The organism is uncultured Shewanella sp. (assembly GCF_947497935.1).
Classification (GTDB): domain Bacteria; phylum Pseudomonadota; class Gammaproteobacteria; order Enterobacterales; family Shewanellaceae; genus Shewanella.
This window is the reverse complement of record NZ_CANMIO010000013.1, coordinates 57,672-115,342: the sequence shown is the minus strand read 5'-3', so window position 1 is coordinate 115,342 and position 57,671 is coordinate 57,672. Positions and strand designations below refer to the sequence as shown.

Annotated in this window: 47 protein-coding genes (2 of these 47 cut by a window edge); 23 read left to right on the top strand and 24 right to left on the bottom strand. The window is 44.9% G+C overall.

The genetic code is table 11. The features are described 5' to 3' along the window. The 3 genes from Q1A86_RS15040 to Q1A86_RS15030 form a co-directional block, all read left to right on the top strand. Nucleotides 1-896, top strand: partial view of a LysR family transcriptional regulator gene (locus Q1A86_RS15040; protein ID WP_299808014.1) — the 3' portion only. The gene continues 46 nt to the left of window position 1, outside the view; the window shows 896 of its 942 coding nt (coding positions 47-942); its start codon lies off the left edge, out of view; it ends in the stop codon at nt 894-896. 673 nt (nt 897-1,569) lie between these two features. Continuing rightward, complete coding sequence (locus Q1A86_RS15035) at nt 1,570-1,866, top strand: hypothetical protein (protein ID WP_299808012.1); 297 nt, start codon at nt 1,570-1,572, stop codon at nt 1,864-1,866. 266 nt (nt 1,867-2,132) lie between these two features. Beyond that, nucleotides 2,133-4,136 (top strand): hypothetical protein, encoded by a 2,004-nt coding sequence (locus Q1A86_RS15030; RefSeq protein WP_299808010.1) that lies wholly within the window; start codon nt 2,133-2,135, stop codon nt 4,134-4,136. Between the two features lie 145 nt (nt 4,137-4,281). Here Q1A86_RS15030 and Q1A86_RS15025 read toward each other — a convergent pair whose 3' ends face one another. Continuing rightward, complete coding sequence (locus tag Q1A86_RS15025; protein ID WP_299808008.1) at nt 4,282-5,424, bottom strand: TDT family transporter; 1,143 nt, start codon at nt 5,422-5,424, stop codon at nt 4,282-4,284. A 186-nt stretch (nt 5,425-5,610) separates the two neighbouring features. Between Q1A86_RS15025 and Q1A86_RS15020 the strand changes: the two genes are divergently transcribed. Then, nucleotides 5,611-6,117 (top strand): LysR family transcriptional regulator, encoded by a 507-nt coding sequence (locus Q1A86_RS15020; protein WP_299808006.1) that lies wholly within the window; start codon nt 5,611-5,613, stop codon nt 6,115-6,117. Beyond that, nucleotides 6,098-6,496 (top strand): hypothetical protein, encoded by a 399-nt coding sequence (locus Q1A86_RS15015; RefSeq protein ID WP_299808004.1) that lies wholly within the window; start codon nt 6,098-6,100, stop codon nt 6,494-6,496. The genes Q1A86_RS15020 and Q1A86_RS15015 overlap by 20 nt, the downstream gene beginning before the upstream one ends. An 84-nt stretch (nt 6,497-6,580) precedes the next feature. Here Q1A86_RS15015 and Q1A86_RS15010 read toward each other — a convergent pair whose 3' ends face one another. From Q1A86_RS15010 to Q1A86_RS14970, 9 genes are all read right to left on the bottom strand, one after another. Beyond that, entirely contained in the window at nt 6,581-8,152 is a 1,572-nt protein-coding gene (locus Q1A86_RS15010) for a cytochrome ubiquinol oxidase subunit I (protein WP_299808002.1), read from the bottom strand. A 235-nt stretch (nt 8,153-8,387) separates the two neighbouring features. Continuing rightward, nucleotides 8,388-10,271 carry a DUF885 family protein gene (locus Q1A86_RS15005; protein ID WP_299808000.1) on the bottom strand — a complete coding sequence of 628 codons (1,884 nt, stop codon included), beginning with the start codon at nt 10,269-10,271 and terminating at the stop codon, nt 8,388-8,390. 155 nt (nt 10,272-10,426) lie between these two features. Then, a complete protein-coding gene (hemW, locus tag Q1A86_RS15000) occupies nt 10,427-11,563 on the bottom strand; it encodes a radical SAM family heme chaperone HemW (protein WP_299807998.1) in 1,137 nt (378 codons plus the stop codon). After that, nucleotides 11,563-12,162, bottom strand: a complete 600-nt coding sequence (rdgB, locus tag Q1A86_RS14995) for an RdgB/HAM1 family non-canonical purine NTP pyrophosphatase (RefSeq protein WP_299807996.1) — start codon at nt 12,160-12,162, stop codon at nt 11,563-11,565. Before rdgB ends, hemW begins: the two co-directional genes overlap by 1 nt. 124 nt (nt 12,163-12,286) lie before the next feature. Next, entirely contained in the window at nt 12,287-12,721 is a 435-nt protein-coding gene (locus Q1A86_RS14990; protein WP_220759767.1) for a DUF4426 domain-containing protein, read from the bottom strand. 83 nt (nt 12,722-12,804) lie between these two features. Continuing rightward, on the bottom strand, nt 12,805-13,092 hold the full coding sequence (gene yggU / locus Q1A86_RS14985) for a DUF167 family protein YggU (protein ID WP_299807992.1): 288 nt from the start codon (nt 13,090-13,092) through the stop codon (nt 12,805-12,807). Next, nucleotides 13,092-13,640 carry a YggT family protein gene (locus Q1A86_RS14980; protein ID WP_299807990.1) on the bottom strand — a complete coding sequence of 183 codons (549 nt, stop codon included), beginning with the start codon at nt 13,638-13,640 and terminating at the stop codon, nt 13,092-13,094. The genes yggU and Q1A86_RS14980 overlap by 1 nt, the downstream gene beginning before the upstream one ends. A gap of 35 nt (nt 13,641-13,675) precedes the next feature. Beyond that, nucleotides 13,676-14,494 carry a pyrroline-5-carboxylate reductase gene (gene proC / locus Q1A86_RS14975; protein ID WP_299807988.1) on the bottom strand — a complete coding sequence of 273 codons (819 nt, stop codon included), beginning with the start codon at nt 14,492-14,494 and terminating at the stop codon, nt 13,676-13,678. 169 nt (nt 14,495-14,663) lie between these two features. Beyond that, on the bottom strand, nt 14,664-15,365 hold the full coding sequence (locus Q1A86_RS14970) for a YggS family pyridoxal phosphate-dependent enzyme (RefSeq protein WP_299807986.1): 702 nt from the start codon (nt 15,363-15,365) through the stop codon (nt 14,664-14,666). Between the two features lie 35 nt (nt 15,366-15,400). Between Q1A86_RS14970 and Q1A86_RS14965 the strand changes: the two genes are divergently transcribed. The 3 genes from Q1A86_RS14965 (at nt 15,401) to hemH (ending at nt 18,730) form a co-directional block, all read left to right on the top strand. Then, complete coding sequence (locus tag Q1A86_RS14965) at nt 15,401-16,438, top strand: type IV pilus twitching motility protein PilT (RefSeq protein ID WP_299807984.1); 1,038 nt, start codon at nt 15,401-15,403, stop codon at nt 16,436-16,438. Nucleotides 16,439-16,475: 37 nt separating this feature from the next. Next, nucleotides 16,476-17,588: a PilT/PilU family type 4a pilus ATPase gene (locus tag Q1A86_RS14960; RefSeq protein WP_299807982.1), complete on the top strand. Its 1,113-nt coding sequence runs from the start codon at nt 16,476-16,478 to the stop codon at nt 17,586-17,588. A gap of 128 nt (nt 17,589-17,716) precedes the next feature. Beyond that, a complete protein-coding gene (hemH, locus tag Q1A86_RS14955; RefSeq protein ID WP_299807980.1) occupies nt 17,717-18,730 on the top strand; it encodes a ferrochelatase in 1,014 nt (337 codons plus the stop codon). A gap of 157 nt (nt 18,731-18,887) precedes the next feature. Here the strand turns inward: hemH and ruvX are convergent, their stop codons facing one another. The 4 genes from ruvX to Q1A86_RS14935 form a co-directional block, all read right to left on the bottom strand. Further along, nucleotides 18,888-19,313 carry a Holliday junction resolvase RuvX gene (gene ruvX, locus Q1A86_RS14950; RefSeq protein WP_299807978.1) on the bottom strand — a complete coding sequence of 142 codons (426 nt, stop codon included), beginning with the start codon at nt 19,311-19,313 and terminating at the stop codon, nt 18,888-18,890. A gap of 38 nt (nt 19,314-19,351) precedes the next feature. Next, nucleotides 19,352-19,912, bottom strand: coding sequence for a YqgE/AlgH family protein (locus Q1A86_RS14945; protein ID WP_299807976.1), 561 nt, complete (start codon nt 19,910-19,912; stop codon nt 19,352-19,354). Between the two features lie 39 nt (nt 19,913-19,951). Next, nucleotides 19,952-20,281 (bottom strand): stress response translation initiation inhibitor YciH, encoded by a 330-nt coding sequence (yciH, locus tag Q1A86_RS14940; protein ID WP_202722472.1) that lies wholly within the window; start codon nt 20,279-20,281, stop codon nt 19,952-19,954. 278 nt (nt 20,282-20,559) lie between these two features. Then, the gene (locus Q1A86_RS14935; RefSeq protein ID WP_299807971.1) at nt 20,560-20,880 is read right to left on the bottom strand and encodes a hypothetical protein; all 321 of its coding nucleotides are present in this window, start codon (nt 20,878-20,880) and stop codon (nt 20,560-20,562) included. A 171-nt stretch (nt 20,881-21,051) separates the two neighbouring features. Between Q1A86_RS14935 and Q1A86_RS14930 the strand changes: the two genes are divergently transcribed. Further along, nucleotides 21,052-21,615 (top strand): DUF4136 domain-containing protein, encoded by a 564-nt coding sequence (locus tag Q1A86_RS14930; protein ID WP_299807954.1) that lies wholly within the window; start codon nt 21,052-21,054, stop codon nt 21,613-21,615. A 103-nt stretch (nt 21,616-21,718) separates the two neighbouring features. Here Q1A86_RS14930 and Q1A86_RS14925 read toward each other — a convergent pair whose 3' ends face one another. Next, nucleotides 21,719-22,597 carry a LysR family transcriptional regulator gene (locus tag Q1A86_RS14925; protein WP_299807953.1) on the bottom strand — a complete coding sequence of 293 codons (879 nt, stop codon included), beginning with the start codon at nt 22,595-22,597 and terminating at the stop codon, nt 21,719-21,721. Nucleotides 22,598-22,681: 84 nt separating this feature from the next. Between Q1A86_RS14925 and Q1A86_RS14920 the strand changes: the two genes are divergently transcribed. From Q1A86_RS14920 to Q1A86_RS14905, 4 genes are all read left to right on the top strand, one after another. Further along, nucleotides 22,682-23,095, top strand: coding sequence for a PACE efflux transporter (locus tag Q1A86_RS14920; protein ID WP_299807952.1), 414 nt, complete (start codon nt 22,682-22,684; stop codon nt 23,093-23,095). Nucleotides 23,096-23,319: 224 nt separating this feature from the next. Continuing rightward, the gene (locus Q1A86_RS14915; RefSeq protein ID WP_299807951.1) at nt 23,320-25,236 is read left to right on the top strand and encodes a TonB-dependent siderophore receptor; all 1,917 of its coding nucleotides are present in this window, start codon (nt 23,320-23,322) and stop codon (nt 25,234-25,236) included. 292 nt (nt 25,237-25,528) lie between these two features. Next, nucleotides 25,529-26,122, top strand: a complete 594-nt coding sequence (locus Q1A86_RS14910; protein ID WP_299807950.1) for an OmpA family protein — start codon at nt 25,529-25,531, stop codon at nt 26,120-26,122. 29 nt (nt 26,123-26,151) lie between these two features. Beyond that, nucleotides 26,152-26,976: a mechanosensitive ion channel domain-containing protein gene (locus Q1A86_RS14905; RefSeq protein WP_299807949.1), complete on the top strand. Its 825-nt coding sequence runs from the start codon at nt 26,152-26,154 to the stop codon at nt 26,974-26,976. A 93-nt stretch (nt 26,977-27,069) separates the two neighbouring features. Here the strand turns inward: Q1A86_RS14905 and Q1A86_RS14900 are convergent, their stop codons facing one another. Further along, nucleotides 27,070-27,708, bottom strand: a complete 639-nt coding sequence (locus Q1A86_RS14900; protein WP_299807948.1) for a trimeric intracellular cation channel family protein — start codon at nt 27,706-27,708, stop codon at nt 27,070-27,072. A gap of 337 nt (nt 27,709-28,045) precedes the next feature. Here Q1A86_RS14900 and ltaE point away from each other — a divergent pair, with 337 nt between their 5' ends. Beyond that, the gene (ltaE, locus tag Q1A86_RS14895) at nt 28,046-29,062 is read left to right on the top strand and encodes a low-specificity L-threonine aldolase (protein ID WP_299807947.1); all 1,017 of its coding nucleotides are present in this window, start codon (nt 28,046-28,048) and stop codon (nt 29,060-29,062) included. Between the two features lie 92 nt (nt 29,063-29,154). Here the strand turns inward: ltaE and Q1A86_RS14890 are convergent, their stop codons facing one another. The 3 genes from Q1A86_RS14890 to Q1A86_RS14880 form a co-directional block, all read right to left on the bottom strand. Further along, the gene (locus Q1A86_RS14890; protein WP_299807946.1) at nt 29,155-30,009 is read right to left on the bottom strand and encodes a hypothetical protein; all 855 of its coding nucleotides are present in this window, start codon (nt 30,007-30,009) and stop codon (nt 29,155-29,157) included. Between the two features lie 141 nt (nt 30,010-30,150). Beyond that, nucleotides 30,151-31,746, bottom strand: coding sequence for an alkaline phosphatase (locus Q1A86_RS14885; protein ID WP_299807945.1), 1,596 nt, complete (start codon nt 31,744-31,746; stop codon nt 30,151-30,153). Nucleotides 31,747-31,835: 89 nt separating this feature from the next. Next, nucleotides 31,836-33,341: an alkaline phosphatase gene (locus Q1A86_RS14880; RefSeq protein ID WP_299808039.1), complete on the bottom strand. Its 1,506-nt coding sequence runs from the start codon at nt 33,339-33,341 to the stop codon at nt 31,836-31,838. Between the two features lie 288 nt (nt 33,342-33,629). Here Q1A86_RS14880 and Q1A86_RS14875 point away from each other — a divergent pair, with 288 nt between their 5' ends. Further along, nucleotides 33,630-33,998 carry a hotdog domain-containing protein gene (locus Q1A86_RS14875; RefSeq protein WP_299807943.1) on the top strand — a complete coding sequence of 123 codons (369 nt, stop codon included), beginning with the start codon at nt 33,630-33,632 and terminating at the stop codon, nt 33,996-33,998. A gap of 116 nt (nt 33,999-34,114) precedes the next feature. Here Q1A86_RS14875 and Q1A86_RS14870 read toward each other — a convergent pair whose 3' ends face one another. Together Q1A86_RS14870 and Q1A86_RS14865 are read right to left on the bottom strand one after the other, a co-directional pair. Next, nucleotides 34,115-34,339: a hypothetical protein gene (locus tag Q1A86_RS14870; protein WP_299807941.1), complete on the bottom strand. Its 225-nt coding sequence runs from the start codon at nt 34,337-34,339 to the stop codon at nt 34,115-34,117. Nucleotides 34,340-35,036: 697 nt separating this feature from the next. Continuing rightward, the gene (locus Q1A86_RS14865) at nt 35,037-35,183 is read right to left on the bottom strand and encodes a hypothetical protein (RefSeq protein WP_299807939.1); all 147 of its coding nucleotides are present in this window, start codon (nt 35,181-35,183) and stop codon (nt 35,037-35,039) included. Between the two features lie 524 nt (nt 35,184-35,707). Between Q1A86_RS14865 and Q1A86_RS14860 the strand changes: the two genes are divergently transcribed. Both Q1A86_RS14860 and Q1A86_RS14855 read left to right on the top strand, forming a co-directional pair. Further along, nucleotides 35,708-38,068: a cytochrome c3 family protein gene (locus Q1A86_RS14860; protein WP_299807937.1), complete on the top strand. Its 2,361-nt coding sequence runs from the start codon at nt 35,708-35,710 to the stop codon at nt 38,066-38,068. Between the two features lie 186 nt (nt 38,069-38,254). Beyond that, nucleotides 38,255-39,610, top strand: coding sequence for a winged helix-turn-helix domain-containing protein (locus Q1A86_RS14855; RefSeq protein ID WP_299807935.1), 1,356 nt, complete (start codon nt 38,255-38,257; stop codon nt 39,608-39,610). Nucleotides 39,611-40,130: 520 nt separating this feature from the next. On the opposite strand, the gene Q1A86_RS14850 is transcribed toward Q1A86_RS14855, so the two are convergent. Next, a complete protein-coding gene (locus tag Q1A86_RS14850; protein ID WP_299807933.1) occupies nt 40,131-41,432 on the bottom strand; it encodes an NAD(P)/FAD-dependent oxidoreductase in 1,302 nt (433 codons plus the stop codon). A 416-nt stretch (nt 41,433-41,848) separates the two neighbouring features. Further along, entirely contained in the window at nt 41,849-42,211 is a 363-nt protein-coding gene (locus Q1A86_RS14845) for a cytoplasmic protein (protein ID WP_299807931.1), read from the bottom strand. Between the two features lie 455 nt (nt 42,212-42,666). Between Q1A86_RS14845 and Q1A86_RS14840 the strand changes: the two genes are divergently transcribed. Next, nucleotides 42,667-43,824 carry an efflux RND transporter periplasmic adaptor subunit gene (locus tag Q1A86_RS14840; RefSeq protein ID WP_299807930.1) on the top strand — a complete coding sequence of 386 codons (1,158 nt, stop codon included), beginning with the start codon at nt 42,667-42,669 and terminating at the stop codon, nt 43,822-43,824. A 152-nt stretch (nt 43,825-43,976) separates the two neighbouring features. After that, nucleotides 43,977-47,132, top strand: coding sequence for an efflux RND transporter permease subunit (locus Q1A86_RS14835; protein ID WP_299807928.1), 3,156 nt, complete (start codon nt 43,977-43,979; stop codon nt 47,130-47,132). A 613-nt stretch (nt 47,133-47,745) separates the two neighbouring features. Here the strand turns inward: Q1A86_RS14835 and yiaY are convergent. Then, nucleotides 47,746-48,894 carry an L-threonine dehydrogenase gene (gene yiaY, locus Q1A86_RS14830; RefSeq protein ID WP_299807926.1) on the bottom strand — a complete coding sequence of 383 codons (1,149 nt, stop codon included), beginning with the start codon at nt 48,892-48,894 and terminating at the stop codon, nt 47,746-47,748. A 511-nt stretch (nt 48,895-49,405) separates the two neighbouring features. Between yiaY and malQ the strand changes: the two genes are divergently transcribed. The 4 genes in view from malQ to Q1A86_RS14810 are tightly spaced (at most 19 nt apart) and all read left to right on the top strand, a layout consistent with a single transcriptional unit that may run on beyond the window. Then, nucleotides 49,406-51,916: a 4-alpha-glucanotransferase gene (gene malQ, locus Q1A86_RS14825; protein WP_299807924.1), complete on the top strand. Its 2,511-nt coding sequence runs from the start codon at nt 49,406-49,408 to the stop codon at nt 51,914-51,916. 19 nt (nt 51,917-51,935) lie between these two features. Then, the gene (gene glgB / locus Q1A86_RS14820) at nt 51,936-54,236 is read left to right on the top strand and encodes a 1,4-alpha-glucan branching protein GlgB (RefSeq protein WP_299807922.1); all 2,301 of its coding nucleotides are present in this window, start codon (nt 51,936-51,938) and stop codon (nt 54,234-54,236) included. Nucleotides 54,237-54,238: 2 nt separating this feature from the next. Continuing rightward, nucleotides 54,239-56,497 carry a glycogen debranching protein GlgX gene (glgX, locus tag Q1A86_RS14815; protein ID WP_299807920.1) on the top strand — a complete coding sequence of 753 codons (2,259 nt, stop codon included), beginning with the start codon at nt 54,239-54,241 and terminating at the stop codon, nt 56,495-56,497. A 4-nt stretch (nt 56,498-56,501) separates the two neighbouring features. Then, on the top strand, nt 56,502-57,671 hold the start of the coding sequence (locus tag Q1A86_RS14810; RefSeq protein WP_299807918.1) for a glycogen/starch/alpha-glucan phosphorylase. The gene runs 1,359 nt beyond the window's last position; only the first 1,170 of its 2,529 coding nucleotides appear in the window; it begins with the start codon at nt 56,502-56,504; its stop codon lies off the right edge, out of view.

The window sequence follows — 57,671 nt, the reverse complement described above, 5'->3', positions numbered from 1 at the left end:
GAGCGGGGAGTTTTAGCTCGGCGGCGAGAAAGTTAGGCATATCAAAGTCAAAAGTCAGTACCCAAGTAGCCGATTTAGAGCATAAATTGGGTGTTCAGCTTATCCAACGTACCACCAGAAGCTTGAGTTTAACGGAAGCTGGGCAGCTGTTATATACCCAAGGTGAAGAACTACTAAGGGATGCCGATCAAGCCGTTGCCAGCGTGCATAATCTTAATGACGCTACCCGCGGCGTATTGAAAGTGGGTATTTCCCAGTCTTTCGGTACCATGCATATCATTCCTGCTTTACCCGAATTTATGGCAAGGCATCCAGAACTAGAACTGCAAGTAAGCTTACTTGACCATAAGGTTGACGTGGTCAGTGAAGGTCTAGATTTACTGCTTACCATGTCAGAGCAATTACCCTTAGGTATGGTCGCAAGACCATTAATGAAGTGCCAATTTTTACTCGCGGCCTCGCCATCATACGTTGAGCAGCACGGTGTTCCTAGCCGCCCAGAGCAGCTGGTGGATCATAATTGCTTGGTTTACCAAGGTGAGTGGCATGAGCATAGCGTATGGCAGTTTAAGCAAGGCGATGATTACTGTGAAATTGGCGTAACAGGTAATTTCAGAGTCGATAATGCCCCAGCGCTTAAGTCGGCTGCAGTGAGCGGACTCGGTGTGGTTTATCTAGCGAGTTACTTGCTTGAAGATGAACTTGAAAAGGGGACGCTAGTTCCTATTCTTGAAGATTGGCAATTAACTCATCACTTGCCTCTGCAGGCTGTTTATCCAAGACGTAAACATTTGGCTCCTAAGGTGAGCGCCTTTATTGATTTTATAAAAGATCATATCGGCACCCCGCCATATTGGGATGAGCCCTTAAAAGAGTTGTATGCAAAGCGTAAGTAAAATGGGGAAACATTGTTCTATATTTGGGATGGTGTAAAACCAACTGAATCCCAGTTGGTTACTATCTCTTATTATTCAATGTTTTAAGCTGAAATTTTTGGTCGTTTACTCAAGCTGAACTCAGTTTTTAATAAACAACTTAAAATCATTTCAGTTGCAGTTTGTTCTCATTTTAATACAATTGTAACCAGTTGATTCAAAAAATTCTGAGTCCTATAGCATAATTGAGAATGACCCCTCTCACTTATGCTATACAGAGCCGCTATAAGCAGTTTTGTGTCAATGCTGGTAGGCTTTAATAACTAAAACAATACCAGCCTTAAAACCATCATCCTAGTTTGGTTTACCCCGGTTTTTAACCGGGGTATTTTTCTACCTATTCTCAATCTCTCCTAGCAAAATCAATATATCAGCCAGTTATTGCCTCGGCATCACTCATATTTTCTTGTTACAAATGCAATCAAACTAAGCGCAATAAAACTGATCCTCAGGCGTTCTAGTTAACAGTAACGACTGACATTACATCCGTGAAGTATGAGCCGAGAGTAATGCAGTGAGTTACCTTTGGGTATGCTCTATCTCAGCATAAAATTGAGCGCTGAAAGGCCGCGAATACCAGCCTTCTATGAGCAATACCTAGCTCGGAAATCATCGGATATAGAAGGATGGAACAATGAATATTCTCAACAGAAAACAGTATTTTTTGCTGCTCGCCGTGTTAATTGCATCGACCAGTGGCCACGTGTTTGCTAGAGGTGGAGGGCAAGGTTTTGGTGGTTACAATATCATTAGTAAGGCCGAGCTCGAGGCTAGCTGGAATGGTCAAGCTGGCTCCCAACATACGGCCATCAGAGGTGTAAAGGTTCAGTGGTATGCGGATGTATGTGGTACAGCGAATGGCCATGTCACAGAGGTAAATGATTGTATGAGTGATAAGAAGAAACAAATGACTAAGGATAGGGGGCAATAATTCAATTTTTTTGTCATAGTTACTCGCTAGAGCCAAGATTTGTAGTCAAACTTGGCTTATTTTTTCCTATTATTTTTTCATATTCTCACTTTCTAACGCTCTTTAAGCATTAAACTTGCAAGCCGATCTACTGCTTATTTTAAGAATAATGCTCTTGAAATTAACGCTTTAACCACCTTAAACTCTAAGTGAAATTGAACCGTCTATTCACACACTTCACACACTCCGATTCGTAGCGCCATTTATTTTATGAGACGTGTATTACATTGAATAATTTTATAAAGTCGTTTTTTTCTCTTTCCGCGGGTTCTGAAACCGCATCAGAAGCGACCTCAAAACAAGCCTGCCAACATGAATACTCTTTTCAGCACCATCGTTTATATTACGACGGACTGATCCAGCTACAAGTTGTTAAACGGACTGGATTCAATGTTGAGCTGCATAGTCAGTTTGAACTGCTTGCTAGCCGTAATTGTGAGCTATTACTGGCTGAGTGGCTTGATGATGAGCGCTTTATTGCTGTGGACTCAATAGGGCGGATTTTTAGTGCTGTATTTAATCTTGCCGACTCGAGCAAGGTTAGCCTGTCAGCTATAGCATCGCTGGACCTGTACCCGACAGAGGATGCTTGCATCAGCAATGGTAAACTTTGGATCGTTGGCGCGAAACAGGGCGGGCGACGCGGCGCGAAGTCATTATTCTGTGTCGATACTGCATTCTGTTGCGAAAATGCGTTAGCACCAGAGCGATCCATGCAGAGCTCTGAAAAAGTTAACTATTTTGAGCTTAATGCGGCGAACATCACTCGCTACGAAATGCCATTTAAGGTTGTTGATGGCAGCATGGTGTGTGTTCAAGGTGCTGAGTTTGTATTTTATCAGCGTGAAAAACGCCGAATGCATCAGCTGGTGAGTTTTAATCCTATAACGGGTGAGACTCAGGTGTATCCGCTCGAGGGCAAGCCTGCACCGACCGAGATCTCAGTGCGAAATACTTTCTTTATGGATAAAGAACGCGGTGTTGCGCTACTTGCCAATACTGAGACTGTTAGTTTATTAGAGGCTACAGTTGCTTCTGAACTAAGTGTAGAGGCACTCGAATCTGTCAGTGAGAATCCCTATTTTAACTTTGAACTGCAGCTTATCGATTTTAAGCAGAGAAAAGTAATGTGGAGCCGTAAAGTTAGAGCGCTTAAGCCATCGCAAATCTGTGCGGATTATCAGGCTGAAGAACTAGTAGAATCATTAACTGCGATTGCTGCTGGCGATAATAGTTCAAGTCTCCATGATGAGTTGCAAACGTTTACTGAATGCCTAACATCGGCAAGTGTCTCGGCCGATGGCAACAGTATCTGGCTAGGTTGGCAAGATGGCGTGGTGCAGCAGTTGTCGTTAACCGGTGAGTCTATATTACCCTTGTATAAATTGATGCAAGATAGCAGCAATGCCAAGCTGCGCTCCATACAAGTATTTGGTCATGAGCCCGTTGTGATTAAAGCTCAAATGGATAAGCAATTAATAGTGGCAGTGGGTGAAGATGAAGATGCGTGTATTTGGCAGATGCCGCTTGAAGATAAACAGGCTGAAGCAAATCACAATACAGCTAGTGAATGTCAGAACCTGAATGAAAGCTACAAAGAAAATTCAGCCAACAATCTTGTCTCAGTTGTCTGCCAGCCAGTGACGTTAAGCTTAGCGATGCCTACTAGGCTCACAGAAGTACCGACCTTGAATGGCCAAGTCGATATTTGTCTGCAAGATGTCAATGATAATGCAGCAAAGGTTGGCTCGCTGGAAAAACTTAATGCTCTTATGCCAAAACTTGAGGCCCATTACCTTAAGAGTGGCCAGACATCGCTATTTTTTGGCTTTGTTAATCAGCAAGTCAATGGCTGTGCAGTCCTGAGTGAATATGACCTGTTTGCCTCGGCAGCTTACGATGAAAAGGGCGCTGAGTTATTAGGGAATATTATTAAGCAGTTTGCTAGTTGGAGCTGCGCCGCCGATTTGTCGGGATTGAAAGGCGCACCAATAATGGCCGATGCGGTGCTAGGTCTAGCTGATAAGGGGCAGTATTTAGCGACTCTTGCCGAGTACTTTATCGCCATTGGTAGCCAAGAGCCCATTCATCCATTTCATGTAAACAGGACCATGATAGTGATCCGTGAGCAACATGCCGGTACGCCTGAGCTCGCAGACTTTATGGCGAAAGTGCCATGGCCTTGGAATGATAAAAGCTTTACTGTGCCTCATGTCGGTGATTATGACTAAATACTCGCAGAGCTCTGGGCTCAGGACTCTGGGCTCATGACTTGGGTCTTGAGAGTTAGGCGTTAGTAGTCAGTACTCAGTTTGATATGACCTCGGCAAGGTGCCTAGCTCCTGCCAGCGGAGCGGTTGCGTTCGCAAGGTGTGGTTAAAGCTGACCTTTCTTAGATACAACGTGGGATGAGGTGGTTGGGTTTTTCATAATATGGCCACCTTTCAAGCCTTTTATAGTGCCAATTGCCGCAATGAGCCAAGCGCAGATTAAGCCCACAAATAAACTAATTGCCGCCCACTCAAATGCTTCTAGTTCCGTATGTAATGCCAGCTGGCTTGTACCTGTAACGCAAGTGCCTACGGGGAAAGTAAATGCCCACCAAGTCAATGCAAAGGGCATTTTTCTACGCAGTGCACGCAATGTCAGTAAGCTCGCCAATATCGACCAGAAAAAAGCAAAGCCCCACACCGGCACGCCATAAAGAACAGCCATCGTATTCATGGCTGTGGCTATCGGTTCGTCGACCACAAGCAGCGCCGCAGTTCCTAGTGCACCAGCTGCGGTAATCGACTGACCTAAAGGTCCTAAGATTATCCATAGGGTAGGGACTCGTGCTCCACCAGATGTTCCCGAGTGAACTAGGCGGCTCCATATCATAGTGATAATAATAAGGGCACTCAGTAAGCTAACGCCAAACAAGGCATAGCAGGCGTACAGCAGAGTCTGTTGCATAGCGAGAGTTGGCGCGTAGGGGATTAACATGGCGCCAATGGCCGCCGAGACCATAGGTGGGACGACGGGCATTAGCCAACCGCCAAACGCCGCGTCACTGCGGATTTTATAATGGGTGAAAAGACGAAATGTGATAATCACGGCTGTTGTTATCCCGCCAAGAGTACCAATAAACCAGAGTACCCAAGCTATGGTTATTGACGTCTCCGGGGCCATGATTTGTGGCCCGAACAAGATGGTGCCTCCTGCGACCGTAAGCATTGCCATTGGCGGCGCTCCGAAAAACTGTGCCATTACCGGATCATTGAATTGTCGCTTGATAATATGGGGCCTGATAATTGTCTGAATAACCTTTATCAGTAACATGGCCACAAGCATCAGGGCGGCGAGTAGCCAGATAACAAATCCTAGGCCGCTTAAATCTTTACCAATTATAGGTAAACCGACTGCGGCGTTAGCAATGATCCCGGTACCCATTACTGAGGCAAACCAGTTTGGCCCTATCTCTGTACTTAGTTCTGGATTTAGTTCTCTATTGGGCTCGACTTGAGTATTGTCAGGCATATGTCCCCTTAACCGCTAATTTTCCAATTAATGTAACAACCACAACGATTAAAACTTCACCTATCTAAAAATAAGTTGTTTGTGATGATAAGTACAATTTTGAATTGCAGTGGCTAAAGATATTGAACTAATAAGATCTGCTAAGTGTCTATTTATACTTTTTGACTCGTTTAACCTGGGTGGCCCTTGAAAAGAAATATTTCAGATTTGAATCAAATCAGGTTGTTACTAGATTTAGTTCATACTAAAAACATGAGCCGCACCGCACAGCGCTTAGGTAAAACGACCAGCGCCATATCTAAAAACTTACAGCGATTACGTGAAGAGCTTTGCGACCCGCTTTTTATCAGACAGTCATCTGGTTTAGAGCCGACAACATATGCATTAACACTTGCCGCCAAATTGACAAAGATTCAAAAGGATATTGATGCTGCCTTCGATTCAGACTCATTCGAGCCTAGGTTGTTTAAAGGTAAAATTACCTTAGCTGCGAATGCGGCGTTAATGCACCTGTATCGAGGGGAGCTGCTGTTAGCGTTAACAGAGCAGGCGCCTATGGCCAATATTGAAATTGTTCAATGGCAAGAGGACAGTTATCAGAGAATACTCGATGGCAGTATCAATGCAGGGCTACATTTTTTGAATGAGAATTGCACGCAATCTATTATGCAACATGTTCTTCCAACGACATGAGATTGTACTCGTCACAGGAGCTAAGCATACTGCGTTAACCGCCAGTGAGGCTTTATTATCTCCGCTGGCAATCCTGAAAATCCCAGGTTGGAATACAGACATAGTGCGTTTCTCTCGATATCTATATAAAAGAGAGGTTGAGCATAGTGTCCGTTTGCAATGTGAAGACTTACCTAGCTTGTTAGCTTGCCTAGAACACAGTAGCTATGTATCACCGTTACCGAGCTTTCTATGCACAGGCAACTTAAAAGTACTCCCCTTAGATGAGCCGGGCAATGAGATGAGTTCTGTGGTGTGTATCCCTTCTACCCATAGAAACGAGCCACTGTATCAATGGCTCGTTGGACTCATTAAATCACTCATGCCTGTAAAGTCATGACTATAGACAAGCTCACCTATTGCTTAACGAGTTTATTGGCGATAATCGCCGCTGCGATAGCGACAAAGATGACAGAGAAATAGATCATAGTGGCTCCGGTTTTACGTTTGTTGATGCTGTTTTAGCTGGCTTAGGACCTTGTTTTATCCAGCGAGCCAATATGGCTGCCAAGACCAGAAACAGAGCGGCGTAGCTCATGAGTAAGGTCGGGATCTGGAATCCATGGGTTTGCCCTGAAGCAAACGACCCTGCGCCCTGTAGTGTAGGCATAACCTCATAAATCACCCAAGGCTGACGGCCATATTCAGAGAGTAACCAGCCGGATAAATAAGCGATGAATGGGAGCGGCAGGGCATAGGTGCTAAGCTTAAGTAATCTGCTGCTAGCGCTGTTAACTCTGCCTTTGATGGCTAGGAAAATCCAGTAACTACTGAGTAGCAAAATGAATATGCCAGCGCCGACCATCACGCGGAAACTAAAAAATAGCAGACTAACATTGTTGACCGTATAGTTGGCAGCAAGGCGGATCTGCTCCTCGGTTACATCGATTAAGTCCGGATTGTATTTACGAACTAGCTCGGCATAGCCAAGATCTTGCTGGTGGGTTTGTATAAGATCTTTATCGGTCTGTTTGTTTGCCGAAGATGAGTAAGCAGTTATGGCCTGATGGGCTAATAAACCGTTGCGAATACGCTGCATATTTTCAGATCTTAACTGCTTGATCCCTTTCACTTCTGTTTCATCTGTACCCGACAGCATCCAGCCTAGAATTTTAGGGATCTTAACTTCGAATCTATTCTCCTCAGCCTGCTGATCCGGTAGTGCAAATAACACCAGATCTGCACCATCTTGCTGCGTCTCCCATAAGGCTTCAAGTTGCGCCAATTTCATCGGCTGTGCCTGATGAACGTCGCGGCCGTGAATGTCTCCACTAAACATGGCAAATAATGAGAAACACAAGCCGATACTGGCGCCAATCACAACCCCAGCTTGGCCAAAGGCGTGTTGTCTATTCTTTTGCAGGTAATAGCAAGACAAAGAGATAAGAGTCACGCCACCGATTAAGAACGCACCAGTAAACATATGGGCAAAGCGTGTACTTGCCATAGGAGTGCTGACAATCTCAAGTAGCGAACTTGCCTGATACGTCATGGTGTTGATATCAAATTGCATTGCTGAGCTTGGATCATGCATCCAGCCATTGAGGACGATGACAGGTAGCTCTGTATAGGCACAGATAAAGGGTAATAACCAAGTGATAAAAAGGTGAAGCTTAGGAGGGAGATGTTGCCAACCGACATAGAACAGGGTCACAGCGGTAAGCCAAATTAGCATGCCAGTAGACACTATAGTGCCTAGCAGTCCGACATATTCACTGAACACTGTGTTGATAAAGAGAGCGAGTTGTTGCCAGTCCTCTGGCATGGGAGGAGTTAATATGCCCGTGATGATTAATACAAACACAATTGGCAAACATAGCTTGCCAATAAATTGCGCTGCCGATTTATATTCAGCATTTGATTTGGTGACGTATAAGGTTTCAAAAATTGCCGTGACTAGCATAAGGCCGATAAACAGAGGCACAAAAATTTGGTGCACCATCATACTGAGTGCAAACTCGAGTCTGGCGCTATCGGTTAAAGCGTGTTCAATCATGAGTATTTACCTATCCATATAGTTGGCTAGACCATATCAGGATTGGCTTTCCTACAAGTTGAATCTGTTTTTCCTAAAAAGATAGTGAGCGAAGAAGTTAACGGGGTCTTCTAAAGTGATAGTTTGACTTAAGTGTGGGTTGTTAATGCCCCTAATTAAGGGGATAAAATAAAAAATCGGCCACGTTAGCAGTGACCGATTTGTGGTTTCATTAAGGCCTAAGGTTCGGACTCGTTTAACTGTTTTGCTCAATCCATAGGTCGATTTCGCTTTCTAGTACATCTAATGGTACCGGGCCATTTTTCAGAACTATGGTATGAAAATCGCGAATATCAAATTTATCGCCTAGCGCTTGCTGAGCCTTATCTCTAAGCGCTAACAGCTTAAGCATACCCACCTTATAAGCTGTGGCTTGTGATGGCATCACGATATGACGCTCAACCATCTTTATGGCATCAGATTTAGCATTTGGCGTATTAGTGACGTAGTACTCGATAGACTCTTCACGAGTCCACTTCTTAGCATGAATACCGGTATCGACCACGAGTCGACATGCGCGCCACAGCTCCATGGCTAAGCGGCCAAAGTCAGAGTATGGGTCTGAGTACATGCCCATCTCTTTCGGGAAGTACTCGCTGTATAGTCCCCAACCTTCGATATAAGCTGTATAGCCACCGAACTTACGAAACTTAGGTACAGCCTCAAGCTCTTGAGCGATCGCTATCTGCATATGGTGCCCCGGCGTGCCTTCATGGTAAGCCAGAGCTTCCATCTGGTACTTTGGCATCGCTTTCATATCATACAGGTTAGCGTAGTAAGTGCCTGGGCGGCTGCCATCCGGTGATGGATTACTGTAAAAGGCTTTACCGGCAGACTTTTCTCTAAAGGCTTCGACCTGCTTTACGATCATCGGCGCCTTAGGTTTGACCTTAAACACTTCATCTAAGCGGCCGCTCATGGTGTCGATAAGCGCGGTGGCTTCACTTAAGTAGGCTTGGCGACCTTTATCGTCATTGGCATAGTAAAACTGCTCGTCATCACGCATAAACTTAAAGAACTCAGCCAATGAACCTTCATAGTTTACCTTGTTCATGATGTCACGCATCTCACTGTGAATACGTGCCACTTCCGATAAGCCAAGTTCATGGATTTCACTGGCGCTCATATCGGTTGTCGTTGTGCGCGCGAGTGCGTTGTTGTAATAAGAGTCACCTTGAGGGAACTTCCAAGCGCCATCGCGGGTATCTGCCTTAGATTCAAGCTTGGTCATATAGGCGATAAGCTTGTCGTAAGCCGGCTTTACATCTTCCAAAAGAGCTAGCTTTGCCTGACGTAATAAGCTTTCTTTGTCGCTATCGCTGATCTCAAGTTTTGCCACTTTACGCTTAAAGTCGGCCCAAAGTGCACTGTCTGCAACTATTTCGTCAGTAGCCGCATTTGCTGTAAATGGCGCGCCTGCCACGATGTTTTTGCTGTCGTTGATTACGTAAGGAAAGACAAACTTAGGCGCAATAATACCTTTGCTTTCACGTACTTCTAAGGCCGTTTGCAGCTGAGATAATCGCTTAGGTACACCTTGTAGGCGGCTTATATAGGCTTTGGCATCTTCGACACTGCCAATTTGGTGCTGGTTAATTAAGAAAGAAGCAACTTGTGAATGGCCGCCATACATCTGGTTAACGGGGTAGCTATGGTATCGCCATTTATCATCTTTAATGGCTTGCTCAAGCTTTTGCGTCAGTAGTTGGTAGCTAAGTAGAGTCTGCCTATCCAGCTTACTCGAATTGATTGTTTGAAGTTGAGCTAAATGTTTTTTGTCACGGGCAAGGGCGGCATCATCAGCGTCATCACCCATTTCATCCCATTTATCGTAATCGGTTTTAATGCCAAGGTGGGTTTGGGAGATAGGGCTTGCCATGACATTTTCCATGAAAATGCTTTCGAATAAGGCATTGGCTCTTTCAGACTCAGTCTCAGCCTTATGGGCAACAGGCTCACTTGGACTAGATAGTGAAGCAGAAGTTGGGGCGGCAATGGCGGAGGCGCCAATCATAGTGCTGGCGCTGAGCCCAAATGAGAGCGAGAGGGCAATAAGGCTAACTTTTGTTTTTATAGGCATTTTTAGGCTTCCTTAGAATTATGATTGTTATCCTAAAGAAGCCGCCGGTTAATTTTTTGATCTAAGTGTTAGCAAATATTTCTAAGTTGCTGAATTTTTGATTGTTAATCAATCTATTCAGTAGCTTAACGATTATTAGCAAGCTGTTATGCTGACTATAGGAATTGTGACAGCAACTCATTGACGAACATGTGACCTTTGCTAGTTAGCTGCCAGTGTTCATCCGATTCAGTCATTAAGCCCTTAGCACAGCCTTGCTTAACTCCGTCACTAATGGTGTCTCTGTTTAAACCTGTACGCTGCTCAAATTCCAGCTTAGGAATGGGGCTCATTAGGCGCAAGCGGTTCATCAGATACTCTAAGGCTCTGTCTTCCTCTACCACCTCTGTTGTTTCATAGGTGTAGTTATCCGCCGCTAAATAGCCTTTAGGGTGTTTAATCTTGACTGTGCGGACAATTTTATTGTCATCAAGTTGGGTTATTTTGCCGTGAGCGCCACAACCAATTCCTAAGTAGTCACCAAACTGCCAATAGTTAAGGTTATGTCGGCACTGAAAACCTTCTTTAGCATAAGCCGAGATCTCGTACTGCTGGTAACCCAGAGCAGCTAAACGCTTTTGCCCTTGCTCGTAGATCTGCCAGAGATTTTCATCATCAGGAAGTTGTGGCGGCTTAGAGTGAAACAGAGTATTAGGCTCAATCGTTAGCTGATACCAAGACAGGTGAGGCGGAGCAAGCTCTGCCGCGGTCTCAATGTCGCTAAGAGCTTCATCAAAACTTTGGTTTGGCAGGCCGTGCATCAAGTCTAAGTTAAAGCTCTGGTAGCCAGAGGTTTTAGCCTTTTGGGCGGCAATATGCGCTTCGTCTTTATTGTGAATACGCCCGAGTAAGTTGAGCTTGTCACTTGAGAAGCTCTGAACTCCGATTGAAAGACGGGTCACGCCCGCCTGGCAATAGGCCTCGAAATCATCATGCTCTAGCGTACCTGGGTTGGCCTCCATGGTGATTTCGATATTGTCGCTAAAAGGGATAAGCTTATCGACCTCAGTTAATAAGCGGCCAATCTGCGCGGCATCGAACAGAGAGGGGGTACCGCCACCGATAAAAATTGTATGTAAACGTCTACCTTGCACGTAATGCAGATCTTGCTTGAGATCTTTTATCAGTGCATCGACATATTCTGTTTGCGGCAGTTCACCATGTTGGCCATGGGAATTGAAGTCGCAGTATGGGCACTTCTGTACGCACCAAGGAATATGAATATAAAGGCTTAACGGTGGCAGGGTTAACATTAGTTAAAGATACCTTGTTGCTTCATAGCTTCGATTAACAGTACCAACGCCTTACCGCGATGGCTTAGCTTATTCTTCTCATCACTGCTTAGCTCTGCTGCAGCACACTCGTGCTCTGCAGGGATAAAGATAGGATCGTAACCGTGGCCGTTTTCGCCTTGCGCAGCAAAACCAATAGTGCCTTCCCATGACGCTTGGCAGATGATTGGAGTTGGGTCTTTAGCATGACGCATATAAACCAATACACACTGAAAGCGAGCGCTACGCTGTGTTTGGCCTTCAAGGGCAGTTAATAGTTTTGTGTAATTCTGCTCATCTTTAGCACCTTCGCCGGCATAACGCGCCGAGTAAATACCGGGTGCGCCTTGCAAGAAATCAACTTCTAGGCCCGAGTCATCGGCAATGGCTGCATGACCAGTAACTTCAGCTGCATTTCTCGCTTTAATAATGGCATTTTCAACAAATGTGGTGCCAGTTTCTGGTACTTCAGCTACGTTCAATTCGCTTTGAGCCAAAATCTCAACGCCGAAATCGGCCATCAATTCAGAAAATTCTTTGAGTTTACCTTTGTTGCCGCTAGCAAGGACGATTTGATTCATGGGATGCCTGTAGATGAGTCTGAAAATAATGGCGGCAATAATAGCCGAGATACGGGATTTTCGATAGAGTTAACGTTACAAAAATAGGGGCGCTAGGCCCCTGTATGTTCGATTTTACTTAAGATTATTCGACGTAGAACTTCTGTTTAAACTTAAGTGTGGTGTTGAGCTTTTTACCGTACTTGACTGCGATTTTAAAGTTGATCTCTTGATCGTCACGGTAAGGGACTTCGGCGATGTAATAGATAGAGTCGCCTTCACGAATTTCTCTAAACTTTAAGTCGATTCTGGCATCGAGTAAATTATTGGCGACGCCTGAAATCTCAACGGGTACCGCAGGGTTACCCTTAACGCTGGTATCGAGCACGGCAATATTAATTATACCCGTGTAGCTACTACGCTTGATGCCATAAGACTTGGCAATACTTGGGGTTAAAAAGGTGCTGCTAAGGGCAACATAGTGGATATCGTAGTTACCTACTTTTTCTTTCTGCTCGGCAAATGCGTTGCTGCTTAGGCAAAAACAGAGCATTAGCATCATGGTTAAAGAACGGACCATATTCGTTTTCCTTAGGAAGATATCTTGTTAACAGTATAGAGCTTAGTTGAGCTTAACGCCTTAAACATCTTATAACTATAAGGTTACAAAAGGTTTTGTACTTCATCGGGGATAAGCTTAGGTGCGGTGATTCTAACTTGCTTGTGGCGTCCCATCTGGCCTTTAGTTATTTCGATATCCCCTTTAGGGACTTTAAAGGCTTTCGATAGGTACTTAGTCAGATGGGCGTTGGCCTTGCCGTCTACAGGGGGCGCAGTAATGGCGATTTTAATCTCTTCGCCATGTAAGCCAACTATTTGGTCGCGACTGGCTTTAGGCTGAATATAGAGTTGAAGCAGCAGGTCGCCCTGCTGCATTATGGCTGGTGTCACTATACGTTAGCCCAGAATGGTATGTATTGCGCTAGCAAGATATTAACGAAGTTAAGAATAATCATCATCACTAGCAGTGATAAGTCTAGTCCGCCCATTGGTGGCAAAATACGGCGGATTGGCGCAAGCAACGGCTCAGTTAACTGGCCCATGACCATTTCGATTGGGTTACTACCTTGGCTTACCCAGCTTAAAATCGCACGTAGGATCAGCATCCAGAATAGCAGTACGCCGGCTTCTTTTATCACAGAAACTAAAGAGACAAGCAGTAAGGTCGGTACATTGATTGCCGCACCAGCCATCAGGCTTAAGATAACAAACTTAAGCACCACAACGGTTATCGCGAGTACGAAAGAGGCTGTATCGAAACTGCCAAATGATGGTAATACTCGGCGCATAGGACCCACAATTGGGTGAGTGGCCTTGACGATAAACTGACTGAAAGGGTTATAAAAATCGGCTCTAGCGAGTTGTAGCCAGATCCGTAACACCACGACCATCAGGTATAGATCGAATACCGTACTTACTAGAAAACTAAATGCATTCATTTATTTACTCTACTTGTTCAAGTTAAATTTAAAAACTAGTACTGCTTAGCCATCTCTTCGGCGCGGGCGATACAGTTATTCATTGCATTATCGACCAGACCTCTTAAATCACCTTTTTCAAACGTCTCAACCGCCTGCGCCGTTGTGCCGCCTTTTGATGTTACGTTTGCTCTAAGCTGAGCAAGGCTCACATCAGGGTTTTGCTTGACCATCAAGGCCGCACCTAGTGCTGCTTGCTGTGCCATCTCTCTCGCGGTGACTTCAGACATACCGCCTTTGACAGCACTTTCCACCATAGATTCTAAAAATAGGAAGAAATAGGCCGGAGAGCTACCCGCCAGTGCGATCACTTGGTTTAACTCATCTTCCTTACTGACCCAGACTATTTCGCCGCCCGTCGCCATTAAGGTCTCGCAAATGGCTTTTTGCTCAGCTGATATTTCATCGCCCGCATAAAGCCCTGTCAAGCCTACACCTATTTGGGTGGGAGTATTAGGCATAGTGCGTATTAGTTTGATCTCTTGCTTAAAATAATCGCTATAACGCTTGGCTGTGACGCCTGCGGCTATGGTGATAATCAGTTTTTTAGAAAGATCCAGACCGCTTAGCTCTTCACCGACCACTTGCATCAGGTGTGGTTTCACGCCGAGAACGATAACATCGGCTGCTTGCGCAGCATCTAAATTGTTATTCGATACCTTAATACCGAAGTCTTTGACCATGGCATCGAGCTTAGGTTGGCTTGGATTCGTGGCTTCGATTAGCTCTGGGTTGTAGCCGCTTTTTACTAAGCCGCTGACGATACTGCGGGTCATATTGCCTGCGCCAATAAAGCATACTTTCTTCTGTGTCATGGAGATCTCTTTTTGTTTTAGTTAGCTGCACCGAATATCTTTTGCACTAATATTAAGTGCTATTTCAGTAAGCGCTATTTTACCCATTAATATTTGGCCGAGTAAGAGCAATACGAGTTTAATGTTATTAAACAATTTTCATATTGCTACTAAATCGGTCTGGTATCGTTTATGCCTTGCTGTAATCACGCTCGCCAAAAATAGCGCTGCCAATACGCACCATGGTTGAGCCATGGGCAACGGCAAGTTCTAGGTCATTACTCATGCCGACAGAAAGAGTATCTATGCTAGCAAAACCTTGAGCCAATTGATTATACAGTGCTTGCAAGGCTGCCATCTCTTTTGTGGCCGTTTGCTCATCGACATCGGCCGATGGAATGGCCATCAAACCGCGTAATGCGAGTTTAGGCATCTGGGCAATCTTCTCAGCTAGTGCCTGTACTTCACAGGCCGCAACGCCAGACTTATTCGCTTCTTGGCTGATGTTGACCTGAATACACACATTTAGCGGTGACATCGACTCAGGGCGTTGCTCATTAAGCCTTTGGGCGATTTTTTCGCGGTCAACGGTATGCATCCAGTCAAATAAAGTCGCAACCACTTTGGTTTTATTTGATTGCAGTGGACCGATAAAGTGCCACTCGATATCAGGGAACTCTTGGTTTAGGGTATTTATCTTAGATTCGCCCTCTTGCACATAGTTTTCACCGAAGCGGCGTTGTCCTGCATTATAGGCTTGGATGATCTGCTCATTGGGTTTTGTTTTGCTCACGGCAAGGAGTTGTACATCTTCTGCTCGGCGAGAAGAATTTTGCGCCGCTTGTGCAATCCGACTATGGGCGATTGCGAGTCTGTCTGTTATTGTTGTCATGTTGTAAGTTTTTGGTTGAATGGATATCCCAAACTATGGAAATCACAGAGTTACTTGCCTTTAGTGTAAAACACAATGCGTCAGATCTACACCTTTCAGCGGGTGTTTCTCCCATGATCCGTGTTGATGGTGAAGTGAGAAAGATAAATTTACCCGCTTTAGACCACCAAGGTGTACATAGCTTAGTCTATGACATCATGAACGATAAGCAGCGTAAGGATTATGAAGAGCACTTAGAGATAGATTTCTCGTTTGAAGTGCCGGGTCTTGCGCGCTTTCGTGTTAACGCCTTTAACCAGTCTCGTGGTGCGGCGGCGGTTTTCCGTACCATTCCTAGTGACATCTTGAGCCTTGAGCAGTTAGGTGCGCCGGAGATCTTCAAGAAAATCTCAAGTTTCCCTCGTGGTTTAGTCTTAGTCACAGGTCCTACAGGCTCGGGTAAGAGTACTACCTTGGCGGCGATGATCGATTATGTGAACGAAAATCGCCACGACCACATTTTGACGATTGAAGATCCGATAGAATTTGTACATCAAAATAAGCAGTGTTTGATTAACCAACGTGAGGTGCATCGCCATACTCATAGCTTTAATGCCGCACTGAGAAGTGCACTGCGTGAAGATCCTGACGTGATCCTCGTTGGTGAAATGCGAGATCTTGAAACCATTAGATTGGCGATGACGGCGGCTGAAACCGGTCACTTAGTATTTGGCACCTTGCACACCACGTCAGCGGCTAAAACCATTGACCGTGTGGTCGATGTATTCCCTGAAGGTGAAAAGGGCATGGTCAGAACTATGTTATCAGAATCTCTGCAGGCGGTTATTTCACAGACCCTGATTAAGAAAGTAGGCGGCGGTCGTGTGGCAGCTCACGAGATCATGATGGGAACACCTGCGATTCGAAACCTTATTCGTGAAGATAAGGTCGCGCAGATGTATTCGGCAATCCAAACGGGTATGGCTCACGGCATGCAGACGCTTGACCAGTGTTTACAGAATTTGGTTAACCGTGGGCAGATCACCCGTGAAGATGCCATGTCTAAGAGTTCGAATAAGCAAGCAAACTTCTAATAAGTCACAAGTAATAAGTAATAGGGATAGTTAGTCTATGGATGTTCGTCCTTTTCTAAAGGTGATGATTGAGCGTAAAGCCTCGGATCTATTTATAACCGCCGGCTTTCCGCCTAGCGCTAAGGTTGATGGTGAGCTGCGCCCCTTAGGTGAGAATGCTTTTACTCCTGCTCAGTCTTTGGATTTTGTTGAATCATTGATGACGGACGTGCAAAAGCAGGAGTTTCATGAGTCTCGTGAGTGCAACTTTGCGTTTTCGGCGAAAGATTTTGGTCGATTCCGTGTCAGTGCCTTTTGGCAGCGTGAGTCACCAGGTTGCGTGATGCGCCGTATCGAGACTCAGATCCCTGAAGTCGATGACTTGATGTTGCCGCCCATCCTAAAAGATCTTGTGATGAGTAAGCGTGGCCTAGTGATTATGGTCGGTGGTACCGGAACCGGTAAGTCGACCTCACTTGCGGCACTGGTGGGTTATCGTAATACCCATGCTCGTGGTCATATTTTGACGATTGAAGATCCGGTGGAATTTGTTCACGACCATAGACAAAGCATTATCACTCAGCGTGAAGTGGGTATCGATACTGAGTCTTTCGATGCGGCGCTTAAAAGCTCACTGCGTCAGGCGCCAGATGTGATTTTGATTGGTGAAATTCGTAGCCAAGAAACCATGGAGTTTGCCCTGTCATTTGCCGAAACGGGTCACCTCTGTATGGCGACCTTGCACGCTAACAATGCTAACCAAGCGCTCGACCGCATCATGCACTTAGTGCCGGAGAGTAAACACCATCAGTTGCTGTTCGATTTGTCGTTAAACTTGCGCGGTATTGTGGCGCAGCAACTTGTGCCCAAGAGTGATGGCACTGGAAGACGTGCGGCGATTGAGGTATTGATTAATACGCCGCGTGTGGCCAGTTTGATCGCGAAGAATGAGCTGCACTCTCTTAAAGATACCATGGCTAAATCGAATGAGCAGGGGATGCAGACGTTCGACCAAGCCTTACTGAAACTTTATAGCGACGGTGAGATCAGCTATGCCGATGCATTGCATCATGCGGATTCACCAAACGATCTGCGACTGATGATCAAGTTACAAAGCTCTGATACGACTAGCACCAGCTCTATGGATGGAGTCACACTTAATTTAGATTAAATTGAGATGGGATTGAAAAACAGGCAATAGACTCTATTGCCTGTTTTTTTTCGAATGGCATTGATCTCAAAGCTGAGTAAAGCGTATCGGCAATGATTATAAATATAATTTTAAGTTAAGGAGTTATCTTGGCTAAGTATTTAGGACTAACCAAGGAAGTCGGCCACCAGCAGCGTGGCAAGACGGGGGTGTTATTAGTTAACCTAGGCACACCAGATGAGCCCACCGCACCGGCGGTCAGGCGTTATTTGGCGGAGTTTCTAGCTGACCCCCGTGTAGTTGAGATCCCAAAACTCGTTTGGATGCTTATCTTGCACGGTATTATCTTACGTGTACGCCCGGCAAAGTCGGCGGCGCTTTACAAACAGGTGTGGACCGAGCAAGGTTCGCCTCTGATGGATATTACTCGTCGCCAAGCCCAAAAACTGGCGCAGCATTTTGACAAGGCTGACGAAGATGTTTCGGTAGATTTTTGCATGCGATATGGTCAGCCGTCGGTGTCATCGACGCTGCAAAGGATGCATAAAGAGGGCATAGACAAGATGGTGGTATTGCCTCTGTACCCCCAATACTCGGCGCCAACAACGGCGTCGGCTTTCGATGCAATCGCCAAAGAGCTGGCTCAGTGGCGTTACCTGCCTGCGTTACACTTTATCAATACCTATCATGATCACCCTGACTTTATTGATGCTCTCGCCGCATCGATTGCTAAAGATTTTGAGCTTAATGGTCAGCCGCAAAAATTAGTGCTGTCATACCATGGCATGCCGGAGCGTAACTTGCACTTGGGCGATCCCTATTATTGTTTCTGTATGAAGACCACTAAGCTGGTGGTCGAGAAGCTTGGGTTAACTGAAGAGCAGTATATGACCACCTTCCAATCTCGTTTCGGTAAAGCCAAGTGGCTTACGCCTTATACCGATGCCACCATGGAAGCCTTACCAGGACAGGGGATTAAAGACATCGCTGTGGTATGTCCGGCCTTTAGTGCAGATTGCCTAGAAACGCTTGAAGAGATCGCTGGCGAAAACCGTGAGATCTTTGAACAGGCGGGTGGTGAGAACTATCGCTATATTGCCGCGCTTAATGACGATGATGCACATATTCAAATGATGGCGAATATCGTTAAGCCGCACATTTAGGTGTGTTTTTAGAGCAAACGAAGAGAGCGCTTCGTGGTAAATCGCTTTCAAAGCAAAGAACCCAGCTAGTGCTGGGTTCTTCGTTTTTTGTTGGTGGATCAGGTTTGGTCTTAACTTACCAGTATTGAGGGTAAGCCTCTTCTTATACTGATTAATATTAGTCGCCGTACTGATTTTCAAAGTAGCTTTCAACAATCAGTACTGCAGACATGGCATCAACCTGTCCCTTAGTCAGTGCCTTGTAGCCACCCATCTCAAACAGCCTTGCTTTAGCGTCAGCGGTGGTGAGACGTTCGTCTTGAGTCTCAACTTTTACGCCAAAGCGACCACTTAAGCGATTGGCAAACTTGCGCGCTCTTTGGGTCATCTCTTGCTCGGTACCGTCCATATTAAGAGGTAAGCCAACAACCACAAGATCGGGTTTCCACTCGGTAATGAGTGCGCCAATCTCTTCCCACTTAGGGATCCCGTCTACAGCCTTTATCGACAGCAGTGGTCTAGCGCTTGCGGTAAGCTCTTGTCCAATAGCGATGCCGATACTCTTGGTGCCGTAATCAAAGCCTAAGACGCTTTTATCGCCCATCTTTGTCTTTCCTATTCTATGCCGCTAAAAGGCGGTATTTATGCGTGACCAGCATGTTGAGATAGCTGCCAGATATCAAATCCCAGAGACTCAGTCGCCAGCTGCCAACGTTTGTCATGCTCGATGTCAAACAGTAACTCAGGGCTTGCTGGGATAGATAGCCAAGTGTTTTCTGCGAGCTCTTGTTCTAATTGGCCACGAGTCCAACCTGCGTAACCCAGTGCGATTACAAACTTCTCTGGTGCCTTATCTGAGCCTAAACAGGCCAAGATATCTTGGGATGTAGTTAGCATCACCTCGGGAGTAATTGCATCGCTATTACTCCAGCAGTCTTGTGTTGTATGCAGCACAAAACCGCGCTCTGGATTGACGGGGCCGCCAGCAAGCACTTCTCTTGCGAGAGTATTAATAGGCTCAGGTTCTTCACTTAGCTCCATCTGCTCTAGAAGCTCGTCAACGATAATGCCACTGGGCTTATTGACCACTATGCCCATAGCGCCTTTCTCGTCGTGTTCACAGATATAGATCAATGAACGTTCAAAATAGGTGTCTTGCAGGGATGGCATAGCGATTAAAAAGTGATTTTGTAAACTGTCCATAGACTTTTCCATATAAGGCTAATAGCAATCAGTACTAGATTAGCCGCCAGCCAATTTGACAGTGTAATTGAGTTTTTCGAGCAGGGTCTTAATTTGCTCTCTATTGTCGGTTTGCACTTCGATATTAAACTCTTTCACAGTGCCGCCACAGCCGCACTGTTTCTTGAGTTTTTGCGCCAAGGCTTTTAGCTCTTTTTCTTGTAAGCCAAGGCCTTTAATCACTGAAACACCTTTGCCTTTACGGCCTTTGCTGTCTTTATGAATTCTGACAATGCCATCACCTTCCGGTGCCGATTGGGTCTGTTTTTCAGGGGCAATTCTGCCGCTATCGGTGCTATAGACTAATGATACGTTTGGATCGGATTTCATTTGTGTGGTCGCTGATGAACTAATGTGGCCAGTTTAGCAAAGATGCTCGCGTTACGGGAGAGGAAGCTTAAGAGAAACTTACCCGTTTATCAGGCTAATGAAAGTCTGACAAACGGCTTTTATAGATATCGCGCTAGCTCAATCAATATGCAGGTAATGTGAGAGTCGCAAACGCACGAGGGACTTGTAGGTGAGATAGGCTGGAGAATCTGTGTATTTACCCACCTCTAAACTAGCTCTAACCAAGCTGTATGTATGTGGGTAAACATGCAAGTAAATTAAAGATACAGTGCTAGCTCAATTAATAATGATGCAAAGGTTAGTGTTGCTAAGGGAGCCAAATACTTGTGGGTACTGGGTAGCGCAATAGAGCATGAGGTCAGCACAAATCCGACTGCGGTGCCTGCAAAGTGGGTCACTGGAGCGCTTGCAATTGCGACAATTAACCAGCTCAGTATGACTATTGGCAGAATGATCAATGAGTGTTTACTGAGTTTATCGGCTAACGAAGCCTGGCTGTCTGGGGAGTCAGAGACTTTTTCCGGTGTGACCAAAAACACTACTGTAGCGATGGCAAAAGCTGCGATAAACCAGAACATAGTGACTCTCATAAAAAGGTTGTTGATTGATAATCATTATCATTAGAGCTGACGCCTATGTCAAGAAGTCTGACAAGAGTATTTACCAAAATTGAGTTGTAGATTAATAAATAGCTCTGTAAGCTGGCTTAATAAGTGCTCAAAATATAAAAGATTATGGTTGGAGATAAGATGAATAAGTTATTGGTTATCATTGCTGCGTTAGCATTAAGTGCATGTAGTTCACTTAAAACAAGCTCGGATTATGATCCAGGTGTAAACTTTTCAGAAGTGAAAACCTACGCTTGGGTAGAGAAGAAAACAGCTGATGCGACATACCATTTAGATGGCCTAATGGATCAGCGCGTTCGTAAAGCCGTTGACGATCAACTGGAGCTTAAAGGCCTATCTAAAGCCGATGTTGGTAGCGCAGATGTATTAGTCAACTACCTAACTAAAGTTGATAAGAAAATTAATGTCGACACTTTCAACACCAACTATGGTTATAACCCTTATTACGGTCCAGGCTGGGGCTGGGGTGGTGGCGCTGGTCACACGCAAACCACGGTACGTGAATATGAAGTGGGTACTTTGATCCTTGATTTGGTTAATGCCAAAACAGGTAAGCTTATCTGGAGAGGTTCAGTCGCCGATACGATGCGTGATAAAGATACCCCAGAAGAGCGTGTAGAAGTGGTTAATGAAGCGGTAGGGGCATTATTACTTAACTACCCACCAAAGCCTGAAAGCAAGTAAGCTTTTAGTTATGGAGCTTTAGTCACTGAGCTATCAGTAAACAACAAGAAACGGCCAAATGGCCGTTTTTTTTATGTCTTATTGCTTCAGATGCAGATTGGTATTATTTCAGTAAGCCACGCAGTAACACTCTGAGCTGACGATTAAACGGGTTATCCAGTCGACTCTTATGTTGAATAACATCGACGTTAGCTTGCCAACCCAGTTGCTCGAAATCAATTTGAAGTTTACACAGTTGTCGAGCCTCAATGGTTTCTTCGCAAAGATGCAGTGGCAGCAAAGCCCAACCAAAGCCAGCTTTGGCGAGTTCGAGTAACATGTAGTAGTTATCGGCATGCCATACATCGGGTGAGTGTGGCGTATTAAACCAACCTTTTTGCTTTTCTTTAGAGCCAATGATGAGTTGTCGATGCAGCTTAAGCACGTCGATATGGGATGAGGTTTCTTGGGCTAGAGGGTGCTCTGGGTTCACTAATAGCTCAAACTGGACGGCGCCTAAGGATTCAAAATCTAAGCTATGTGGATAGGATAACTCGCTAAACACTATGCCCAAGTCGGCTCGTTTAGTATCGACTAGGTGAATAATATCTAAACTGGAAGCACAAAATAGTTCAAGCTCACACTCAGGATATTGAGTCGAAAGGCTCTTCAACAGTGCCGTGAACTTGTCATAGGGGATCCCTTCATCGACGGCAAGAGTAAGCTTTAAGTCATCTTGTTTGTCTAGTGCTTGCACCTGCTGATTAAGGCGTTGATGCTGAGCTATGACGGCTTTGGCTTGAGGCAGCAGCTGTTCGCCTGCGCGTGTCAAAATGGGGTATCGATGACTTCTATCAAACAGTGTCTGGTTGGTATCGATTTCGAGATTAATAATGTGTTGGCTAATCGCAGACTGAACCTTGCCAAGCTTTCTGGCCGCAGCCGAAAAAGAGCCCGTTTCGACGGTCGTTACAAATGAATACAGTTGTTCAATGGTCAACATATCAGTAAAGGTGATGGTATCTAATTTTTATGTATCGTAGTTAAAGATGATAATGGCTGCAACTTAACTTTAGGGCTATTTATCATGACAGTTAAAGACAGAATCATTCACGCTATTTTATTTGAGGCTATTGCCTTAGCGATTATCGTTCCTGCGGCGTCAATGCTATCGGGCACACAAGCAACTTCTATGTTGGCGGTAGGCGTTGGCTTGAGTCTTTATACCGTTGTTTGGAACTACTTTTATAATATCTGGTTTGATAAACAGTTCGGTAGCGACAGAGTCAATAGAGGCCTCAAGATGCGCATAGGTCATACTTGTGGTTTTGAAGGTGGGCTGATCTTTATAACTGTACCTGCCATCGCATGGTTTTTAGAGATGACGCTATTGCAAGCGTTAGCAATTGAAGCGGCATTCTTAGTCTTTTTCTTCTTTTATGCAGTGGCATTTAACTGGTGCTACGACAATATTAAGCTCAAAATGGTGAGTAAGTATTAATAAAGCCGCGACTTTCAGAAAGTCGCGGTTTTTTATTTGGTCGTTATTTAATCTTGTCTGCACTTATGGTAGGAGAGATTAGAGTGGTAATACTTTTTTTAAATTCGTCATACTTTTGGCTTATGAATTGATCTTAATCAGATTCCTTTAAATGATGGGTATATATAGTCCGTGTTGAAAAAATGAGCTTAAACATTTGCTTATCACTATATGGACATACAAAAATGCATTACAAACTCAAACTGCTGGCCCTCACTTTATCCATCGTTTCACCTTTCACATTTGCAGATGATATCGAGAAAATCACCGTTCATGGTGTGCAATATCACGATGATGGTACGTATACTAATGTCTACCTAGGCAGTGATGTGACGATTATCAGCAATGAGATGATCCACGCCGCCGGTGGAGTGGACATCAATAAAATCTTAAGTCAATTCGTTCCGGGCTTGTTCGCAAATGGACGGGCCGGACGCCATACCGATACTGATTACTCGCTACAAGGTAGCCGACCGCAAGATATTTTGTGGCTTTTGGACGGTAACCGTCTAAATAACCGTCTTTATGGCTCGACTTATACCGATAGTATCAATCCTATGTTGATTGAGCGTATCGAAGTGATCAAAGGGCCTCAAAGTGTGCTATTTGGTTCTGAAGCAATTGCGGGTGTCATCAATATCATCACTAAAAGCTATCAAGGCAGTGACTCAGGAGAGTTGAGTCTTGCTGCTGACACGCTTCCCAGTTATGACCTTTCAGGTTTTGTCAGCAGTGAAATTGAATCGGTGCAATTGAGCTTAGCTGCTAGCTCCAGTCAATCTGAAGGTTACGCGCTTTGGCCCGATGAAGAGTATTCACCCACAGCCGCGCTAGATAAAGAGCGCGGCTACCAAATGAATAACTTGAATGCGAAACTCCGTTGGGCGCTAAGCGATAATCAGCAGCTGACGGTTTTTGCCCAATACAGTGATGGCCTGCTTGAGCGGCCCTTAGCTTATGATGCGATTTTAAGTGAGAACCAGCGTAAACAAACAATTGCATATGCTGATTGGCAGTTACAGGTGACAGAACAGTTGCTGCTGCAAGCTAAAGTCAATTACCAGCATTGGGACTCTCGCTACAGTGAAATTACTCAAGATGAAAAGGGTAATGCGGCAGTGACATATTGGAAGCAATATTGGGGCTTTAAAGAGTTGGGGGCGACGGTGAGTGCTAACTATCAGACACAAGCTGGGAGTCAGTGGGTGTTAGGTGGACAGTATGAGGAGTATGAGGGGGCTGATGAGGTTATGCTATTCACTGCAGAAAAAGATCAAACTTACTCCTTATTTAGTCAGTATCAACCCCATATCGATGCCTTGCCAGATACACAACTGTCGGTTGGTGCTAGGGTCAATCGTTTAGCTAATGATGAAACCATCTGGGTGGGTAATTTTGCTCTGGCTCATGATATTGCACAAGATCTACAGTTAAAAGCCAGCTTAGGTAATGGATATCGTCAACCTACAGCTTCAGAGCTGCATTCTCAAGTGGGAACCCTTGGTAATGCCGATCTCGTTGCTGAAACGAGCCAAAGCGTCAATTTAGGGCTTCAATATCAAGGTGATATCTCGGTAACTGTTGATGGTTACTGGCGCACTATTGATAACCTAATTGAGCCACGGGCGCTTAGTGAGGTTGAATTTATTTACGACAATCTCGATGCCCGTGTTGAAAGTTACGGTATCGACTTACATCTTGTCAGTGAGTTATCTGCGCAGTTATTAATGGAACTTAGTGGCAGTTATGCCTCGGCTCAAAGACAAGACACTGGGGAGCAGGTTGAACGGATCCCTGAATATACTGGGTTTGCAAAGCTTAGTTATGATCTCAATGACGACATCTCTATTTGGGTAAGTGGTCAGTATGTGGGAGAGTTTGTTGATTATGGACTGATAGCTGGGGATTACCTATTAGCCAGTTTCGGGATCCAAGCCTGGATCACGCCGATGCAAGAGCAACAAGTGTCACTGACCATTGACAACCTATTTGATAGTGAAGTGACTCAAAGTATTTTTAAGCATGGTCACAAGGCTGAATATCCTATTGCTAGCCTAGGCGCACCGCGTACATTGCAGCTGCAGTATCGTTATCTCTTTTAGCCTTGACGGCCGGCAGGGTCAGGATAATAACGTTGACTGTCTTAAGCTCGTTTGAGGTAATTCAGAATAGGTTTTAGTCGCTAAAATCGAAAAATAGTAGATTTTAGCTATGCTTGTGTTGTTTAGGTAGTCAGTCTTGCTGTGTTTTTGTATTGATTAGGTTAATATATTGCGACTTGTAGTTTGGCTGTTTGCCGTAGATTGTAGTTGTGACTGTAACTTTTAGGGTTAAACATGATGCTGGTGAAACGAATAGCAGCAGAGTGTAATGCTAATTAACAGGTAAAAGTTTATGGCGAAGTTAGCACTTTTTGTACTAGTTGCCTCGTTTGCGTCGGCAAATATACTCGCTGCACCTTGGCAAGATAGTGATATGGATGGTGTGCCGGATCGCAAAGATGCGTGTGGCGATACGCCGCCTCAAGTCGCTGTCGATGCGAGTGGCTGTCCTAAGTCTGGCATGACTAAACAGGGCATAAAGGTGATGCCTCAATTATGTCTCAGAACAAGTCATGCACAGTGGTATCCGGAAGGCTGCTCTGACACCGAATTGTCATCTGTGGCAGTTAGGTTTGAGTTTGCAAGGGCCGATGTATTGTTATCACAATATCAAGTGCTTGAGCGATTAGCACGTTGGCTTAGCTCAACGAATGTGATTTTGCAGCTTGTAGGGCATACCGATTCAGTAGGGGAGCCAGATGTTAATCTGCAACTATCACTTGAACGAGCAGATAAAGTAAAAAAGTCATTAGTCGAGCAATTTGGATTTGCTGCTAATCGATTTCAGATTAAAGGCGTGGGGAGTTTGTTTCCTGTTGCGACAAATCAAAGCGCGTACGGGCGAGCACTCAATCGACGTGTAGAGTTTGTAGTTATTGTTCAATAGTTATTTCTTAAATTTGATGGAGTATATAAATGGATAACTTGCAAGGGTTAATGGAACAAGCACCTGAGTTAATCGTGACTTATGGCATGAAGGTTGTTTTTGCCATTATCATTTTTGTCATCGGTAAGTTCCTATCGAATGTTGCAAAAAAACTGACAACCAAGCTGTTGAATAAACGTAAAGTTGACAATACGGTTGTGTCGTTTGTTGCCAATATCGCTTGGGCTTTAGTATTTGTATTTACCATTGTCGCTACACTAGGGCAGATTGGCGTACAGACCGCATCTTTAGTTGCTGTGATTGGTGCTGCGGGTTTAGCGGTTGGTTTAGCGCTGCAAGGCTCGCTGTCTAACTTTGCTGCGGGGGTATTGATGGTGCTGTTTAGACCTTGTCGCGTTGGTGACTATATTGAAGCAGCTGGCATTGCGGGCACTGTTGATGAAATTACTATTTTCTCGACTCGACTACTTACGCCAGATAATAAGGTTGTTATCGCACCCAACTCGGCGATGATGAATGGCAACATTGTTAACTACTCAGCGATGGAAACTCGTCGTTTAGATTTGGTGATTGGGGTTTCTTATGACGCTAATCTTGCAGAGACGAAAAAAGTATTAACTAATATCCTTGATAACAGTCAGTATGTACTCAAAGATCCTGCATACACAGTGGCAGTAGCTGAGTTAGCAGACTCATCAGTTAACTTTGTCGTTCGCCCATGGGTCAAAGGCTCTGATTACTGGCCAGCACATTTCGAAATTCTAGAACAGATCAAAATTGCATTAGATGAAGCAGGTATAGCTATTCCATATCCGCAGATGGATCTCTATGTAAAAGAAACCCCAGCGGCTTAATTTATTCATTGATTAAAGCGTTGTGATTGATACGAAAAAGGTCGGCATATGCCGACCTTTTTCGTGTTTGTAGATAATGGTTAATGCTGAAGGTTAATGAGCGTTATCCGACTGATATTGATAGTCAAATTTAGGCATTGACCACTTATAGCGAATGGCTAGCATTCTGAAGCTAAATCCAAAGGTCAATGATATTGAAAGGTTCAGCCACTCTGGGACGCCATAAAATTTCATTGCAACATAAGCCGCGGCTGTTAGTAGTGCAACTAATGCATAAAGTTCTTTCTTAAAGATAAGTGGCACTTGATTACAGAGAATATCGCGGATCACGCCGCCAAATACGCCAGTTACCACGCCCATCACAATCGCAATCTCAGGACTAAAGCCTAACATTAAGGTCTTCTGTGCGCCGATAATCGAAAATACAGCTAAACCTATCGCGTCGATGGCGAGAAACAGCTTAGATAAGTGACGCATCACTGGAGCTATCATCACCGTAAGCAAAGAGGCGGCTGCAATCGCTATCAAATAGTGGACATTTTCAATCCAGATTAATGGGTAGTTACCGAGTAAGATGTCGCGCAATGTGCCACCACCAATCGCTGTAACACAGCCTATGATGACTACACCAAATAGGTCCATCTGTTTTTTACCAGCAGCCAGTGCACCTGTCATTGCTTCGGCCAAAATACCGATTAACCATAAAAAGCTGATAACTTTAACTTCTAACATAATATGCACTAGCTAAATAAAAGGAGGAGGATTTTGCCTCTTTTTAGGCCGAAAATACAATGATAAAAGTTAAATTATCGCATTACATTTTCTAATGGTTGTTTTGTTGTTGCTTTGCTTTAACCCCTTTATTTGTGCGTAATGTCTATTTTTTACTATAAGTTATGCGTTTGAGGTGTTTTCATCTTCATACTAATTGTTGCTTATTTGTTTGATTTACACTCTAGGCTTCGTTTTTCTCGATTGTAAACTTAAGTTTTTTTCTGGTAGTTGGCAGCAGGCCACAGTAATATTGCCTGTGTTTGATAATTCCAGATCTAGAGACTTGAGGTTAACAATGATTGATTTTCGCAGTGATACGGTCACTAAGCCTACGGCTGCCATGCGCAAAGCTATTAGTCAGGCTGAAGTTGGGGATGATGTTTATGGCGATGATCCAAGTGTTAACTACCTTGAAGATATGGCCGCAGAGATGTTTGGTTATGATAATGCACTATTTACCTCTTCAGGGACTCAAGCAAACTTACTTGCCTTGATGGCACACTGTGAGCGCGGTGATGAATACCTATGTGGGCAGCAAGCCCATAACTACAAGTTTGAAGGCGGTGGCGCGGCGGTTCTGGGCAGTATTCAGCCTCAGCCGCTAACAAACCAAGCTGATGGCAGTATCTTATTAAGCGATATTGAGGCAGCAATTAAGCCGGATGATATTCATTTTGCTCGCACTCGCTTGTTAAGCTTAGAAAACACCATTGGCGGTAAGGTTGTGCCGCAAGAATACCTCGCATCGGCGCAGGCATTGGCTTTCGAGCGAGGCTTGAAAATACACTTAGATGGTGCGCGTGTAGCGAATGCAGCTGTCGCACAAAATATTCCAATGACAGAGATTACTCAGTATTTCGACTCGGTTTCAATCTGCCTATCTAAGGGGTTATGTGCGCCAGTAGGCTCAATATTATTGGGTGATGAGCGATTAATTAATAAGGCGAGACGCTGGCGTAAAGTGCTCGGTGGCGGTATGCGTCAGGCTGGAATGATAGCGTCTGCAGCAACACTTGCCTTGACCGAACAGGTTGAACGTTTGGCAGAAGATCACGACAACGCAGCCTATCTTGCCGCTGAGTTATCCCATATCGAAGGCTTTGAAGTTGATATGTCATTGGTGCAGACCAATATGGTGTTTGCTACGGTGAGTGACAAGATAGATCCTAAAGCTTTGGCCCTCGAACTCAAGGCTAAAGGCATTTTATTGAGCCCAGGTAAAACGATTCGTTTCGTGACCCATGCCGATATATCAAGAGCCGATATCACCCGCTTTATCAGTGAATTAAAGGGATTGCTCACCCGCGGTTAATCCTTTCTTTAGCTAATTAATGAATAAAAACCTAGGCCATGGCCTAGGTTTTATATTTAGTTTTTTTGTTTTGGGCTAAAGTGCGTTACCCCTTAATGCTGGTGGCCCGACTCTCCACCTGAAAGCTGATTGCCTTGGCTGTCATAGAAGCCTGTACTGCCATGTTGAATAAAGCCCTGATGGATCATCTTGGCGATAAAGGGATCGGACTCATTGTCACCCACATCGGCAAAGTCCATATCTCTATATCCGGAAATTAAACTGGTAAAGTCGTCATTAGAAAGCGCTTTTAGCGCCACTAACTGATAACTGACTTTGTTGCTATCTTGCTCAACTTCCATTGCAACATCCATCGTGACGTCCATTGCGACAGGTAATGCTATTTTGTCAGCCCAAACAAGTTTGAGTAGGCTATGGTGTAGTACAGTTTGATAGCGATTGGTATCGATACATCCAAGTGCTGCAATTTGATTTTCTCTTTCATCAGCAAATGCTTGATTTGCTTGTTCACTCTGAGTGAGTTTGTCGATAAGGCTTGTTGATACAAGATGATTTAGCTGCTCAAAATCGAAGTGCATATTGAGTGAGAGTAAATCACCTTTACGATAGGAGATTGAACGCTGCTCGTTAGGGAAGTAACGTACGTATTCGCCTTGTTTATTCCACATTTCAAAACTCACGGGGCTGCGTTGGTAGATCACTTTATCTTTGTTTCTGAGTAAGGTCATTGTGCTTTGCTGACCCGATGCATGCTTTACGGTGTAAGTCGCGCTCAGGTGGTCGGTATCAATGTCCTTGCAGTCAAGTTCAGTGGCATTAGCCGCCGTGAGACTTGTTGTGCAAAGCATGATGAGGCTAGTGAAAACGGCAACTTTGGAACTCGACTTTTTGGTTAGGCTGGTTTCGGCCTGAACATCAGTTGATTGCGGCAAGAATGAAAATAGCATATTTGCTCCTACTAGGGCTTATCAAGGCAAAAAGTCTGAGATAACGACCTAGATGAAATTGGATAAAGTGTTTCTAAACTAAAGCCACCGAGTGAGATCTCGATGGCTACTAGCTGCTTTGGCGTGCTTTAAACTCAGGGGTTATTGAGCCGCTTCGGCTTTTTCGACTAAGTTACCAGCATGGTTCATCACATGAAAAAGGTGGTTTTGTTCAACCGTGCCTTGCACTAAGTGAGCCCCTGGACCGCTTGCAAAAATACCTACGTCTTCACCTGCATGGGTTTCGCTGCCTAGGGGCACGAGTGCCTCTTGATGGAAACCTGCACTTTGAGTATCGACATAATTTAGATCGAAGCGCCCAGGCGCCGCAGCGTAGCCATAACGTTCATCTCCGCCGGCTTCCAAGTTGGCGTAACCAAGACCGTTGGCATAACCGACCGTGGTGTAAGGTAAACCATTGGCATCGGTTGCATTGGTCACAATAGGCAATCCGTCAGAGCCGTTACCTTTCACTAGGCCTAAGATAGGGTTGCCGCGAGTAGGGTAGCCTGCAATGGTAAATACATGACTGTGATCCGCTGTAACCATTAACAGCGTATCTTTTTCAGAGGTTTTTTCCATAGCGATGCGTACCGCTTCAGACAGTGCGATAGTGTCGTGCAATGCTCGAGCAGCGTTGCCAGCATGGTGAGCATGGTCGATGCGCCCAGCCTCTACAATCAGCACAAAGCCCTTATCGTTTTTCTGCAAGATATCGATAGACTTAGCGGTCATTTCGGCCAGTGATGGCTCGCCTGTGACGCCATCTGTAGTGCGGTCTAGCTCATACTCCATATGCGATGAGTTAAATAAGCCAAGAGCATGGTCGGTAGTGGCAGGATCAAGCGCTAAGAACTCATCTCGGCTCGCCACATAAGCGGCGTTGGCATATTTTGTTAGCCACTCCGAGGTGAGATCGCGGCTATCTAAACGCTTACCGTTTTTACCTTCTGGATCAGTGAGAGTGGTTGGAATAAAGGCGCGACGACCGCCGCCCATGACCACATTTAAGCCTGCGCCGTAATCAAAACTGAGCAGTTGTGATGCAATATCGCTGCAGCCATTAGTAATTGCTTCTTCAGGCAAGTCTGCGTCACTCTCCCAATTACGTTCGGGTGCATGGGCATAGGTTGCAGCTGGTGTTGCGTGGGTAATACGCGCCGTAGAGACTACGCCTGTCGATAAGCCAGCCATTGCTGCCAGCTCAAGCGAGGTGACTAGGTTTTGCCCACTGGTCGAGGCGCAGTTACCGCGAGTCACGCCTTCTGCTTGTGAAATGACGCCCACATCGGTTTTAACGCCTGTCACCATAGCTGTCATGGTGCCAGCAGAATCTGGTGTTTGGCCATCGACGTTGTAGGTTTTGGCTAGACCGACATAAGGTAAGGTTTCAAACGACAGCGAGTTTTCTTCACCAGTTTGGCCTTTTAATTGTCCTTCTAGGATGCGCGCCGCTGTTACGGTTGATACGCCCATGCCATCACCCACGAATAGAATGATGTTCTTTGCCGCGCCAGCTTCATTATTGACGTTGAGCTTTTGTGCTTTCGTGACACGGGATTGACCGTCAAGGAACCATTGGTTGACCGCTGTCCAATCTTGACCATGGTTACCATCGGCCCCTTTATCACCATCATCGCCACAAGCGGCTAGACCCAGGATAGCTGTAATTGATAGTACCAGTAATTTCTTGTTCATTTTAAACTCCGTAATGGGTACTCGTGCTGACTGCTTTGTCAGTGAAAGTCAGTCGTTAATTCGTACTGCTGATAATGAGTACTCATGGTTTAGTATTTGCTGCCACCGAGTGATTGGGCTTGGTTGATGATGTGGAAGATAACGTTTTGCTCCATTACCCCCTGAACGAGATCTGAACCGGGGCCAGTTGCGTGCAGAGTAATATCTTCGCCTGCGTGAGTTTCACTGCCCATTGGCACGAGTGCCTGTTGCATAAACTCTTTATCTTGGGTGTCGACAGAGCTTAAGTCATCGCGAATACCGACCACGGCGCCAGGGCCATTGGTGTATCCAACAGTGGTATAGGGCTTGCCATCTTTAGCAATTGTCACGTTGCCATCGACTCCGTGTACTAGACCTAAGATTGGATTACCACGCTTTGGGTAACCCGCGATGGTAAATACATGGCTGTGGTCGGCGGTGACCATGATTAGGGTTTCTTCTGGATTGGTGTTTTCAACTGCTGCGCGTACAGCATTTGAAAGCTCTACCGTATCCATCATGGCGCGATAGGCGTTACCAGCGTGATGGGCATGGTCGATACGACCCGATTCCACTATTAATAAGTAGCCTTGCTCATTCTTATTGAGTAGCTCAATTGATTTGGTGGTCATTTCGGTAAGTGACGGTTCACCAGCGGTGTCATCGCCACGGTCGGCTTCATACTGCATATGGGATGAATTAAACAAGCCAAGTAGATGGTCGGTTGAGGCTACATCGATTGCGTCGAATCCTGCTTTGTCCCACACATAAGCCGAGTTACTCAGGTTGTCAGTCCAAGACTTTGTCAGATCTAAGCCATCTTCACGGCGACCAGACTTATCTTCACCGTCGGTCATCTCTGTGGGAATAAAGTTTCGACGGCCGCCACCTAAGGCGACTGTTAGCGCATCGCTTGCATCACGCATAACCAGTTGATAGGCAATATCCTTACATCCGTTGGTTATGGCTTCAGCGGGAAGATTTGAGTCGGCTTCCCAGTTACGCTCAGGTGAGGTGGCATAAGTTGCAGCAGGCGTTGCGTGAGTAATGCGTGCGGTACTGACTATGCCGGTTGAAAGACCTTTTGCATTGGCTAAATCGACTAAGGTAACCAACTCATTACCCTTCGAAGACAGGCAGTTTGCTCGTAAGCTAGTATCTGATACCGATAACACACCAGCCTTAGATTTAACGCCTGTTGCCATCGCGGTCATGGTGCCTGCAGAGTCTGGGGTTTGTTGATTGGTGTTGTAGGTTTTAACCAGTGCCGTCTTGGGAAATTGTTCAAAGGTTAAGAAGTTTTCTTCTCCGCCTTGATTGCCCATTTGCTGCTGGCCCTCAAAAATTCGCGCTGCGGTGAGAGTCGATACGCCCATGCCATCACCAACAAATAGAATGACATTTTTAGCTTTTGTTGCAGTCGTTTGCTGAGCTTTGTCACTGACAAGCTTGGCGCTATCTTTATACCATTGGCTGTCAGTTTGACTACTGGGTAATACAGCGGCATTGGCCGCGATAGTTGCGAGACTACAAGAGATAATCACAGCTATTCTTTTGATATTATTCACTATTATCACCGTAAGTTAGTATGGTTTATATAAGATTTCCTTGTGGCGAGGTGATTGTCGGGCAAAAGTATGACGTTAGTGAGTCGGATTTGTGTCGGTTTTATTGCGGCGTTAAATCGGGGTGATTGACTAGCTCATTAAGCGCGTAAATAGCGCAAAGTAGCACCAAATGAGTGCGCTAGTTTAGGTGTTAGGGTTAATGGCTTATCGTAAGTGTATGATTTTAAGTGTGATGATTTGTTGGTATTTAATTTGCTATCACTAATTAAGTATTTAACTTTTGAGGTGTAAATAATGAAATATTACAGTCGCCGTTTTATTAAACCTGAGCATCTAAATCCAGCCAATTTTCTGTTCGGAGGACAATTGCTAAGTTGGATTGATGAGGAGGCTGCCATATTTGCTGGCTGTCAGATGAAGAGTCAGCGGCACGTCACTAAAATAATGTCAGAAATCAATTTTATGGCGCCAGCGAGACAAGGAGATGTTATCGAGTTTGGCCTAGAGTTGATAAGTGCAGGAGCAACGTCTATCACAGTGAGCTGTAAGGTGCGTAATAAGCTGACACATCTGCCGATTGTCAGTATCGACAAAATCGTATTTGTTCATGTAGACGAGAAAGGCTTGCCTGCAGAGCATGGAATGCGGGCGAATGCCGCATAGCGGCTCAGGGCAGATAAAACGAAGGCCCAATATTCATTATTGAGCCTTATTTTTATCTCAAGCTAAATTAACAAGGGAAAACAGGGCGAGCATCGCTGCCTTGTTGCCATTCAGTATTAGTCTTCGCTAAGATCTTCTTTTACAGAGGTCACTGCATCTCTAGAGGCATGTCCTATAGCACGAGTGGTATCTCGCGTGGCGTGGCCAATATCTGTGGTCACCTCTTTGGTCGTATGGCCAATTTGACGCCCAGCATCTTTAAGTTCTGCACAACCTGTAATGGCCAAGCTGCACAATAGTGCGCTAATTAAAGTTAATTGTTTCACTGAATGATATTCCATTTCTTATTAGATAGCGGGCATATTGCCAGCAATTTATAAGTAGCGCTAGGGCAGAGCATCACGTTATCAGGGTAGCCTTCTAATAAAGGCTGATTATATTTTTTGTTTGGTGTTACTAAGTCGCAGTTTCTAACTTGTAGCTTCATAGCTATCAATCGCCTCCAGCGGGGTATGTGCAGACACTGCTGCGAGACGCTGTACTTCTTTATAACGGAAAGTATCCCTATACGCTCTGCGGTTTCATCCCTGAAACCGAAGCCCGCAGCCGTATCTACACGAGGTAATTGGTGCCTTCATTTAGGCGGAGTGGTTTCAGCTCTAACTTGGAAATGCCCCAAAGTAAGTTAGCCTTTGAATGAAGGTTCATTACATTTTTTATTTGTATAGTTGCTATGGGGTAGCCCGTTTGAGCTTGTAGCTGAGTCGCTATTAATCGCCTCCAGCGGGGTATGTGCAGACACTGCTGCGAGACGCTGTGAATATGTCCCTATACGCTCTGCGGTTTCATCCCTGAAACCGAAGCCCGCAGCCGTATCTACACGAGGTAATTGGTGCCTTCATTTAGGCGGAGTGGTTTCAGCTCTAACTTGGAAATGCCCCAAAACGTATTTACCTTTAATAAAGGTGAACCCAATCGCCTGCAGCGGGTGCTGGACAGGATGTCCGAATGTCGTGATCACATGGTCAGTGATGTTCCCTACATCATAATGACATTTCCCATATCCCTATGGGTCAGATGTGAAGGAGCGACCGTATGTGCAGACACTACTGCGAGACGCTGTACTTCTCTATAACGGACTCGGCCATGACGAATAGCATCCCAGCTAAAAAGCCAGTTCGGCATCCATGCCTCTCGTTCGAGAGCTTGATAACTTCCTTATCTCTCACCAGAACATGGACGGTCACGGCCGTATCTACACGGGGTAGTTGGTGTACTCATTTAGGTTGGTGTTGCTTGATGTATAACGCGGAAATGTCCAACGATGAGTCAGTTAAATGCTGACATACCTATGCCAAAAACGACTTTAGCACTCGAAAGGGGAGTTAAATGATTTTCTGCCGAGTCTGCATTCTTGGGTGAAATCCTAGTGATTGGTAACAAATCAGGGTTTTGTTAACTATTGTCAGCTTAAAACGTGCTAACAATCACATGAAATTAGTGTGGTTTAACATCTGTTTTTTCGTGTCGTTACATTTTGCTATCTTTTTTGTTACTCACGCTTCACCTCTCTCGAAAGTTATGCGGTATACCTCTCAAGAGGTAACTTTGTCAGAATTGCAATCGAAGTCATCACACTAAATCACTCACTAAACGGATAAATTTCACTTGCCCCAATAAAGAGGGCTGAATATAAGTGAGTGGAATTGATGATGAAAATATTCGATATGAAAGTTGCAACACTAGCAACCCTCATCGGGTTAGCGTTAAGTGGTTGTTCCGGTGATGATGGAGCAAATGGTAAAGATGGTGAGCCTGGTACACCGGGTAAGCCTGGGATCCCTGTTGCGACCGATGCAACAGCTTTAACGGTTGCTGTTGATAAAGTAGTAGTGGGTGCCCAATCCGATGTTACTTTTACAGTAACTAATGAAAAAGACCTACCGGTCGTTGGCTTAGAAAAGTTTGGCTTTATGTTGTCAGGCTTAGAGCAAGGAACTGCAGGTGATGCTAACAACTGGAAACTATTAAGCTCTGAAGCGTGTCCAGCGAGCAAGTATTCTAAATGTGGCAGCTTAGTTGATAACCAAGACGGTAGCTATACATATAGCTTCAACAAAGATGTAACCAGCGAGTCTGCTTTTACTATTACTGATGAAAAGACGCTAAGACTCGTACTCAGAACGGGTGGCGAGGCGGTTGGTGCCACTGAAATTAACTATGCCAACATGCATTATGATTTCAGAGGTGAAGGTCTAGAGCCGCTCTACAGTAAAAATGTGGTTAATAACCAAAACTGTGAAAGCTGTCATGATGACTTTACTATTCACGGTGGTAAGTACACTGAAGTAGAAACTTGTGTGTCTTGCCATACTGATAACAAAGTCAGTGATATCAGCAAAGTTTTCCCTATGCTAGCTCATGAAGCTCATATTGGTGTGATCTCTGCACCTGTTGGTGGCTGTGATAACTGTCACTCTGAAAATGAACAAGCGACTGACTTTGCAAACTGGAAGAGTGTACCAACTCAGGAAACCTGTATTACTTGTCATGCCGACGTTAACTTCAAAGAAGGTATTGGTCACTGGCCATATGAAGATAATGCGCAGTGTGCTAACTGTCATACATCAGACACCCTTGAAATGGTTCATCTATCTACCTACAAAGGGCAGAATGAACGCCGTGAAAATCTGCACCTGACCGTGACCGAAGCTAAGATGGTTGATGCGCCAGCAGCACAAGCCAATATCGATGCAAACTTAGATACCGATAAAACGGGTTACGTACAGTTGACCGTCGATATCTTGGATAAAGATGGCAACAGCCGTAATGAGCAGCTAGATCTAGTGAAGTACATGTACTACGCCGAGTTCTACATCAACTGGGGTGGCCAGGATATGGGCATGGATCGCGGTAAAGTACTGCGTGTTCATACCAACAAAGAGAACTTCCCTGGCTACGTTGATGAGCCAGTTGTACTCAACTACGAAAATGGCAAAACCACCTTTGAGATCGGCCCATTCAACCTTGAAGATAACTTCGATGGTGACTTAAACGATAGCTATGGCATGGTGACACCACGTATCTGGTTCTGTATCGATAAAGATGGTGAAACTATTCAAGACTGTGATGGCAAGACTGATTGGAGTAATGGTGCTGCAGGTTATAACTGGCAACACTTCTTCAATAAAGAGGGTCTGCTAGAAGAGCGTCCACGCCGTCAAATTGTCACGAATGCACTTTGTGGTGATTGTCATGGCACAACGACTTCTGAAGATGGTTTTGTGCAGATGACGCTTAACTGCCGCAGCTGTCACTCAGTGGTTAAGAATGATAGCACCTACTTTGGCACAACTTGTGCCTCTGGCTCGGTTGATTCAGATGACGATGGTGCTCTAGACCCTATGATCATGATGAAAGATCTCATGCCACGTGGTGAGCGTGATTGGACAACGGCATCGAACGCTGCTGAAGAGTGTGTTGCTTGCCATAACGCCAACAACATGCCAACTCAAGTGATCCGTAACTCACAAACTAAGCAAGGTGATGAGGATTACATTGAGCAGTTGACCATGAGCCACCCTGATCAAAAGGTATGGATCCATGCTATGCATGCTAACAACCGTGCCAACCAAAGCGGTGAAGGTTGGAAGCGTAATGTTGAGTACTCAGCAGATCTAGCTAACTGTGCTAAGTGTCATATTGAAGATAGCTTCGATGCTAAGTACCTAGTGGGTCGTAAGCCATTAGCGCTGGATCTTGATTACATGGATACCTATGACGGTCTTGACCCTGCGAATGGTAAAGACACCAGTGGTAACAAGCGCTATGCGGTCGACGCTGTTGCAGACGCCTTCGTATCACCTACCGCGGCAGTATGTTTAAGCTGTCATGGTAAGCGTGCTGCTGAAGAGGGTGAAGATCGCCGTCAGGTGCGTAAAGACGTAGTTAGTCATATGAAACAAAACGGCGCTCAGTTTGGCGTGGAAATGGGTCAATACACTGGCGAAGAGTCATGTGCGGTATGTCATGACCTCAATAACCTGAAGGAATCTCATAACCTCAAGTAAAGTTCATCTCCCTGCATATTTTGGCCCTAGCATTTTGCTAGGGTCTTTTTTTAACAGGGTCACAATTATTAACAAAGTCTCAACTCTTTTTCTAAAACCTTTAATCGGGTCAGGTTAAAAAGAGTGTTAAAGACATAGAATAACCTAGGGGAAGCTACAGGGATGGTAGGAAGTAGAGGTTAGCTTGTGAAAATTACCGAATTTTTAATTATAGATTTAGATGCAAGAGATTTAGTCGATCTGCGCACGACAGAACGGCAGGCTCTTTCTCTTGCTGAATTAGAAGTTTTAAAATGTTTAGTCAGCCATGTCGGTGACGTTGTAAGCAAAGAGCAATTGAATACAGCGGGTTGGCCTGGGCGTGTTGTCGCCCCGTCATCTTTAACGCAGTGCATGAGCAGTTTGAGAAAAAAACTGGTGGCACAAACTGATATCGAGCTTAAGAATATTCCGCGTTACGGCTATAGTTTGTGTATCGTTGATGAACACGATGTTTGCATTGATGAAACTAAGGCTGAGGCAGTATTAACAGCAGTTCAGCAACAGACTGAAGAGGATGATGCACTTAAGAGTAAGCGTCTTAATATCGAGCTAGCAAGCCGCCTACTATGGTCAACGCTGGTTATCTTGGCAGGCATTATCATCTCTATGCACTTTTCTGGTGGATTGAAAAAGGCTGTCAATTACATTGCGCTTCTGGCCAAGCCTCAAATTGCCGCTATCACAACTAAAAACATTGAGTTTAATCATACCTCTTCTTTAGTCAGTAAGGTCTTCTTAGATTCACAGCAAAGCGAGATAGCTCAACAAGCGACTAGTGTAGATGAGCTGATTGCTAACTGGTTTAATTATGAAAGTGTGTTACCAGCTTCCAGTGAAAAACAGCTATTTACTTATGATAATGGTGAGTATGAATCAGTAGCATTGTGTAATGATTTTGACAGCACTTGTAGTGATAGGCAGCCACTTAACTTAGTGAGGACGGCTGATGCGCCAGTCACCCCGCTAGATATTCAGTGGTTGGCAGACACTAAGCTCAGAATGGAGCAGGTTACCTATAACAAGATCTTGCTCGACAAGTTTGAGACAGAAAATAGCGGCGTGGTTGAGGATGTTTATCGAGCGGATGTTTACTACTACTCAGATACAAAAAATGTTGTCAGAGCTGACGTTAGGCTATCGATGATATTTGACTCTGATAACCGCGGCAAGCTGGTGGCTGCTGCTTGTATAACTGATGATATGCTCAGAGAGATCTCAATAAGGTATCAATTTAGCGGTGACTTTAAACTCAAGCAGTCTCTTATTGATGGCAAAGTCGTAAAAACATTTCTAGTCGACGTTGATGAACGCAGCTTTACCAGTCCTCAGCAAGTGTCCAAAGAATCAGCAACGATTTATAGAGAGATCCGCAAAAACGTTTTACAGAATGAACAGATGGTGATCAGACAAGTTTACCAAGATGAAGATAGCGGTGTATGGATGTTACCGCTCTGGGGCGAGACTATGGTGTGGGCCCATAGAGAGCAAGTCTCGCTTTAGTTTAATTGCGTTGGAAAAATCTATATCTAGCGAAAGAAAGCCATAAAAAAACGCACTCATTTGAGTGCGTTTTTCATTTCAGCATTATGCCTAAGCAAATTGATTAGTGCTTGAACATTGAAATGTGGGGCCAGAGTAAACTTTTAGTGAACTCCATATATTTCCTAATCCCACGGACTCTTTTGCACTAAGGCTTTAATACCCAATGACGAACTAGAGCTTTATTTATAACATTAAACGCTAAAGATGATGCTGTTTTAACCTAGTGTAGATGCGGCCGTGATCGTCCGTGTCACGGCAGTGTCTGCACATGCGCTGGCCGCAGGCCATTGGAACCACTTTTGTTGAGGGCCACTCTTAGCCTGAAGATATAGAGAGCCTGAAGATATAGAGTCTTTGTGGATTTTTCATCAAACGAAGTTTGATTTTTTAAGTGTCGCAGAACTGAGAAAGCCAACTCAAATTGGCAAAAAATGTTGCTGGTTCTATACCAGAATACCAGCAACATTCACAAAGCTTATTAGTGCAGCTTTAGATGTGGGTGTACGATTCGGCTAATGCCTTTAGCAAACATCAACAAGGTACCTTTGATTGGACCGTGTAGTTCAATCAAATGTCTTCTATACAGTGAGGTATAGACGAAGCGGGCAATCTTACCCTCAACCATCACGCCGCCTCCCATGAACGACATCAAGTTACCGACAGTATGGAATTTAGATAGGTTAACTAAAGAACCTAAGTCTTTATAAACGTAGTTGTTTGAAGCTGGTTTACCCGCTAACAGTAGCTTGATATTGTCAGCTGTCATCAGTGCCATCTGGCGTGCTGATTGGCCGCGTGGTGGCACCCAGCTGCCATCTTCTTGTGGACAAGCTGCGCAATCACCAATCGCAAAAATTGCTGGGTCGCGGGTGGTTTGCATGTTTTGCTGCACCATGACCTGATTAATGTGGTTGCTCTCAAGGCCGCCAATATCTTTTAGAAAATCAGGCGCTTTAACACCGGTAGACCAGATAACCATATCAGATGGGATAAATTCACCTTCAGAGGTATGCAAACCTTCTTCTGTGACTTGATTAATGCGGGTGTTGGTCATCACGTTGACACCAATACCTGTCAACTCTTTTGCAACAGAGGCTGAGATCTCTTCTTTCTCGACTTTTGGCAAAATACGCTCGTCGGCTTCAATTAGGGTGATTTCGAGCAGGCTGCTATCAATTTTATAGCCAAATCCACGCAATTGATCTACAGCATGGTGCATCTCTGCAGACATCTCGACACCCGTTGCACCAGCGCCAACAACGGCAATTTTGATTTTATCATCAAGCTGGTGATGGCTTGCATAGCGCATGAACTTGTTGAGCAGCATGGTACGAATTTCCATGGCTTGTTCTGTGCTATCTAAAAATACGCAGTGGTCACGCACACCGGTAATATTGAAGTCATTGGCGATACTGCCAATGGCGATAACCAGATAGTCGTAGTCGATATGTCGAGCGGGTAAAAGTTCACGGCCTTTTTCGTCATTGATAGGAGCCAAAACGACTTGTTTAGTATCTCTATTTAGGTCGGTCATTGCGCCTTGCTGAAAGTGATAGCCGTGGCTTGCGGCATGGCCGCGGTAACTTATCGCATCAATGCCAATATCTAGCGCACCAGTTGCGACCTCATGCAGAAGGGGTTTCCAAATATGGCTTTCAGCGCAATCAATTAATGTGACTCTGGCTTTGCCTTTGCGCCCAAGTTGGTGGCCGAGTTTGGTTGCTATCTCCATTCCACCAGCGCCGCCACCTACGATGACAATATTAGGCATTTCATGCATGAGTTTTATAATCCTTAAATTAGATTAAAATGTAAAATAAATATAGGTTCAACTTATTCTTCAACAAAGCGTAAACACTTTAAAAATAGTGCCTTAGGTTTGCTTGTTAATTGTTCTATATACAGAATAGTTGAGACAAGTAAGCGTAAAAAGTGTAGCAGCAGATATTAAAAACGGCAATTAGATACCCGATTAGTAAAAAAGCGATATAAATACAATTTTCTAAGGTTATCTAACTGAAAGTTAATGGGTTTTCTTCTATCGGTCGGGATGTTTATTCGCTGTTTTTGAACAAAAGCTAATCGGTGATTTGTGAGCTGGGTATGGAGAGGTGTTGAAAAGTGTGAACTGACTCAGTTTAAAAGCTGAAGGTAAAAAGGCGGCATGCTTTAAAGTTTAAAACATGCCGTCAATTATTAGAGTTTGCTTAAGCGAGACTTATAGTCGTCGATAACATGTTCCATGATCTCTTGCACCGATGTGTCTTTGGTTTTGTTATCCATAAACACTTTGAAAGTCACCAGTGCATGCTTGTCATCTTTAAGACGATCATTTTGCATGGCGAAATAGGCTTGTTCCTGTTCACATTCTCTGACGACAAAACCTTCATGTTCAAATAGTCGGTTGCCAGAATGGCCGTGCCACTTAGTAATTCTGTCTAGTGCGATTTCGCAAGAGCGGTTTAGCTCAATATGATTTCGCCAGCTTGTTGGGTGTGCAGGATCCTTAATGTGAGGGCATCGGACTGTGTAGTTGTATACATGAGAAATTGCTGTCATAAATTACCTACCTGTTCGCTGAGACTGATGCCATCTTAAGCATCGTTTTTTATCTTGGTCAACCACTTGAGTGGCTTGAGCGTACTTAAATCGGTCTAGTTCGAGCATTGATGAGTTAACTTTATCCCCATCATTTTTATAGCGTCACGTGATAACACTCAGTTAAAACCTTAGTCGCTGTGTCTATTGTTTACCATGACATTTAACTCAATAACCTTGTTCCAGATCTCACTTTTATCGATGGAACGAAACTAAGTAGTGGCTTTGGCTAATAAAGCATCAGTTGAAGTGTCTGAGCGTTAGTTTGCTAAATTTGTTGGCCAAATCCTTCTGCAAGGTACCTATATGTTAATTAAGTTGTTATTTGGTTGCTAAAGAGTTTCTTTTGTTGGCGGGTTAAGCCTATAATTTCAAGATAAAAATATAGCGCATATCCCACCTATCAGGAGGCTTAAATGGCCGGTTCATCAGTTTCAAAAGTTAAGTTGTGGATGTTAATTCTTAGCGTCACGGCAATCTCTGCTTGTGGTGATGCCCCAGCACCGCAGCAAGCTATGTTGCCGAGTGTTATTGTTAACACGGCACATACTGAGGTGATTACACCTAAATCGGAAATTGTTGGTCGAACTAGAGCATCTGAAGATGTGATTATTAAGTCACAGATTCAAGGTCAGCTGCTCAAGCGTACCTTTGTTGAGGGGGATGATATTACCGCAGGCGATCTGTTATTTGAAATCGATCCATCGACTTATGAAGCGGAATTAGCCCAACAACGGGCAGTGCTTAAACAGGCGGTAGCATCGAGGGATGTGGCAGTCATGAATTGGGAACGTGGTCGTCGCTTATTACCTGATGGCATGATCAGTGCTCAGGATATGGACGAGCTAACCAGTCGTAAACTGACGACTGCTGCTGGTGTGGTTCAAGCCGAAGCTGCAGTTCAGTCTGCAGAGCTACAGTTAAGCTATACCAAGGTTTATGCGCCAATATCGGGCCGCATAAGCCACTCAAAAGTCAGTACTGGCGACATCATTACCCCGCAATCAGAAATGGCGAGCTTAGTGCAACTTCAACCTATGTGGGTTAATTTTCAAGTTGCAGAAAAGAAGCTGATTTCAGCCCAGCAAAACTTTTCTAAGGCTGTCGAAAAAGACGTCAAAATCACCGATATCGTTATGCGTCTTAGACTCCCTAACGGCACCATGTTTGACGAGGTTGGTTATATCGACTTTATCGGCAACCGTGTAGATGCCGCGACAGGAACTTTGCCTGTTCGAGCGACCTTTAAAAACAATGACAAGCTGATGTTACCAGGACTGTTTGTCACGCTAGTGATTGAATCTCCAATTACTGAAAACGCATTACTGATCCCCCAAGCTGCGGTACAGGAAGATCAACAGGGGCGCTTTGTGATGGTGCTTAATGACCAAGATGAAGTGCAAAAGCGGGTCGTTGAACTCGGTGACCGTTTTGGGGTTGAGTGGCGTGTATTGAGTGGTTTGGAAGATGGCGAGCGTATTGTGGTCGAGGGGCTACAGAAAATTCGCCCAGGCATCAAGGTTAACCCTGTAGAACAAGAAGTTATTCCTTTCAAAGAAGATGAAAAATCATAGTCGGAGCAGACAAAATGAATGTTTTTATTCACATGAGTTCGGCTAATACGACTACGTATAACTGGGGAATATTATGAATAGTGAGTTTTTTAATAAAATAGAAGCCCTAAGTTTGCTGTTTTTGGCTAAACCTTTATCTAATGGGGAATGCCATGATTAGTGAATTTTTTATTAATAGACCTAAATTTGCCTTTGTGATCTCAACCGTTTTGACTCTGGTTGGTTTGATCGCTATTCCTGTGCTATCGGTCTCAGAGTTTCCAGAAATAGCGCCGCCACAAGTGAGTGTATCGACCAGTTACTCCGGTGCCAGTGCTGATATTGTTAAAGACACCATAGCTCAGCCACTCGAAGCCGAAGTTAACGGCGTCGAAGGCATGCTGTATATGGAATCGAAAAGTGCAAACGACGGCAGCTACTCGTTAAATGTGACTTTCGATGTGGGTACCGATGCCGATATGGCGCAGGTGAAGGTACAAAACCGAGTACAGCAGGCTATGCCGCGTTTACCAGAAGAGGTGAAGCGTCAAGGGGTTAAAGTTGAAAAACAGAGCCCTAATATGTTGATGGTGGTGAATCTAGTTTCACCGAATGAAAGTTTTGATTCATTATTTATCACTAACTACGCCGGTTTAAACGTTAAGGATGCACTCGCTCGTCAATATGGTGTGTCTAAAGTACAAGTGATTGGTGCGCTCGATTACGCTATGCGTATTTGGCTCGATCCCAATAAGATGGCCAGTCTTGGAGTCACAGCAACGGATGTTATTGGTGCACTTCAAGAGCAGAATGTGCAAGTGGCAGCAGGCCGTATTGGTGCAGCCCCCGTTGATCCTGAGCAGCAATTTCAATATACCTTACAAACGAAAGGACGTCTTAAGGATCCAAAAGAGTTTTATGACGTCATGATCCGCGCCAACAACGATGGCTCTAAGGTGGTCGTTGGTGATGTCGCACGAGTTGAGCTTGGATCTCAAACTTATGATGCTCAAGGTAAGCTCAATAATAAACCGTCAGCAATTATCGCCATCTATCAATCTCCTGACGCTAATGCACTAGAAGTCGGCAAGGCGATTAAAGCTGAGATGGAAAGCTTATCAGCACGCTTTCCTAATGATCTTGAATATGAAGTGCTTTATGACACAACAGAGTTTGTCGAAACATCCATCAAAGAGGTAGTGCAGACCCTGTTTATCTCTATTGCACTGGTGGTTTTTGTAGTCTTTATTTTCCTTCAAGATGTGCGCTCAACACTCGTTCCTGCGATTGCGATTCCTGTTTCGCTTATCGGTACTTTCGCCTTCTTGCTTGCTTTTGGTATGAGCATCAACACAGTCTCTCTCTTTGCGCTTATTCTTGCTATTGGTATCGTGGTGGATGATGCGATTGTTGTTGTAGAGAACGTGACACGTTTGATGCAGGATGAAGGTTTATCGCCAAAAGAGGCGACCTCTAAGGCGATGAAAGAGGTGACTGGGCCGATTATTGCAACGACACTGGTATTGCTTGCGGTGTTTGCTCCTACAGCGGTTATGCCGGGTATTACAGGGCAGATGTACGCTCAGTTCTCTGTGACCATCTGTATTTCAGTACTAATCTCTTCTATCAATGCATTGACCTTGAGCCCCGCTCTGTGTGCCTCAGTACTGCGTGCGCCTAAGCTCCATGAGAAAGGGTTTCATGCGGCCTTTAACAAGTATTTTGAGCGTGTAACTGGCAAGTATATGAAGCTGGTCTCCTCACTGACCCGTAAATTGATGTTAGTGGGTATCGTTTATGGCTGTTTAATACTGTTAACCGGAGGAATTGCTAAAATTTTGCCATCAGGCTTTGTGCCAATGGAAGATAAGAAAGCCTTCATGGTGGATATTCAGCTACCCGATGGTGCATCACTTAACCGTACCGAAGATGTGATGCGTGAATTAGTAGAGTTAACGCTTGCAGAACCGGGTGTTGAGAACGTGATCCACGCCAGTGGCTTTAGTATTTTGACCGGCTCTGTGTCGTCAAACGGTGGCTTGATGATTGTGACGCTATCAACTTGGAGTGAACGTGAATCGCCCGATATGGTTGAATCGGCGATTGTCGCTAAGTTGCAAGCTAAGTATGCGGCGAATCCTGCAGTGAAGGCGATGGCATTTTCACTGCCGCCCATTCCCGGGGTGGGGAGTGTAGGTGGTTTTGAGTTTGTTTTGCAAGACACCCAAGGCCGTACACCGCAAGAGCTGGCATCTGTGATGCGCGCCTTGATTATGAAAGCGAATGAGCAGCCGGAAATTGCGATGGCCTTTAGTAACTTCCGTGCCGATGTTCCGCAGATGTTTGTCGATGTCGATAGAGATAAGGCTAAAGCATTAGGGGTTTCGCTTAATGAGATATTCTCAACGATGCAAACCATGCTTGGTTCTATGTACGTCAATGACTTTAACCGTTTTGGCAAGGTCTTCAGGGTTATCTTGCAGGCTGAATCTGAGTACCGTAACTCCGACAGAGATATCTCACGTTTCTATGTTCGTTCTAATACTGGCGAGATGGTGCCATTAAGTACTTTGGTGACTGTGACGCCAATTTTGGGGCCCGACGTGATGAATAGCTACAACATGTTTAGCTCGACTACGATTAACGGTTTCCCAGCTCCTGGTTTTAGTTCGGGTGATGCGATTACTGCTATGGAGCGTGCCGCGAACGAGTCACTGCCATCGGGTTATACCTTCGAATGGACTGGGCAAACTTACCAAGAAATTAAAGCCGGTAACCTTGCGCCACTTATTTTTTCACTGGCGTTAGTGTTTACTTACTTATTCTTGGTGGCTCAGTACGAGAGTTGGACTATTCCGTTCGCGGTAATTTTGGCGGTCCCGATTGCGGTACTCGGTGCTTTCCTAAATATCTTACTGGTGGGGTCGGATCTAAACCTGTATGCGCAGATTGGTCTGGTGCTATTGATTGGCCTTGCTTGTAAAAATGCGATTTTGATTGTGGAGTTTGCTAAGCAACTGCGCGAAGAGGGAAAGAGTATTCTTGAAGCAGGAGAGACGGCGGCAAGATTGCGTTTTCGTGCGGTATTGATGACGGCGTTCTCATTCCTTTTAGGAGTATTGCCGTTGGTGATTGCTACGGGAGCGGGGTCAGGAAGCCGTCGCGCCTTGGGTTACTCAGTGTTTGGCGGTATGTTAGCGGCCACCATCGTAGGTACACTCTTAGTGCCAGTGTTCTACGTTATCATGCAGAAGATGCGTGAGAAGGCTAAGGGGTTACCGCAACAGCCTGAATCGTCTCAGCCTCAAGAGCATGAAGTAAAGCCATAAGAAGCCAGCTCTATCTCTTATACTGATTGCTATTAACTTAAAAGCCTGCTGAAAAGCAGGCTTTTTTCTGCCTAGTGTTAGCGACTTTGATTGTGGCTCTAGTATGCAGAGCTCGAGTATAAAGAAGTCGAGGGTGCTGGGGAGCAATCATTTAGCTTGAAAGAGGCTGCTAACCTATGGCGCAATCAATGTTGTGCTGACCGACTAACGACCAACTAACTCGTGACTCAATTATATAATGACTAACGTAATTTCGTCATAGGGCTTTGAATTAGGCAGGGAAAGTGGCGCTAGAAAGGAAAAAGCCCACTCCGAGGAGTGGGCTTCTAAGCTTGCTTTAACTTTTGCAGGGAAAAAGCGAACCAGTCGATTATACCAAGTATGTATCCCTTTGTATCAACCTTTAAGATTTAAATAGTCTTAAATAGTGATGTTGTGCTGAATTTTGCGTCAATTCAGTTCTTTTTACTTCTAAAAAAACAAGCTTAAAGATATGTCTCGCTATATGTATAGCTGTTGAGCGTTAATAGGAAAGGTGAATGATAGCAAGTAATTATGGGAGCTAAATTTGCTTGCTACCGTCCACCTTTTACTTAACCGTTAAGTACTAGTGTTAGAGTGCGTTAGTAAAAATTTGACAGATCTCTTCATGAGTTGCTTGCTTAGGGTTAGTGAAACCACAGGCATCTTTAAGTGCATTATCCGCAAGCGTTGGAATATCCTCAGCTTTTACACCTAGTTTGGTGAGGTTTTCTGGAATGTTCACTGCAACTGATAGCTTCTTAATCGCCTGAATTGCCGCCTCTGCTCCTTGTTCATCACTCATTGCAGCCACATCAACCCCCATGGCTTTGGCGACATCTTTTAGGCGAGCAGGTACAACTTGTGCGTTGTACGCCTGTACGTGTGGTAACAGTAGTGCGTTACATACGCCATGAGGTAGATCGTAGAAACCGCCGAGTTGGTGCGCCATCGCGTGGACATAACCAAGGCTGGCATTATTAAATGCCATACCCGCCAGAAACTGTGCGTAAGCCATCTGATCGCGCGCTTCGATGCTTTGACCGTTTTCAACGGCTTCCACCAAGTTACCCTGAATTAGCTCAATCGCTTTAATCGCACAAGCATCGGTAATAGGGTTCGCGGCAATAGACACGTAAGCCTCGATTGCATGGGTTAATGCATCCATACCTGTCGCTGCAGTTAGCCCTGCAGGTTTAAGTAGCATCAACTCCGGATCGTTAACAGATAGAATCGGTGTCGTGTTCTTATCAACGATAGCCATCTTAATATGGCGCTCTTCATCGGTAATGATGCAGAAACGGGTCATTTCACTTGCGGTGCCCGCTGTGGTGTTAATAGCAACGAGTGGAAGTTGTGGCTTAGTTGATACATCTAAACCTTCATAATCTTTAATGCTGCCACCATTAGTCGCAACGAGTGCGATACCCTTAGCACAGTCATGTGGAGAGCCACCACCAAGAGAAATCACGAAGTCGCAGTTGTTAGCGGTTAAGATTTCAAGGCCCGCTTCAACGTTGCCGACAGTTGGGTTTGGTTGCACGCCATCGAAGATTACCGCCTTGATGTCGTTGCTTGCCAATTTGTCAGTGACTTGGGCTACAAGACCAATATCAACGAGAGGTTTGTCTGTAACAATTAATGCATTTTTAAAGCCTAGTGACTTGATATCACCGATTGCTTCAGTCACGGCGTCTTGCCCTAAGATATTGACAGATGGGATAAAAAATTTAGCAGCCATAAGAATCACCTATTATGCTCAATGTTAAAAGTTGTTATCTTTTCTGGTAATTAAAGTACCAACGCTAATGCAATAAAGGTGTGATCTCCCTCTGATAATCGGCAGGGGTTGATGATAATTAGCTCGAAAGTTGGATCTATCTTCCCAAACTTGTAATTTTATGACGTTAAATGCGTTTACTTGCTTAGGCTGGCTCATTAATTGCTAACTCATTAAATACACAGAAGTGCTAAGTCGTACTCAATGAGTTCAGTTATTATTTGGGGCTGTCAAAAGCGAAAGGAAAATTATTCTTTTTTACCGATTTATCTCATATGTATACAGCTCCCCCCCTCTTTTAAATTGAACGGTTTTAACTGTCACTTTTTCGTCATAAATCCATCTTTAAACTGTTATTTGCAAACGTCATGCTAACGGCTCAATTGAGAGTCTCGTTGGTCGATTGTGCGTTTTTGGCTGTGGCTTTAGCTGATAGCCCAGTGAATTTAAAGTGATAGAGGATGGCGATGTTGTGCTGAGTAAATTGCTGTATCTACAGGGGGTTGGCGCAGAGTTCATCAACAGTGATGGTGTGAATGTGCAGATCTCGCAACAAGACAGAAACGGGGTTTTACAGGCGATGCTAACGCAGGCGGTTCCAGATCTGTCTTTTGATGCTTGTCATTCACAAGTAAACGATGCAAACAAGGTTACCAATACAACCAATACAACCAATACAACCAATACAACCAATACAACCAATACAATCAATGCAACCGATACAATCAATGCAACCGATGAAACCAATACAACCAATGCAAACGATGAAATCAATGCTTGGATAGATAAACGTATCTATCAATTAGATGCCGAGCCCTGGACTAAGCCTGTGGCTCATTTTCAGCATAGCCAGATCTGTGAACCTAAAATTAGTTTTCAGGCGCCAGCAGGTTACTCTGATTGCGTCGAGATAGAGCTTCAATTGGAGTCAGGCTCATGTTGTAAAATTGAATTCTTGATTGCTGATAACCCCTTTATCAGAGTCACAGGTAACTATGGGATTGGTGAACAGACTTATTTACGTTTCGAATTAAGCCTAACCGCTGACATTGTAGAGCTTATTTGTAGTGGCACTGCACTTCATTGCGATAACCAAACTAAGCATCTACAGAGGTTGCCTGCAGCGCAATACTTCACTGTAAAACAGGCGTTAACTAAGTTAAATGGGTTAAACACGTCAAATGCTTTAGCTATTGGCTACCATCGAGTTTGTGTGAGTTTGCCGCCTATAGATAGTAAGGCTGACGGAGTTTGGCTATTAGCGCCAGAGGTTAGCTATCAAGGAGCTGGCCTGACTGATAGCAAGTTAGGGGAGGTTAAAAAGCGCAACTGGGGAGTGAGCCTCCAACTCTATAGCCTGAAAAGTCAGCAACAATGGGGGATTGGGGATTTTGCAGATCTGCAAGTTTTACTAAAAGTCGTTGCCAACCATGGCGCAGATTTTGTTCTACTTAACCCTTTACATGCCTTAGACCTTGAGCACCCCGAAGAGGCGAGTCCATACAGTCCGTCCGATAGGCGCAGAATTAACCCGCTTTATATCGATGTCGAGTCCTTACCTGAATACCAGCTGTGGCAATTGAGTCTTACCGCAATAGAGCTAGAGCAATTCCAGCTCGATAAGCTGCAGCTACAGCAAACAAATTGGCTCAATTATCCTGAAATCACTCGGGTTAAGTACCGACTATTACAGCGACTCTATAAGATTTTTTGCCAACAAGCGTTAATACTCGAGTCTCAAGTCGTTGAAGAGCTAGAGTCATTTATCGCTGCCCAAGAACCTGATTTTTCGCTGTTTTGCCGTAAACAGGTACACGCCGCAAGTCAGATGTTTGCTGAAGATCCAATAGCTTTAGATGAAGGTTTTTTTGCTTATTTGCAGTTTATTGCCGAGCGGCAATTACAGGCATGCCAACAGCTAGCTAAACAGCTTGGTATGGAGATAGGTCTAGTAAGAGATCTTGCCGTCGGGACGAATGCCAGCAGTATTGAAGTTGAAAGCGCTGAGGAGCTTTTTTGCCGTGATGCCAACATTGGCGCGCCCGCTGATTTTTTTGCACCACAAGGGCAAAATTGGGGACTTGTGCCAATGGATCCTATCGCACTAGAGCAAACGGGCTTTAAGCATTTTATTCAATTACTTCGAACTAACATGCGAAGTTGCGGTGCTTTAAGAATTGACCATGTGATGTCGCTACTCAGGCTGTGGTGGCTACCAAAAGATAAGGCTCTCGGTAATGGGGCCTATGTGTACTATCCACTTGATAGCCTTATGGCCATTTTATCGATAGAGAGTCATCGGGCTCAATGCCTAGTGATTGGCGAGGATTTAGGTTTGGTTCCGGCTGAGATCGAACAGGCTTTAACTCGCAGCAAAATTCTATCCAATCAAGTGTTCTACTTCACTAAACAGTTAGGCAAGTTTGTATCAACAAGCGAGCATAAGCCCCACAGTTTGATGATGCTAGCCAACCATGATGTGCCAACGCTCAAGTCCTGGTGGCAAGCCGATGATCTGCATTTGCGTAAAGAGTTGCTATTGATTGAAACCGATGAGGCGTTAAGTCATGCATTGCAGCAGCGAGCGTATGAAAAGCATCAGCTTATCGAGTGGCTTTATGAGGCTGGTGGCCTTTCGTTCGATGAGTTACAGAACCATAGAAAGCAGGAACTTAGGTTTGATTGCTTACTAACGGCTTGGCTCGAAGTCGCTGCGAGCTCAGCATCTAAATTGTTCAGTGTTCAGCTTTGCGATCTTATGCAAGACCATCACAGTATTAACCTCCCAGGAACTTGGAAACAATACCCTAACTGGCGACGCCGCTTACCTTTACCCCTTGAAGAGCTAGAGAATAGCGCAGCAATTAATGCCTTGCTAAAGCGAGCTGATCGCGCAAGACACGCAAAACAGAGCGCTAACTTATCCCCTGTTAATCAATCGAACGGTCACGCTAATGACATTAGCTCGGCAGTTGCCCGTTAACTTAATGGATTAAATCACGATGACGAATAATGCTCCCGAATTTCAAAATGGCGTAGATGTCGCCTTGTTAAACAGTGAATACGTCGATGTTTTTGGTTTGCTCGGCATGCACCTTGTTAATCAAGGCAAAGCCTTGAGCGTACGGTGTTTCTTGCGGGGAGCGTTAGCGGTTGATGTGCTGTGTCTAAAAACGGGACGTAAAGTTGCTAGTCTCAATAAGCATAACGAAGAGGGATTATTCAGCGGGATGATGGGCAGAAGAGTAAAACCTTTTCTGTATAAATTAAGAGTTGAATATCCGTTGAGTGAACGGGAGATCATCGACCCATATCAATTTGAGAGTCTACTCTCTGATGATGATCTCTATCTGTTTGGTGAGGGGCGTCAGCAACAGGCCTATGGTTTTTTAGGCGCCAATTGGCGCGAGCATCTAGGCGTCAATGGTGTGCATTTTTGTGTTTGGGCTCCCAATGCTAAACGGGTTTCGTTACTTGGCGATTTTAATTTCTGGGATGGTGGCGCCCATGTTATGCGTCAACATTTAGCAAATGGTATGTGGGAGATATTTGTTCCAAATGCCACAGAGGGTCAGCACTATAAGTTCGAAATTATCACTCAAAATGGTGAGCGACTCGAAAAATCGGACCCTTATGCTAAGGCGATGCAAGATGCGCCTTGTAATGCTTCGCTTATTCCACTGCAGGCTGCGCATCAGTGGCAAGATAATCACTGGATGCAGCAGCGCGCAAAAGTAAAGTGGCATCAGGCTCCTATGTCTATCTATGAAGTGCATTTAGCTTCATGGCGACGCAAAGGCGATACAGGAGAGTACTACCTAAACTATCAAGATCTGAATGATGAACTTATTCCTTATGTGGTGGAGATGGGATTTACTCATCTGCAGTTGATGCCTGTGAGTGAATACCCGTTCGATGGTTCTTGGGGGTATCAGCCTGTGGGCCTGTATGCGCCAACATGCCGTTTTGGCAATGCCGCAGGGCTTAAAGCGTTTGTTGATGCGTGTCATCAAGCTGGTGTCGCGGTTATCCTTGACTGGGTCGCGGCGCACTTTCCTAAAGATCCCCACGGTTTAGCGCGCTTTGATGGCTCATGTCTATACGAGCATGATGATCCTCGCCAAGGCGAGCACCCAGATTGGGACACGCTGATTTTTAATTATGGCCGCGGAGAAGTGCAAAGCTACCTTCTGAGCAATGCCTGTTACTGGCTTGAGGAATTCCACTTCGATGGTTTAAGGCTAGATGCGGTTTCTTCAATGTTGTACCTCGATTACAGCAGAGAGCCGGGGCAATGGTTGCCTAACGCCCATGGTGGACGTGAGAACTTAGCCGCAATTAGTTTTTTACAAAGTCTAAACCAGCGTCTGTATCAAGCATTTCCCGGTGTTTGCATGATAGCGGAAGAGTCAACCGCTTGGCCTGGTGTTAGCCATATGCTCGAAAGTGACCACAGGTTTGCTGATCCTCATTCGGACTGTGACTCGAGCAGTGAACAAAGTCTTGGTTTTGGCTTTAAGTGGAACATGGGCTGGATGAATGACAGCATCGGCTATTTAAAGCGCGATCCTATTTATCGACAGTTTCACCATCAAGAGTTGACGTTTAGTCTGGTTTATCAATATACCGAACAGTTCATTCTCTCGTTAAGTCATGATGAAGTGGTGCACGGTAAAGGTTCACTGCTGCATAAAATTCCTAACGATGACTGGCAAAAGTTCGCCACGCTCAGAGCTTATTACGGTTTTATGTGGGGCCACCCCGGCAAAAAACTATTGTTTATGGGTAATGAATTCGCTCAAAGAGATGAGTGGAGCCATGACAAGAGTCTTGACTGGCACTTATTAGAGTATGCCCCTCACCAAGGCGTGCAGTCATGGGTTAAAGAGCTTAATAACTTGTATCAAAAACATGATCAGTTGTGGCTCAAAGATGGGGAGCCTAGCGGTTTTAACTGGTTAGACTGTAACAACCAACAACAGAGTATTTTTAGTTTTATCAGGCAAGGTGAAGTCGATACTGCGCCGCTGATTTTTATTATCAACATGACACCTAAAGTGCATCATGGCTTTCGAATTGGCTTACCGCTTAATAAACCATTTAAAGAATTATTGAACAGTGATAGTGAGCTATATGGTGGTAGCAATGTAGGTAATCAGGGGGTCATCATTGCAGAAGAACACGCCTATCAAGGCCTGCCTTTTAGCGCGATGATTACGGTGCCCCCTTTAGCTTGTCTTGTCCTGTCGCCTATCGAGGCACAAGCCTTGGTCACTGAATCCTACAAGATAAAAGAGCAATAACGGTGCAGCTGCATCAAGGTTTGCCTTATCCGCTTGGCGCAACAGTCGATGAAAATGGGGTGAACTTTGCCCTGTTTTCGGCCCACGCTAGTCAGGTGTGGCTATGTTTATTTGATCAAACCGGCGAACATGAAATTGAGCGAATAGCGTTAAGGCAACAGACCCATCAAGTGTGGCATATCTATCTACAAGTCGCTGATAAAGAACTTATATATGGCTATCGTGTCGATGGTCCATATGAGCCCAATATGGGGCATAGGTTTAACCCGCATAAGCTGCTGTTAGATCCTTACGCTAAACAGTGGGTCGGCCAATTTATTGAACATGATAGTCATTACGCTTATTACCGCGGCAGTGCGGACGCTGACTTATCGTTTGATCTGCGCGATAACAGCGAGTTCATGCCCAAGTGCAAAGTGGTCGATATTGGCAGCTTGAGTCCGATTACGCCGCTCGCTTCTGCCAACATTAGTCAAAACCAGCATCATGACTCTCCCCCATATACCAGTCAATATGGCATTGCAATGGGGCGGAGCATCATCTATGAGCTGCACGTTAAAGGTTTTAGTCAACAAAATGAGCAGATAGCGCCAGCACTAAGAGGGCGTTTCTTAGGGCTTGGGGATGATGCCAGTATTGATTATTTAAGTGCACTAGGGATCACGGCTGTTGAGCTGATGCCAGTGCACAGCTTTATCTCTGAAGCATTTCTAACCGAAAAACAGCTATCTAATTATTGGGGCTATAACAGCTTAGGTTTTTTTGCTCCCCACCAAGATTATCTTTGCGCTCAAGACAGCAATATCGATGAGTTTCGGCAGATGGTGAGCAAGCTTCATCAAGCGGGAATAGAAGTGCTGCTCGATGTGGTTTACAACCATAGCGCAGAGGGCAATCATCTCGGGCCTAGCCTAAGTTTTAAGGGAATAGATAACCTTAGTTATTACCGCCTATTGCCCAGCGATAAACGCTTTTATATTAACGATACCGGCTGCGGTAACAGCTTAGACATTAGCCATCCAAGAGTGCTGCAGTTAGTGCTCGACTCATTACGCTACTGGGTTGAAGTGATGGGAGTTGATGGATTCCGTTTCGATCTGGCCAGTAGTCTCGGACGCGAGTCCTACGGTTTTGATGCGGGAGCCGGTTTTTTCGATGCGATTAGCCAAGATCCCATCCTCAGCCAAGTAAAGCTGATTGCGGAACCTTGGGATATCGGTCCTGGTGGATATCAGCTCGGTGGCTACCCGCAACTTTGGAGTGAATGGAACGATAGATACCGTGACACATTGAGACGTTTTTGGCGCGGAGATCTGGGCTTATTACCCGAATTTGCGCGGCGCTTTCATGGTTCTAGCGATCTTTTTGAAGGCTCTTTACGTGGGCCGGCTGCCAGTATCAATTTTATCACCAGTCATGATGGTTTTAGCCTGCAAGATCTAGTGAGTTATAGCGAACGACATAACCTAGACAATGGCGAACAAAACCGCGATGGACATCAGGAAAACTTCAGCTGTAACTACGGCATTGAAGGAGAGACTGATGACGCTAGCATTCAATCTCTTCGAAATAGGCAGGTTCGTAATCTTCTTAGCTGTTTACTCTTTTCTCAAGGCGTTCCTATGTTGCTCTGTGGCGATGAAATGGGTCATAGCCAAGGTGGAAACAACAATGCTTATTGCCAAGATAACAGTCTGACTTGGCTTAATTGGCAGTTGCAACCTTGGCAACAGCAGCGGCTTGCATTCACAACAGGCCTAATTGCACTGCGAAAACGTTTTCCTCTATTGGGCCATAAAGATTTTATTCATAAAGATGCTTTAACGCAGAGCTGCAGTGTGAATCATGGATCAAGTCATAACACCAGTCATGGCGGCCCAGCCATAGATATGGCAAGTGAGCACACTGATGATAATCCAAGTATGAGTTGGTTTTGTCGTCAAGCTGAGTCTATGACGAAACAGCTATGGACAGAGGGACAAACTCGCAGCCTTAGCGTGGTGCTTTGCGGTGAGCTTGAAGAGCTTAAGGGCCAGCGCCAAGCGTTACTGCTGATGCTTAACACAGATGATCAAGCCTTGGAGTTTAGCTTACCCACCTTAAGTGAATTCGGGCATTGGCGACCACTTGTGGATACTTATTCGGGGCAAATTAACTCGGGACAAATTAATCGCCCTGAAACAGCTGCAGATTTAACTCAACAATCGATTGTATTACAAGACAGAAGCTTAATGTTGTTTTACGCCCAAACCAAGGAGTGACTTCATGACGACACCTGTTAAACCTGCTTCAGTGAAGGAAAGCCAAGCTCGTACAAAAGCTAAGAAAGCCAGCGTAAATAGTAAGCCTACAAAGGCTGATGTAGCGGATAAAGCCAAGGGCCAAGATGCTTGCAATACTCTCGCAGCTTGTATGCAGCGCAACGTGAGTAATGGCTTAAGCCGTGATTTGCATGATAAGCAAGAGCTATTCATGGCACTGGCTCTGAGTGTGAAAGAACAAATGCTAATGCCATGGCGTGCAACACGCCAAGCTGATTGTCAATTTGAGCGTAAGCAAGTTGCATATCTGTCACTTGAGTTTTTGATGGGCAGAGCCATGGGTAACGCGATTATGAACCTTGATTTGTTGCAAGAGACCAAGGAAACCTTACAAGAGTATGCGGTCGAACTGGAAGACATTGAGCAAATAGAGCATGACGCTGGGCTAGGAAATGGTGGCTTAGGACGTTTAGCTGCCTGCTTTTTAGATAGCTGTGCCAGTTTAGATCTTAGCGTGACCGGTTATGGGATCCGTTATGAGTACGGCATGTTTGCACAAAAGCTGGTGGATGGGTTTCAAGTTGAACGACCGGATCGCTGGCTCAGGGAAGGCAACCCTTGGGAGGTTAGAGTTGCCGAGCATAATGTCACCGTGCCTTTTTTTGGCCACACCAGCAGCTATGTAGACCCGAATGGGCGTACCAATGTGGTGTGGGTTGGCACACAAGATGTGTTGGCTGTTGCTTACGATATGCCTGTTCCGGGTTATCAGAATGGTCGGGTAAATACCTTAAGACTGTGGAAGTCAGAAGCCACCGATGATTTTGACTTAGAGGAGTTTAACCAGGGGGATTATGCCGAAGCCGTGGCCACAAAAAACATGGCAGAGCAGATCACTATGGTGCTTTACCCCAATGATGCCAGTGAGAATGGCAAAGAGCTTCGCTTACGCCAGCAGTACTTTCTTAGTTCGGCTAGCCTACAAGATCTGTTAAGGACATGGGTACAACGTAAAGGCAATGACTTTAGTGAGTTTGCTAAATACAACGTGATGCAGCTTAACGATACGCACCCTAGCATTGCCATTCCAGAGTTGATGCGTTTGCTGGTGGATGAGCATTTCCTTGAGTGGGATGACGCCTGGCAAGTTGTGACGCAAACCATGGCTTATACC

What these genes read in the sequence shown, in the direction of transcription:
- Q1A86_RS14905 (WP_299807949.1), top strand. Translation starts at nt 26,152, where the DNA reads ATGGATAACTTGCAAGGGTTAATGGAACAAGCACCTGAGTTAATCGTG.
- Q1A86_RS14920 (WP_299807952.1), top strand. Translation starts at nt 22,682, where the DNA reads ATGACAGTTAAAGACAGAATCATTCACGCTATTTTATTTGAGGCTATT.
- Q1A86_RS15015 (WP_299808004.1), top strand. Translation starts at nt 6,098, where the DNA reads ATGTTCTTCCAACGACATGAGATTGTACTCGTCACAGGAGCTAAGCAT.
- Q1A86_RS14860 (WP_299807937.1), top strand. Translation starts at nt 35,708, where the DNA reads ATGATGAAAATATTCGATATGAAAGTTGCAACACTAGCAACCCTCATC.
- rdgB (WP_299807996.1), bottom strand. Translation starts at nt 12,162, where the DNA reads ATGAATCAAATCGTCCTTGCTAGCGGCAACAAAGGTAAACTCAAAGAA.
- Q1A86_RS14840 (WP_299807930.1), top strand. Translation starts at nt 42,667, where the DNA reads ATGGCCGGTTCATCAGTTTCAAAAGTTAAGTTGTGGATGTTAATTCTT.
- Q1A86_RS14925 (WP_299807953.1), bottom strand. Translation starts at nt 22,597, where the DNA reads ATGTTGACCATTGAACAACTGTATTCATTTGTAACGACCGTCGAAACG.
- Q1A86_RS14845 (WP_299807931.1), bottom strand. Translation starts at nt 42,211, where the DNA reads ATGACAGCAATTTCTCATGTATACAACTACACAGTCCGATGCCCTCAC.
- Q1A86_RS14900 (WP_299807948.1), bottom strand. Translation starts at nt 27,708, where the DNA reads ATGTTAGAAGTTAAAGTTATCAGCTTTTTATGGTTAATCGGTATTTTG.
- Q1A86_RS14970 (WP_299807986.1), bottom strand. Translation starts at nt 15,365, where the DNA reads ATGACAACAATAACAGACAGACTCGCAATCGCCCATAGTCGGATTGCA.
- ltaE (WP_299807947.1), top strand. Translation starts at nt 28,046, where the DNA reads ATGATTGATTTTCGCAGTGATACGGTCACTAAGCCTACGGCTGCCATG.
- yciH (WP_202722472.1), bottom strand. Translation starts at nt 20,281, where the DNA reads ATGAAATCCGATCCAAACGTATCATTAGTCTATAGCACCGATAGCGGC.
- Q1A86_RS14910 (WP_299807950.1), top strand. Translation starts at nt 25,529, where the DNA reads ATGGCGAAGTTAGCACTTTTTGTACTAGTTGCCTCGTTTGCGTCGGCA.
- proC (WP_299807988.1), bottom strand. Translation starts at nt 14,494, where the DNA reads ATGACACAGAAGAAAGTATGCTTTATTGGCGCAGGCAATATGACCCGC.
- Q1A86_RS14885 (WP_299807945.1), bottom strand. Translation starts at nt 31,746, where the DNA reads ATGAACAAGAAATTACTGGTACTATCAATTACAGCTATCCTGGGTCTA.
- Q1A86_RS14990 (WP_220759767.1), bottom strand. Translation starts at nt 12,721, where the DNA reads ATGGTCCGTTCTTTAACCATGATGCTAATGCTCTGTTTTTGCCTAAGC.
- Q1A86_RS14945 (WP_299807976.1), bottom strand. Translation starts at nt 19,912, where the DNA reads ATGGACAGTTTACAAAATCACTTTTTAATCGCTATGCCATCCCTGCAA.
- Q1A86_RS14875 (WP_299807943.1), top strand. Translation starts at nt 33,630, where the DNA reads ATGAAATATTACAGTCGCCGTTTTATTAAACCTGAGCATCTAAATCCA.
- Q1A86_RS15010 (WP_299808002.1), bottom strand. Translation starts at nt 8,152, where the DNA reads ATGATTGAACACGCTTTAACCGATAGCGCCAGACTCGAGTTTGCACTC.
- glgB (WP_299807922.1), top strand. Translation starts at nt 51,936, where the DNA reads ATGACGAATAATGCTCCCGAATTTCAAAATGGCGTAGATGTCGCCTTG.
- Q1A86_RS14835 (WP_299807928.1), top strand. Translation starts at nt 43,977, where the DNA reads ATGATTAGTGAATTTTTTATTAATAGACCTAAATTTGCCTTTGTGATC.
- Q1A86_RS15025 (WP_299808008.1), bottom strand. Translation starts at nt 5,424, where the DNA reads ATGCCTGACAATACTCAAGTCGAGCCCAATAGAGAACTAAATCCAGAA.
- Q1A86_RS14930 (WP_299807954.1), top strand. Translation starts at nt 21,052, where the DNA reads ATGAATAAGTTATTGGTTATCATTGCTGCGTTAGCATTAAGTGCATGT.
- Q1A86_RS14890 (WP_299807946.1), bottom strand. Translation starts at nt 30,009, where the DNA reads ATGCTATTTTCATTCTTGCCGCAATCAACTGATGTTCAGGCCGAAACC.
- Q1A86_RS15035 (WP_299808012.1), top strand. Translation starts at nt 1,570, where the DNA reads ATGAATATTCTCAACAGAAAACAGTATTTTTTGCTGCTCGCCGTGTTA.
- Q1A86_RS14960 (WP_299807982.1), top strand. Translation starts at nt 16,476, where the DNA reads ATGGATGTTCGTCCTTTTCTAAAGGTGATGATTGAGCGTAAAGCCTCG.
- Q1A86_RS14870 (WP_299807941.1), bottom strand. Translation starts at nt 34,339, where the DNA reads ATGGAATATCATTCAGTGAAACAATTAACTTTAATTAGCGCACTATTG.
- Q1A86_RS14850 (WP_299807933.1), bottom strand. Translation starts at nt 41,432, where the DNA reads ATGCATGAAATGCCTAATATTGTCATCGTAGGTGGCGGCGCTGGTGGA.
- Q1A86_RS14980 (WP_299807990.1), bottom strand. Translation starts at nt 13,640, where the DNA reads ATGAATGCATTTAGTTTTCTAGTAAGTACGGTATTCGATCTATACCTG.
- hemW (WP_299807998.1), bottom strand. Translation starts at nt 11,563, where the DNA reads ATGTTAACCCTGCCACCGTTAAGCCTTTATATTCATATTCCTTGGTGC.
- yiaY (WP_299807926.1), bottom strand. Translation starts at nt 48,894, where the DNA reads ATGGCTGCTAAATTTTTTATCCCATCTGTCAATATCTTAGGGCAAGAC.
- Q1A86_RS15005 (WP_299808000.1), bottom strand. Translation starts at nt 10,271, where the DNA reads ATGCCTATAAAAACAAAAGTTAGCCTTATTGCCCTCTCGCTCTCATTT.
- Q1A86_RS14935 (WP_299807971.1), bottom strand. Translation starts at nt 20,880, where the DNA reads ATGTTCTGGTTTATCGCAGCTTTTGCCATCGCTACAGTAGTGTTTTTG.
- ruvX (WP_299807978.1), bottom strand. Translation starts at nt 19,313, where the DNA reads ATGGGCGATAAAAGCGTCTTAGGCTTTGATTACGGCACCAAGAGTATC.
- Q1A86_RS14865 (WP_299807939.1), bottom strand. Translation starts at nt 35,183, where the DNA reads ATGCCGAACTGGCTTTTTAGCTGGGATGCTATTCGTCATGGCCGAGTC.
- Q1A86_RS14965 (WP_299807984.1), top strand. Translation starts at nt 15,401, where the DNA reads ATGGAAATCACAGAGTTACTTGCCTTTAGTGTAAAACACAATGCGTCA.
- Q1A86_RS14915 (WP_299807951.1), top strand. Translation starts at nt 23,320, where the DNA reads ATGCATTACAAACTCAAACTGCTGGCCCTCACTTTATCCATCGTTTCA.